Genomic DNA, 55,570 nt, shown 5'->3' with positions numbered 1-55,570 from the left:
GGGAACGTGTGCGGATCATGACTGTGCAACTCCTTCGCGCGCGCCGGTGTGGGCGCGCGGAACGTACGGATGTCAGGGCATGCGGCAGCACGGCACGGGCCCTTCACAGGGCGGCGTACGAGGGTCGTACGGGGATGCCGTGCGGGCCGCCGCTATATCCGCAGGAGTTGCAGCTCGGCGAGATCCGGCGGCGCCCGGTCCGGCAGCCCGGCCGCGGACCCGGCTATCCGCACGGGCGCGGCGGCGGGAGCGCCGGGCAGGGCGTCGGCGAGGGCGGGCGGCGCGTACGCGGACGCCGTACCGGCGGCGGCACACGTACGGTCGGCGTGAGCGGGATGCCCGGAGCCCCCGTCGGTATGGGAGCAGGCGTCACCGGCGGGCGCGGCGACGGGGGTCTGTTCCACAGGCGCGTGGGACGCGGGGGACGCGGGGGTCTGAGCGGCCCGTACGTACGCCTCGGGGGCCTGCCCCGCCGGTACGTGCCCCGCGGTGGCCTCCTGCGCCCCGGCGGCCGGCAGAGGCGTCTGCGCCGTCATGGACGCCGGCGCCTTCGGCCCGCCGTGGCCGGACGCCATGGCCGTCGGCCGCTCCGCGGCCGGCGCACCGCCGGGTCCCAGCGCGTGCATGCCCAGCACGCCCGCCAGCACCGCGAGCACCAGCACCGCGAACAGCCGCCCGGCGGGGCGGTGGCGCGGTCCGATGCGGATGCTCCCGGTCATGCGGCCAGCGTACGCACCCCCACCGACAGCGCGGCGACCGGTCCGGGAAGCCCCCGCGCCCCGGGCACCACGCCGGGTCACCCCCGGGCCGCGGCCGACTCCTCGTCGAGCAGGTCGTCGCGCCCGGCGCCCGCGGGGGTGTCCGCGAGGCCGAGGCGCAGGTGCTCGGTGTGGTGGAGCGCCTGGTCGAGCAGTTCGGCGACGTGGTCGTCGTAGAGCGCGTAGACGATCGAGCGCCCGTGGCGGGTGCCGGTGACCAGGCCGAGGTTGCGCAGCAGCCGCAGTTGGTGGGAGCAGGCCGACTGTTCCATGCCCACCTCGGCGGCCAGCTCCGAGACCGGCAGCGGGCCCTCGCGCAGCCGGGCGAGGATCAGCAGCCGGGAGGGGGTGGCCAGGGCCTGGAGCGTGGCGGCCACCTTCTGCGCGGTGGCGGCGTCGAGGCGTACGCGCCCGCCGTCGCTCGCGCCGGGGGTGGCGGCTCCGTGACCCATGCCGTCATCGTACTCAGCCCATACATGAATACCTCTTCATGCATTCCTGTATGGTGAGGCGGTCACGCAGCTCCGCCATCCGCAGGGAGATCGCGCCGCGATGCCGCACACCCTCACGCAGCCGGACCCCCAGACCGCCCGGGCGACCCGGACTCCGGCCCCGGCCGCCGCCCCCCGCCGCCCCGGGCCCCTCGCCGTACCCGAGGCCCGCTGGGCGGCCGCGGCGCTCGCGCTGTTCCTCCTCGCCCTGCCGCTCGACCTCCTCGGCGCCCCCGCGTGGACCTGGGGGCCGCTGTACGCGCTGACGTACGCCACCGGCGGCTGGGAGCCCGGCTGGGCCGGACTGCGGGCGCTGAAGGACAAGACGCTCGACGTGGACCTGCTCATGGTCGTCGCCGCGCTGGGGGCCGCGGCCCTCGGGCAGTTCCTGGACGGCGGCCTGCTGATCGTCATCTTCGCCGCCTCCGGCGCGCTGGAGGCGATCGCGACCGCCCGCACCGCCGACTCCGTACGCGGCCTCCTCGACCTCGCCCCCGCCACCGCCGTCCGCCTGGCGGCCGACGGCACGGAAGAGGACGTACCGACCGGGCAGTTGCGGGTGGGCGACGTGATCCTCGTCCGGCCCGGGGCCCGTATCGGGGCGGACGGCCGGGTGCTCGACGGGGCGAGCGAAGCCGACCAGGCGACCATCACCGGCGAGCCGCTGCCGGTGCCCAAGGAGCCCGGCGACGAGGTGTTCGCCGGCACCCTGAACGGCACCGGCGCGCTGACCGTACGGGTCGGGCGCGACCCGGCGGATTCGGTGATCGCCCGGATCGTCGCCATGGTCGAGGAGGCGTCGCGGACCAAGGCGCCCACGCAGCTCTTCGTCGAGAAGATCGAACAGCGCTACTCGATCGGCATGGTGGCCGCCACGCTGGCGCTGTTCGCCGTGCCGCTGCTCCTCGGCGCGGAACTCCAGTCCACGCTGCTGCGGGCGATGACGTTCATGATCGTGGCGTCACCGTGCGCGGTGGTGCTGGCCACGATGCCGCCGCTGCTGTCCGCCATGGCCAACGCGGGACGGCACGGGGTGCTGGTCAAGTCCGCCGTGGTGATGGAGCAGTTGGGCCAGTCCGACCAGGCGGCGCTGGACAAGACCGGCACCCTGACGGAGGGCCGGCCGCACCTCACCGACGTACGGCCCCTCGACGGCTCGGGGATGACGGAGGACGACCTGCTCGCTCTCGCCGCGGCGGCCGAGCACCCCGCGGAACACCCCCTCGCCCGGGCCGTCGTGGCCGCCGCCCGCGACCGGGCGCTGCCCGTCGCGGCCGTACGGGACTTCGCCGCCGACCCCGGCCGCGGCGTGACCGCCACGGTCGCGGGCGCACGCGTCACGGTCGGCAGCCCGGCGGGACTGCGCGACCCGGACTCGGGCCGCGCGCCGGGCTCCCCGCCGGCAGCAGGAGCCGCCGCCCGGCAGGCGGTCGGCGAACTGGAGGGCGCGGGACGTACCGCCGTCGTCGTCACCCGCGACGGCACCCCCGTCGGCGTCCTCGGCATCGCCGACCGCGCCCGCCCCGACGCCTCCGGCACCGTCGCCGCCCTGGCGGCGCTCACCGGCGCGCCCCCGCTCCTGCTCACCGGCGACAACGCGCCCGCGGCGCACCGGCTGGCAGCCGGCGTGGGCATCGCCGCCGCCGACGTCCACGCGGGCCTGCTGCCGCAGGACAAGGCCGAGGCCGTACGCGGCCTGCAGTCCCGCGGCCGGCGGGTGCTGCTGGTCGGCGACGGCGTCAACGACGCTCCCGCCCTGGCCACCGCGCACACCGGCGTCGCCATGGGCCGCGCGGGCTCCGACCTCGCCCTGGAGACCGCCGACGCCGTCGTCGTACGCGACGAACTCGCCGCCGTCCCCGCCGTCGTCGCGCTCTCCCGCCGGGCCCGCCGCCTGGTCGTGCAGAACCTCGTCATCGCCGGGGTGTTCATCGCCGGCCTGGTGGTCTGGGACCTGGCCTGGCACCTGCCGCTGCCGCTGGGCGTCGCCGGGCACGAGGGCTCGACGGTGCTGGTCGGCCTCAACGGGCTGCGGCTGCTGCGCACCGCCGCGTGGCGGCGCGCGGCGGCGGAGGGCCGGTGAACCCGCGCCGCGGCGGCTAGCGTTCGACGCGCCGCAGGTTCCGTACCGCCGGGATGGCCAGGAGCAGGAGGCAGGTGAGCACGGCCATCGTGGCGGACACGAACAGCAGCGGCACCGTGCCCACCACCACCGCCAGCGGGCCTGCCGCCGCCTGGCCGACCGGCTTCATCACCAGTGATCCCGCCGCGTCGTACGCGTGCACCCGGCCGAGGACGTCCTGCGGGACGTGCGTCTGCACGCTGGTATGGAACATGACAATCCAGAAGGCGGCGCCGATACCGCTCACTCCGTAGCAGAGGGCGACCAGTGGCGCGGAGAGCCCGAGGGCGACGCCCAGCGGCATCAGCGCCCACAGCGTCATCGACAGCGCCCCGGCGCGCAGCGGGTGCCGCGGGCGGAGCCGGATCGCGACCAGCCCGCCCAGCACGCTGCCCGCCCCGAGGGACGACATGACCAGGCCGAACGTCGAGGCGCCGTAGTCGGTGACGAGGGTGCTGTTGCCGAGGGTGGTGGTGGGGCCCGCGCCGGCGAGCTGCCAGAGCATGAAGACGACGATGACGCTCCACAGCCAGGTGCGCGCCGAGAACTCCCGCCAGCCCTCGACCAGATCGGCCCGGAAGGAGGGCGCCCCTTCGCGCGCCGCCTTGCCGGGGCCCATGGGGACCGCGCGGAGGGCGAAGAGGCAGGCGCCGCTGACCGCGTACGTCACGGCGTCCAGGGCGACGACGGCGGCGGGCGAGGAGACGGCCAGCAGCAGCCCGGCGAGCGACGGGCCGAGCACGAGGGTGACCGACTCGGCGATGCGCAGGGTGGCGTTGGCCTTCTGTACGTCACGGGCGACGCGCGGCGTGATGCTGGCGACGCCGGGCTGGAAGAGCGCGCTGCCCGCGCCGACGAAGGCCAGCAGCACGAGGATCTGCCACAGCCGGGGCGTACCCACCAGGAAGAGCAGCGCGAGCGCCATCTGGAAGACCAGCCGCGCCGCGTCCGAGACGACCATCAGCCGCCGGGCGCCGAAGCGGTCGGAGAGCACGCCGCCGAAGATGATCAGCGCGGCGAACGGCGCGACGAGGGCGGCCAGGGCGTAACCGACGCCGCTCGGGCCGTAGCCGGCGCCGAGGACGGCGGCGGTGATGGCGACGGGGAGCATGGCGTCGCCGAGGAGGGAGGTGGTGCGGGCGGTGAAGAAGAGCCGGAAGTCGGACGTCCACAGCGGCGTTGGGGAAGCGGGATCCCCGGCTCGCAGCTCACGGGCCATCTCAGAACCAGCCACCACACCGCCCCAGGCACGCCGCCGACCCTTGCCGGACCACCACTCTTGCGTTGGGACGGGCGGGGGTCAACGGAATATGCGGGTGGGCGACTTGGGGGGCGGGGTCGGAACTGCTCCGGGGCGGCGGGTAGCGGGGCGGGCGGGGAGCCGGGGCGCGGGTCGCGCGGCGGGCGGGTGGCGCGGAGGGGTAGCCGTGCGCGGGCAGCGCGGCACGCGGGCTGGCGGAGGATCACCGGACTCTCGGCGGTGGTGGGTCGCGTGGGGGCGAGTGCGGTGGTGGTCGCGTAGGCGGTTGAGAGTGGACCGGGGCCGGGGCAGCGGAGCACGGCGGTGGCGGAGGCTGAGGCGGCTGAGACGGAGACGGGGGAGACGGAGACAGCGGAGACAGAGACGGCCTAGATGGAGGCAGGGGCGGCGGAGCCAGGGCCGAAGGCGGCGAAGTCGGGGCGAAGGAGGCGGAAGCGGCGGAGACGGGGGCGGGAGTTAGGGGCGGCGGAGGTCCGCCGGGCCCTCTTTCCGCATCCTGCTTCACCCTATTTCACCGGCTCAATCCTGCTTCACCGGTACATTTCACCCGCACACCCGCCCTAGGGTACGCCGCTCCTCTGACGACGCCGTGCTGTGCTGACCGCGGTGGCCGTGTGTGCGGGGCAGGGGCGGCGCGGGGGCGGTAGATGAGGTGCAGCCCGGTTCGGGGGGTACGGCGCCGGGCGGGCAGTGGTGCGTGGGGTGGGCCGGGTACGGGGGGGTACGGCGCCGGGCGGGCGGTGCCTCGTTAGGGGAGCCGGTGTACGGGGGTGGCGGTGAAGGGAGTAGGGCGTCGTTGGGGCTCCCCCCGGGCCACCCCACTCCTGAGTGTGCGGGCCTGCGTCCGCCGTCAAGGGCGCCCCTCTCCGCTTCGCTGCGAGGAGCGTCGCTTCGCGATGGGGCTTCGCCCCACCCTGGACTGCGGACTCCGGCCCGTGACAGACCGGCGGCTATGGGTGGCCCGGAGGGAGCGGGCACCCTAACGCTGCGCTACGGATCCCGTGCCCTGCGGACGGGGCAGCGGGCTGTCGGCAGCCGGGTCTTCCCCGATCCCCGATGTCCCCGGCGGACGGCGGCAGACCCACGGAGCCCGGCCGCCCCCCTCGCCGGTGTTCCCCGGCGGACGGGGGCGGGCGGCCGGGCACCGGGGTCTTCCCTGATCGCCGTTGCTCCGGCCCGGCGGAGGGAAGAGGCCAGTGACGAGCCGGGCCCGATCACCGATGCCCCGCCGGCCGGGGGCCGGGCCGCCGGGTGCCGGGTCTGTCCCCATCGCCGATTTCCCCGCCGGACGGGGAAGGGACCGGTGGCGGGCGGGCCCGATCGCGGATGGCCCCGCACGGACGGGGGCGGAAGCCGGAGACGGCTGCGCTCCATCGCGGGGTGCCCTGGTGGGCGGAGGCGGACCCACGGACCCGGGCTTTTCCTGATCGCCGATGCCCCCGGGGCAGACGTGGGCGGAAGCCGGGGGGGGTGGGGCCCTCGGACTCGACCGGGCGGTGCGTGCGTGCGGCGGGGCGAAACTCGGGCTCCGGGGTCCGATTCGGCCCGTACCCGGGGGTGTTACCGCGAGTTGCGGCCCAATCTCTCCGCTCCGAAGCCGCGACCGCGGCTGTCGGCCCTCGGAACGGCTGCCTGCACGCCGATGGGCGAAAGTCAGCCCGCGAGGGTGTTTTGCCCCAGTTCGGCGGGGCGTTACCGCGAGTTACGACCGGATTCTTCCGGCCGGACGCCCCGAACGGCGAAGGCAGGTCTCGGAATCGGCCGCGTGCGTGTTGATGGGCGAAAGTCGGCCCGTGGGGGCGGTTTGCACCGGTTTGCCGCTGGGCTTACTGCGAGTTCCGCCCGCTGGCGTTCAATCGGGGTGGCCTGGGCGGTGGTTGGCGTGGCTGGGTGGGCGAAAGTCGGCACCTGGGGGGCGATTCGGCCCGCATCCAGGGGTGTTACCGCGAGTTACAACCCGAATTCTCCGCCCCAGCGGTGCGGGCACGCCCCGGCGGGCATCACCGGGCGGATGCAAGTCCTGCGGCAGGCGTTGGGCCTTGCTTCCCCGGGTGCACGGGTTCTGGGCACTGGCGGGCGCGGAGTGTTGTGCGTCATCGCCGCCGGGGCCCGAGCCGGGCCCTCCGGGGAGCCGGCTGCCGTTCGAGGTGGGACCCGATGCTCCAAAACCCCCGTACGGGCTGCCCCCATCCCACACCGCCCACCCCGAAACGGCCCCCCCGACACGGCAGGCACTACCGTCCGCCAGGGCTCCGGCCCCGGCTTCCCCGGCCCGCCCCGGACCCCCCGTACCCGGCCCCACCCCTACGACGTACCAGCTCAGAACCGCGCCGCACCCGCACTGTCAGACCAGCCGCATACCCTTGGGTGGGCGTGAGGGGAGATGGGTCCCTGGGCGAATGGGCCCAGGTGTGAGGGGGAATGGGTCCGGGCGAAGACGCGCCCCCGGGCCCTCGGTCCTACCGCCCCCGGGCCCTCGGTCCTACCGCCCCCGCCCTCGGCCCTGCCGCCGCTCCGGCTCCGATCCGCGCCGGTGCGCGGATCGTCCGCGAGCGGGGCGGTCTCGCCGCGGCGGCGTCGGCCCCCGTCCGCCGGGGGCCGGCCAGGGTGCGCAGCCGCTCCGGGGTGATGGTGCGCTGGCCGAACTCCATGTTGGAGATTTTGCCGCTGTCGACCCCCAGCAATCCGGCGGCGTACGTGGCAGACATGCCGGCCGAGGTGCGGATCTTCCGTACCCCGCTCCCCAAGCGCTTCTGCCGCTCAGTCGGCGTGTTCCTGGCAGCCATGGCTGTTCCTCCATGCGCGGGGCAGAATTCTTTATGACGCCAGCAATTCAGCCCGCCGGGCCGTGCTCGACGCCCTGCCCCGCCCCCACCACCCCCGCCCCGGCGGCGATCTCCAGCTCCTCGTCTCCGAACTCGTCACCAACGCCGTACGCCACGGCGCCCACCCCGCCGAGGACCACCTCGTCGAACTCCTCCTCCGGCCCGCCGACGGCCACTACTGGCTCGCCGTCTCCGACCCCGGTCCCGGCACCCCCTCCCTCACCGCACCCGGCACGGCCGCCTGCGGCGGCCGTGGCCTCCTCGTCGATGCGCTCTCCGCCGCCTGGGCCGTCGTCCCCCGCCGCACCTGTGGCAAAGCCGTCGTCGCCGGGCTTCCGCTCGACGTCCGGTGACCACGGGCGGCCGGCAACGGCTTCCGGCCCCGGCGGCATGGGGGTACCGCCGGGGCCGGAGGGGGTGGGGACGGGGTCAGCCGAAGGCGCGGACGGCCTGGTAGTAGACCCAGGCGGTGCTGTTGCACGAGGTCTTGGTGGCGCCCGAGTAGCGGTTGCAGACGCGCTTGAGGTCCTCGTAGAAGGCGCTGTCGAGGCGGGACTTGTTGGCGTCGAAGGTGCCGATCTCCTTGTAGTTGCGGTAGCCGAAGTCGTGGCGCTGGCAGGACTTCTGGAAGGGGAAGCCGAAGGGGTTGTCGGGGGAGCTGCTGCAGTAGTCGGTCGACCAGTTGAACGCGTAGGCGGACCAGGCGCCGCGGTTGGCCTCGGCGGCGGCCCAGGAGTTGTAGCTCGCGGCGCTGGTCTGGGTGAAGCTCGCCAGTACCTGGGGCTTGTCGGCGGGGGCGGCCTCGGCGGTGGTGGCGGTTGCCAGGAGGGTCGCCGCGGTGACGCCGACGGCGACCAGAGCCTTCTTTGCGGTGGGGCGCATGGGGACTCCTCGGGTAGGTGCGCCGGGTCGCGGCGCACGGCCTGGGGGTGCGCCAACTGCCGCGGGAGTGCCGGCAGTCGGCCGTGCCGGCGCTCAGACTATGCGCGTAGAATGGCCGTGGGAAGTCATGCCCCTGACAGGATCATGAAGTCGGTGTACGTCCCCAAGACCGCGCAACCGCGGCGCAACCGGCGTGCAGTACCCGTGCATTACAACGGAAAACGGCCAAGCCCCCACCGACAAGCCGACGAACGGATGGACGGACCATGAAGCGACGCAGCCTGCTCACCGGAGCCCTCGCCGGCGCGATCGCCGCGCCGGCCGCCGTCACCCTCGGCGCGTCCACCGCACGCGCCGCGGTGGCCAACTACCCCATCGCGCTGACCGACCAGGCCACCAACAGCTTCCAGGTCTTCGACCGCACCGGCGACTGGTCCGGCGCCTCCAACTGGAGCTTCACCCCGGGCACCACGAACGGCTGGGACGACCCCTTCGAGATCCGCTTCCGCGCGACCACCCGCTACGGCACGATCGCGCTGATGACCGCAGGACAGCCCGGCAACGGCCGCGCCGGCATCGTGGCGGTCACCGGCAACGGCAACCGGCTGGACCGCGGCGACCTCATCTGGGAGACGTCCGTGGCCAGTTACCCGCACTGCATCGAGCGCATCCCGAACCTCGCCGCCGTCGTCGTCGCCGGCACCCGCGACCGCATCCACGTCTACGGCGGCGCCAACAGCGACCACTCCACGCTCCGCGAGGTGCAGACGATCACCGACATGCCCAAGCCGCACGCGGTGCTCTGGGACGACGTGAACGACCTGCTCTGGGTCACCGGCGGCACGGTCATCCGCACCTACCGGGTCACGGGCGCCAACTCCACGGCCCGGCTGGTGAAGTCGGGTACGGACATCGCGTTCGCCGGCAACGGCCACGACATCCAGCCGGACTACACCGACCCCGGCAAGCTGTGGGTCACCGACAGCGGCCGGGTGTACTCGCTGGACAAGGCGACGCGGAAGGTGACGATCATCTCCGAGGAGAACTACGTCAAGTCGTACGTCCGTTACACCGACGGCGAGGCGATGTGGACCCTGGACCCGACCCCCGCGGACCCCCCGTGGGGCGGCCCGACCGTGTACTTCTCCGGCGGCCAGTCCAAGACCCGCCCGGGCGCCCAGATCTACAAGGCCCGCATCGTCACGACCCGCTTCCACTGACCCCGGCGCAGGGCCCGGCGCCGGGCCCTGCGCCGGGCCCGTCACCGCCGGACCCGTCGGCGCCGCCCGGCCCGGCGAGCAGCGCCGAGACCCCCAGCAGCGTACGAGCCGCGGCGTCGAAGACCACCTCCCCGGTCCCCAGCAGGAACACGAAGGCGCACAGCACCGCGATCGAGGAGCGGCCGGCCAGGACGGTCGCCGTGAGGAGCGCGGCCAGGCACATCCGGACGAGCTGGACCGCGACCATCAGCCGGCGGCGGTCGACCCGATCGGCCAGGGCGCCGGCGGGGAGGCTGACCAGCAGCCAGGGGAGTCCGGCCGCCACCGACACGGCGGCGACGGCGACCGGGTCGCGGGTCACTGCGGCGGCCGGCAGGGGGCAGGACGGTCAGGCGGACGCCGTCGCCGAGGTTGGAGACCGCGGAGGATAACCACAGCCGCCGGAAGTCCGCCCCCAGTCCCGTCACGGCGGCGGGTCAGTCCTCCGTCGGCGTACGGGCCTCGGAAGCCGGAGCCGGAGCCGGAGCCGGAGCCGCAGCGGGAGCGGACGCCGCAGCGGCGTCGCGGCGGCGCAGGTACACCGCCGTGCCCACCGCGCCGGCCGCCAGAGCCACGATCGCCCACTCCGGGGCCGAGCCCACCCGCGTCGCCAGCGTCTCGTCCGTGCGCAGCGGGACCTCCGCCGTCAGCACCTCGCGGCGCCACGGGCCCGTCTCGTCGACCGTCTCGCCGTCCGGCGTGACGATCGCGCTGATGCCCGTCGTGGAGGCGACCAGCGTCGAGCGGTCGTGCTCGACCGCCCGCAGCCGCGACATCGCGAGCTGCTGCTCGGGCTCGCCGAGGTTGCCGTCGCGCATGTAGGTGGCGTTGTTGGTGGGTACGGCCAGTAGGTTGGCCCCGGTACGCACCTGGTCGCGGACCTGGCCGTCGTACGCGACCTCGTAGCAGATCGACTCCGCCAGGTGCACGGCCCCGGCGTCCAGCCGCACCGCCTCCTTGCCCGGCTCGAAGTCGCGCGGGATGAGCTGGAGGTCGCCGAAGCCGCCGAGCAGCGAGCGCATCGGGATGTACTCGCCGAAGGGCACGAGCTGCCGCTTGGCGTAGTACTCGCCGGGGCCGCTGCCCGGGAGCCAGAGGAGGCCGGCGTTGCGGATGCGGTCGTCGGGGGCGTCCAGGATGGCGCCGACGACGAGGGGGGCGCCGAGGTCGTCCACGACCTGGGAGATCCGGGCGCTGAGTACGGGGTCGTTGCGCGGGTCGCGGTCGGTGGCGTTCTCCGGCCACAGCACCAGGTCCGGCTTCTCCGCCCGGCCCGCCCTGATGTCCTCGACCAGTTCCTCGGTGGCCGCGATGTGGTTCTCGGCGACCATCTCGACCCGGGCCTGCTCCTCCAGGCTGCGCGCCCGCGGCACGTTGCCCTGCACCACGGCCACGGTCGCCCGCTCGTCGCCCGCCTCGCCCGCGCTGGGCAGCAGCAGCATCCCGCACGCCCCCAGTGCCACCGCCCCGGCCAGCGCGACCGCCGGCACCACCCGGCGCGCGGCCCGCGCGGTGACCAGCGCCGCGAGCGCGCCCGCGGCGAGCGCGACGACGGCGCTGACCCCCGGGGCGCCGCCGACCGAGGCCCAGCCGAGCGTCGGGGCGTCGGCCTGGCTGAAGGCCAGCCGGCCCCAGGGGAAGCCGCCCAGCGGCACCCGCGAGCGCGCCGCCTCGACCGCCACCCACCAGGCCGCCGCCCATACCCACCACACCGGCAGCCGCACCAGCGGCGGCACGGCGAGGCACAGGCCGCCGAGCATCAGCGCCTGGATGATGCTGAGCAGCAGCCACGGCAGGATGCCGAGGTTGGACAGCCACCACAGCAGGGGGACGAAGAAGGCGACGCCGAAGGCGGTGCCGAGCCAGAACGCGTCCCGCTTGCGGCGGGCGCCGCGCAGCAGCACGAACAGCCCCGCGGGCGCGACGGCGGCCAGCGGCCACAGCCCGTACGGCGGGAAGGCCAGCGCGAGCAGCACCCCGGCGACCGCGGCCAGCGCGGGCGGGAACCACGCCCGGCGGCTCAGCGCCGCCAGCCACGGCGCCCGCAGCCCCACGGCGGCGGCCCACGGCACGGTGGCCGGCAGGGCCTCCCCGCCGCCCGTGGGGGCGGCTGTCGTACGCGGTGGTGCGGCGGTCACGGAGCCTCCAGGATGTGCTCGTCTGCGGGCGCCGCGGGTGCCGCGGCACCACGCCGGTGGGTCCGGCATCCGCACGCCGCCCACCCGTATTCTCGCCCCGCCACCCCCCTCGCGCGCCAGTGAGGTTCGCCTCCCGGCGCCGCCGGGCCGTTCCGGCAGGCAGCTTCAAGATCCACGCGTACGCCCACGAGGCCGCCCCCGGCGCCTCCGTACCGCGTCATCCCCTTCGTCCGCCGGCCCTGCCCGGCCCGCCCGCAGACTTCTCCGGCGTACTGACTGCCGGGGCGGGGTGAGGTTAGGTTAACCTAAGCTCCCGTGAGAGCCGGAGAGAGCACGCCCACCGCCGCGGGAGCCCGCGGGCACGCCCTGTCCGCCGCCGACGTCACCGTGGCGTACGACGGCGTCGACGTCGTCCACGACGCCTCGCTGCGGCTGCGGCCCGGGGAGGTGACCGTCCTCGTCGGGCCCAACGGCAGCGGCAAGTCGACGCTGCTGCGCACCCTCGCGCGGCTCCAACGGGCCCGCCGCGCCAGCCTCGTCATCGACGAGGAGACCGACGGGTTCGCGATGTCCACCCGGCACTTCGCCCGGCACGTCGCGCTGCTCACGCAGGGGCGGCCCACGCCCAGCGGGCTGACCGTCCGCGACGTCGTGGAGTTCGGCCGCTACCCGTACCGCGGCCGCTGGGGCGCCTCCGACCCCGGCGGGCGCGCCGCCGTCGACCGGGCGCTGGCGATGACCGGCGTCACCGACCTCGCCGAGCGCGGCGCCGAGCACCTGTCCGGCGGGCAGTTGCAGCGCGTCTGGCTGGCCGGCTGCCTCGCGCAGGACACCGGCGTGCTGCTCCTCGACGAGCCGACCAACCACCTCGATCTGCGCTACCAGGTCGAACTCCTCGATCTGGTACGCGACCTGGCCGACGACCACCGCATCGCGGTGGGCGCCGTCCTGCACGACCTCGACCAGGCGGCGGCCGTCGCCGACCGCATGGTCCTGCTCGACGACGGCCGCATCGTCGGCGACGGCCGCCCGGAGGACGTCCTGCTGCCCGAACTGCTCAGCAAGGCGTACGGAATCCGCATCGACGTCGACGACGACCCCCTGACGGGCCGGCTGCGCACCCGCGCGATCGGCCGGCACCACAAGCGAAGCGAAAGGCTCAGCACTTCCTCATGAAACGCCTCCTGCTGACCGCGGCGGTCGCCACCGCCGCGACGCTCACCCTGGCCGCCTGCGGCACCACGGAAGACGCCGCGGACGACGACGACAAGGGCGGCGCCGGCAAGGGCGCCGCGCAGCCGATCACCCTGACCGACTCCAACGGCAAGAAGGTGACGCTCGAGAACGGGCCCGCCACCAAGGTCGTCGGCACCGAGTGGAACGTGGTCGAAAGCCTCGTATCGCTGGGCGTCGACCCCGTCGGCGTAGCCGACGTCAAGGGCTACCGCACCTGGGACACCGCGGTCCCGCTCACCGGCGAGCCCAAGGAGATCGGCACCCGCGGCGAGCCCAGCATCGACACGATCGCCGCGCTCAACCCCGACCTGGTGATCGCCACCACCGACCTGCCCGAGTCGGCCGTCAAGCAGCTCGGCGAGCACGCCCCCGTGCTCACCCTGCGCTCCGCGGACGCCGCCGACCCGCTCGGCCAGATGACGGAGAACCTCGACCTCATCGCGAAGGCCACCGGCACGACCGACCGGGCCGAGAAGCTGAAGGCGGACTTCGACGCCAAGCTCGACGAGGGCAAGAAGGCCATCGACGAGGCCGGTCTGGGCGGCAAGAAGATCGCCACCGCCGACGGCTACGTCGTCTCCAACCAGGTCTCCATCCGCGCCTTCACCGCCGGCTCGCAGCTCGGCGCCGTCAACGAGCGGCTGGGCCTGGAGAACTCCTGGGACGTCAAGGGCGACAAGGACTACGGCCTCGGCTCCACCGATGTCGAGGGCCTGACGAAACTCCCCGGGGACACGCAGTTCGTCTACGTCGCCAACGACAAGGACGAGGCCAGCACCCCCTTCACCGGCGTGCTCAAGGACAACTCCGTCTGGAAGTCGCTGCCGTTCGTGAAGGCCGGCGACGTCCACCGGATCGAGGACGGCACCTGGATGTTCGGCGCCATCGGCTCGATGAACCAGTACGTCGACTCCCTCGTCGCCGAGCTGACCAAGTAGCCGATGGCCGTCACCGCCCCGACCACCACCACCGCCGCCGCGCCAGCCCCGCCGCCGACCGCACGGTCGCGGACGGGCGCGGCGGCGGTGGCCGCAGGGCTCGCGCTGCTGGTCGCGGTCCTCGCGGTCGCCGACCTCACCCAGGGCACCGCCGACGCCGGCGCCGGCGAGGTCTGGAAGGCCCTCACCGGGCAGGCGGACCCGGCAGACTCCTCCGTCGTCATCGCGTCCCGGCTGCCCCGGATGGTCGCCGGTCTGGTGGTCGGCGCGGCGCTGGCGATCGCGGGCACCGCCCTCCAGGCGGTCAGCCGCAACGTGCTGGCCTCGCCGGACACGCTCGCCGTCAACGCCGGTTCGTACGCCGCGCTGGGGCTGGCCGCTGCCACCGGGGTGTCGATGCCGCTGCTGGCGTCCTCCGGCGTCGCGTTCGCCGGCGGGCTCGCCGCCGCGGCGGTGGTGCTGGGGCTCTCGGGCCTGGGCACGGGCACCGTACGGCTGGTGCTCGCCGGCAGCGCGCTGACGCTCGGGCTGTACGCGGTCACCGAGGGGATGCTGCTGCTCTTCCCCGAGGAGACGCAGGGTCTCTACGAGTGGCACCAGGGCAGCATCTCGCAGAGCGGCTGGGACGGCGTGACGCAGATGCTGCCGCTCGCCGTCGCCGGGCTCGCCGGGCTGCTCCTCCTCTCCCGGCGCATCGACGCCCTGGCCCTCGGCGACGACGCCGCCCGCGGGCTCGGCGTCCCGGTGCGCGCCACCCGCGTCACGGCGGTGCTGCTCGCGGTGCTGCTCGCCGCGGCGTCGGTGACGCTCGCGGGGCCGATCGGCTTCGTGGGGCTGTGTGCGCCGGCGCTGGTGCGGTCGGTCGCCCGCAGGTTCCGTACGTACGGCAAGACGCGGGCGGGCATTCCGCTGGCTGCGCTGCTGGGCATGGCGCTGGTGCTCGGCTCGGACGTGCTGCTGCGGGCCATGGTGCCGTCGGACACGGCGGTGTCCGTACCGACGGGCGTGGTGACGAGCCTCGTCGGCGCGGTGTTCCTCGTCGTGATGGCCGCCCGGCTGCGGGACACCGCGGGCGCGGCGGACACCGACAAGCTGCGTATCCGCAGCCACCGCACGTTCGTGGCCACCACGGCGGTGCTGGTGGCTGCGCTGGTCGCCGTCACGCTCATCGCGCTGCTCGTCGGCGACACCAAGCTGCTCCTGGGCGACGTCGCCAACTGGCTGCAGGGCCGGGCGGGGCCGACCACCGAGGTGGTCCTGGACACCCGCGTCCCGCGGGTGCTCGCCGCGCTGCTGGCCGGCGCCGCGCTCGCGCTCTCCGGCACGATCGTGCAGGCCGTGACCCGCAACCCGCTGGCCGAGCCGGGCGTGCTCGGCGTCTCCAACGGCGCGGCGCTCGGCGCGGTGCTGCTGGTGACGACGGTGTCGGTGCCCAGCTCGTGGGGCCTGTCCGCGGCCGCGCTGGGCGGCGCGGCGCTCACCTCGGTCGGGGTCTTCGGGCTCGCCGCCCGCGGCGGGTTCCAGCAGAACCGGCTGGTGCTCGTCGGCATGGGCTTCGCCACCGCCTCGACGGCGCTGATCAGCCTGCTGATCGTGCTGACCGACCCGTTCAACGCGACGATGGCGCTGACCTGGCTCTCCGGCTCGACGTACGGGCGGACGCTGCCGGACGTGGTGCCGCTGGCGATCGTCCTGGTCGTGGGGCTCGCCATCGCGGTGGTACGCCGCCGGGAGCTGGACCTCGTCTCGCTGGACGAGGACACGCCGCGGCTGCTCGGCCTCGACCTCGGCCGCAGCCGGCTGTGGCTGCTGATCCTGAGCGTGGTGCTGGCCGGTACGGCGGTGTCGGCGGCGGGCACGATCGGGTTCGTCGGCCTGGTGGCGCCGCACGCGGCGCGGGCGCTGGTGGGCAGGCAGCACACCCGGGTGGTCCCGGTCGCGGTGCTGCTGGGCGCGGTGCTGGTGTGCACGGCGGACCTCATCGGCCGCTCGGTGATCGCCCCGGCGCAGCTCGGCGCGGGCCTGATGACGGCCGTCATCGGCACGCCGTACTTCCTGTACCTCCTGGTACGCAGCCGCTCCGCCCGGTGACGTGCGAACCCCCCTCCCCGGCCGCCCGGGGAGGGGGGTTCGCTTCTGCTCAGCTCCGCGGCGGCGGGTCGGAGTCCGGCTGTTCCGCCAGCTCCTTGATCCGCAGCAGGCGGGTCTCCCAGGCCCGGCCGATCCGGTCCAGCTCCCGGGCGAGCGCGTTGAGGCGGGCGCCCACGGCCACGTACACGACCTCCCGGCCGCGCTGCTCCGACTCGACCAGACCGACCTCGCGCAGCACGTCGAGGTGCTTGCCGATGGCCTGCCGGCTCACCGGCATGACCTTGGCCAGCGCGGACGCCGACATCGGGCCCTCGCCGAGGCGGGTGAGTATCGTCCAGCGCGTCGGCTCGCCGAGCGCGGCACACACGACGGCGGGGCCGGCGGCGGCGGTCACGACCGCGGGGCCGCGGCGGCGGTCTGCTCGACGTACCGCTTGCCGGCCGCCAGCTCCTCGACCCAGCCCACGTCGTTGCCCTCCCGCTCCTTGAGCCACAGGGACCGCTCGTCGAAGAGGCGGGAGAAGCCGCTCTCCACGACGCGCAGCGTCACGCCGCCGGGGCGCTCGTCGATCCAGAACTCGACGAGGGTCGAGCCCTTGGCCCCCTGCTGGTTCCGGCCGGTGAGCCAGCGGAAGGCGGCGTAGCGCGGCTTGTCCAGCTCCACGGTGCTGAACCGGAACTCGCCGAGCTTGTCACCGCGGACGACGGCCACGTCCCCGTCGTAGCTCAGGTCGGGCTCGGGATCGACCTCGCCCTCGTTGATGTACCAGCCGGGGCGGACGACCAGGTCCCAGACCCGGTCGGCGGGGGCGTCGATGTCGATCTGGCGGGCGACCCGGTCGAGCTCCGCCAGCTCCGCGTCGGTGTACGCGATGTCCTTCACGGTGTCCTCCTCGTGTGTCGATCTGCAACCGCAGCATTGCACATGGATCGGGGCTACTGCAACCTCGGAGTTGCGGTGATGCGGGTCACATTCGGTGCCGATGAGTTCGGGCCCGCCGCACCGTCTGCACGGACATGGACACACACACGCTGCACCTCCCCGGCGCCGGCCTCGTCTACGACGTGCGCGGCCCCCTGCCCACCGCCGACGGCCGCCCCCCGCTGCTGCTCATCGGCCAGCCCATGGACGCCAGCGGCTTCCGCGCCCTGGCGGCGGAGTTCACGGACCGCACCGTCGTCACGTACGACCCCCGCGGCCTCGGCCGCAGCACCCGCAAGGACGGCCGGCACGACCACACGCCGCAGACGCAGGCCGAGGACGTGCACGCCGTCATCGCCGCGCTGGGCGCGGGCCCGGTCGAGCTGTTCGGCAGCAGCGGCGGCGCGGTGACGGCGCTGGCGCTGGTGACCGCTTACCCGGAGGACGTGACCACGCTCGTCGCGCACGAGCCGCCGATCATCCCGGCGCTCCCCGACGCCGAGGCCGCGGAGCGGGCCCGGCAGGGCGTCACCGACGCGTACAACGCCAAGGGCTGGGGCACCGGCATGGCGGCGTTCATGGGACTCGGCGCGTGGCAGGGCGAGTTCACCGACGCCTACTTCGCGCAGCCCGCGCCGGACCCGGCGGCCTTCGGCATGCCGGCCGACGACGACGGCAACCGCGACGACCCGCTCCTCTCGGACCACTCCTGGGCCGTCAGCGGCTACCTCCCCGACCCGGCCGCGCTCGCCGCCGCGCCGACGCGCGTGGTCATCGCGGTGGGCGAGGAGTCCGGCGACACCTTCACGGCCCGTACGGCACGCGGCACGGCCGCGCTGCTCGGGCAGGAGGCGACGGTCTTCCCCAGCCACCACGGCGGCTTCCTCGACGCGGAGTTCGGCTACGCGGGCCAGCCGGAGGCGTTCGGCGCGAAGCTGCGGGAGGTCCTCGACGCGAGCGCGTGAACAGACACCGCGCCATGTCCGTACGTCACTTACACCCCGCGGTGCGTCTCCCTCGCGCACCTCGCAACGACCACCTCCACCGCACCGGGACAGCCGCGGCGCGGGCCGGACACGGGGCCGGCCCGCGCCGCGGCGTATCTGCTTTCGCACACGGAGGCGACCGCCGTACGCCCGTCGCGGCCAGGGCGCGACGGCGCACACCTCCCGGGGGCCCCACGAGCCGCGGCCGCCACGCCGGTCACGCGCCCGTGCATACCGTCCGGACGGCCGGGTAACCGCCCGCTCACACGGCGCCGGGCAACCCGCCCGGCCTCGGAAGGGAGGGTCCATGTCCCCCGTGCCCCCGTCCGCCGACGAGTCGCGAAGCCCCCGCGGCCCCGCCGCCGGCCCCGGGGAGGCGTGATGGGTATCTCCCGCAAGCACCGGGACCCGGCCGCCGCGGCCGACGGCACGACCGCGGGCACGACCGCCGGAGAAGACGCCTCCGCGGAGCCGCCGGCCGGCGCAGCGCCCGTGGCCCGCTGGGTGCGCGTAGGCGCCATGCTGGTCGCGTTCGCCCTGATGGTGGCCTTCGCCGTGGTGCTGGCGCGGCTGACGCTGGAGGAGTCCTCCGCCGCGGAGCCCATGACGCACACGAACCTGCGCCCCGGCGACTCGATCCGCGACTACCTCACCCAGCCGGCGTTCGTCGACACCGTCCGGCAGCTCGGCGGCAACATCCTCCTCGGCGTCCCCTTCGGCCTGCTGCTGCCCGTGCTCGTGCCGCCCGCCCGGGGCCTGCTGCGGGTGGGACTGTGCACGGCCGCGGTGATGACGGCCGTCGAGGTGGTCCAGGGCACCTTCCTCACGGGCCGGGCGTTCGACATCGATGACGTCATCCTCAACACCACCGGGGCCTTCCTCGGCTATCTGTCCCTCGGCCGCCGCCTCGGCCGCGCCGTGCACCCGCCGCGCCGCCGCTGGTGGCACCGGCTCTTCCGGGGGCCGCGCCCGGCCGGTTGAAGAGCCGGCGGCCCGCACACGGTAGACAGGGACGGTCCAGGGCGGCGTGCCCGGCGGGTGCCGAGCGAAAGAAGAGCGGAGCATGGACCGATGAAGCGTGGGCTGCACGCACGGGGCAGATGGGCGAACGGGGCGCGCTACCGCGCCGCACTGCGCCGTACCCCGGTGGCCCTCTGGAACGACGACATCAGCGACTGGGCCGCCGCCCTCACGTACTACGCCATACTCACGGTCCTGCCCACGCTCTTCGTCACCCTCACCGTCATCGGCCTCGCCGACCCCTCCGGCACCGAAGCCCTCATCGCCTACATCGCCGGGCTCGCCCCCACCGGCACCGACACCGCGCTCAACGACGCCCTCCACGACATCACCCGCGGCCAGTCCACCGCCTGGATCCTCACCACCGTGGGCACCGCCAGCGCCGTCTGGTCCGCGTGCAGCTTCCTGTCCGTCTTCCGCCGCGCCCTGCACGCGATGTACGGCACCCCCGACAGCCGGCCCGTGCTGCGCCGCGCGCCGGCGATCCTCGCGATGGCGCTGCTGCTGCTCACGCTGCTGGTGTCCGGCGCGCTGACGCTCGTGGTCACAGGCCCCGGCATGCGGGCGCTGGGGCGGCCGCTGGGGATGGGCGAGCAGACGGCGGCGCTGTGGGACTTCCTGCGCTGGCCGTTCCTGGTCTTCGTGGCGGCGCTGCTGGTGCTGCTGCTCTTCCGCTCGGGGCCGCCGGAGTCGCGCACCGTGTCGCACGCCGTGCCCGGCGGGCTGCTGGCGGGCGTGCTGTGGCTGCTGGCGTCGGTGGGGTTCGCGATGTACGCGTCGTACGCGGCGGGGACGTACAGCAGGCTGTACGGGTCACTCGCCGGGGTCGTCGTCTTCCTGATCTGGCTGTGGTTCTCGAACCTGGCGCTGCTGGCGGGTGCGCAGTTCAACGCGCTGCTCGCGCGCGGCGAGGGCACGCCGGAGGCCGCCCGCCCGCCGCGGCGCCCTGCGGTGCCTGCCGTACCGCGGTGAGGACCGCGGCGCCGTGACGCGCCGGGCCGGGGGCGGGGTCAGCGGCGGGCCAGCCGGCGTTCGCCCGCCGCGCCCGACTCGTACTCCATCTCGTAGTGCTTGAAGACCGCCGGCTCCTCCTCGAACGTCAGCTCCCCGTCCGTGTCGATCGACGGCGCGGCCTTGACCTGGCCCTTGTCGTACGCGACGGTCAGGTAACCGGGGCTGACGGACGCGCCGTCCAGCGGGACGAACACCAGCCGCTTGCGGCCCGGCACGCCGGCCTTGACGGTGGCGAAGGACGGCATGTCCGTGCGGGTGTCGACGTAGACCGCCTCCATCTCGCCGATCTTGCCGCCGTCCGCGCCGCGGACGGTGTGGCCGCGCCACTCGCGGATGTCGTGTGCCTCGAACATGCGGGTCTCCCGGGGGGATGCGTCAGTTCTTGGCCGGCCGGTAGACGGTCAGCGCTCTTTCGAGCTTATCCAGCTCAAACGCGGTCGGCGCGGGGACGACCTCCCCGTCGTAGGCCATCCGTGTGCCCTCCGGCAGCCCCGAGACGACGATCCGCCGCAGCCGGCCCGCCGCGTACAGCCGGGTCCTGGCCAGGCCCCCGGCCAGCGCCGTGGCCAGTAGCCGGGTCCGCGCGAAGTCCCCGGCGCGGGCGATGCGCACGTCCAGCACCCCGTCGGCGAGGTTGTCGCGGCGCACCGGCGCGATGCCCACGCTGTGGTACGCGCCCGCCCCCGCGAACAGCAGCCACACCTCCCGCCGCCGGCCGTTGATCCGCGCGCTCACCGGCTCCGCCGTACGGATGACGCGCAGCACCGCCGCGATCGTGCCGGGCGGCCCGCCGAGCGGCGGCGAGAAGCGCTCGCGCCACCGCACCAGCTCGGGGTAGACGCCGAGGCTGAAGGTGTTCAGGAAGAGGACCGGCGGGCCCGCGGGCTCCGCAGGACGGAGCCGGCCGACGTCCACGGCGACGGCGCTGCCGCACGCCACCGCCTCGCCGGCCTCGGCGATGGTCTCCACCCCGAGGTCGGTGGCGAAGTGGTTGAACGTGCCGCCCGGCAGTACGGCCAGGGGCACGCCGTGCCGCATGGCCGCCTCCGCCGCCGCGGCCACCGTGCCGTCCCCGCCGCAGACGCCCAGGGCGCCGCCGTGCCGCGCCGCCTCCCGCGCCGCGGTCTCCAGCAACTCGGGCAGCGGCCCCGCCCCCGGGTCGGCCGGAGTACCGGCCACCGCCACCCGGGCCTCCGGCAGCACGGCCGCGAGCTGCTGTACCGGGCCGGCGAACTGCTGCCCGCCGGAGGCGGGGTTGACCACGACGTACAGGCCGGCGCCCGAAGGCAGCGCGGGCGCCGCGGCGGGCGGCGGCGCCGGGTACCTCCCGCGGACACGGGGCGGCACCAGGCGGCGTACGACGACCGCCGCGCCCAGCCCGAGCGCAGCCCCGGCGAGGACGTCGCTGGGGTAGTGGACGCCGGTGTAGATCCGGGAGAAGCCGACCGACCACGCGACCGGCGCCAGGACCGCCCCCCAGCGCGGCGACTCCGTCGCGACGCCGCACACGAAGGCGGCGGCGGAGGCGGTGTGTCCTGAGGGGAAGGACGACGTGATCGGCTGGCGGGTGAGATGCCGGATGACGGGCACCGCGTCGAGCACCGGCCGGGCGCGCCGGAACGCGCCCTTGCCCGCCGTGTTCGCCGTCGCGGAGGCCAGCGCCAGCGAGCCGAGCCCGCGCAGCGCGGCGCCCGCGCGCGCCGCCGAACGCGGCGACGGCCGCGGCGGTGCCGAACCAGAGGACGCCGTGGTCGGCCCCCCGGCTCAGCCGCGGCAGCACCGGCTCGGCACCCGGCCAGCGGGTCCCGGCGACCCGGGCGAAGAGCGCGTGGTCCGCCCGGCGCAGCCGCCGGGCCACCGTGGGCCGGCCGCCGCGGCCCGCGGCGGCGACGTCCTCGTACAGGCCGCGCCCGGCGCCCCGCAGCACTCGCGCCGCCCGCCGCACACCGGGCCCGCCCGGCCGCCGGGCGGCGGCGAGGCCCTCGGCCGCGGCGCGGGCGGCGGCCCGTACCGAGCGTTCCGCCTCGGCGATCCCGGTCGCCTGCCGGCGCCGTACGCGGCCGGGGCGCCCGGAACGCCCGCCCCGCCGCAGGCGCGCGGCCGCGCTCACGCCGGCTCGGTCAGTCCCTCGTGCAGACGTCTGAGGATCGAGGTCAGCAGCCGGGACACGTGCATCTGCGAGATGCCCAGCTCCGCGCCGATCTCGGTCTGCGTCATCTCGGCGCCGAACCGCAGGTCGAGCACCTTGCGGTCGCGCTCCGGCAGCGCCTCGACCAGCGGTTTGAGCGACACCAGGTTCTCGACCTTCTCCAGGTCCGGGTCCGTCACCCCGGTGCGCCGCGCGAGGAAGGACTCGCCCTCCTCGTCGGCGGCGTGATAGTCGAGCGACGACGTCTTGTACGCGTTGGCGGCGACCAGCCCCTCGACGACCTCGTCCGGGTCGAGCCCCGTCTGCTCCGCCAGTTCCGCGACGCTCGGGCCGCGGCCGAGGGTCTGCTCCAGCCGCGCGCTCGCCTTCGCCAGCGTCAGCCGCCGCTCCTGCATCCGCCGCGGCACCCGCACCGCCCAGGAGGTGTCGCGGAAGTGGCGCTTGATCTCGCCCATGATCGTGGGCAGCGCGAACGTGGGGAACTCGGTGCCCTCGCCGAGGTCGTAGCGGTTGATCGCCTTGATCAGGCCGACGGTGCCGACCTGCACGACGTCCTCGCGGGACTCGCTGCGCAGCCGGAAGCGGCTGACGGCGTAGCGGACGAGCGCGAGGTTCAGCTCGACGAGGGTGTTGCGGACGTACGAGTACGCGTACGTGCCCTCGTCCAGCTCCGCCAGCCTGCCGAAGAGGACCCGGGACAGGGCGCGCGCGTCGGCCGTACTCGCCTCGCGCAGTTCGGGCAGCGGCGGCAGGTCGAGGCCGGCGAGCGGGTCGGCGGCCGGGTCGGCGGCCGTGCAGGTGGCCGGGTCCGCGGCCGTGCCGGCGCCGGTCTCGGGCCCGTGGCCGCGCGTCACGAATGTCGTCATGGTGTCCCCCTGATGTGGACTTCTGCTCGACAGGCGTTGTGTGCAGCTACCCGTCATCACGGCGGCTATACCTGACCGTTACTTTGCACCCGTAGCCAACGTGGGCCGACCACACCCCTTCCAGCTCGCATTTCCGCTTGTACATGGCCATTTGCGACACACGTCAACGATCAGGGCGCAGGGGGGCGCGCGGCACCCGGGACCGCGCCGGGGGGCCAGCTCGCCCGCAGCGGCTCCGGCACGTGCTCCAGCGCCTCGCGCACGCTGGGGTACGCGGCGATCATGTCGGTGCTGCCCGTCTGCTCCAGCAGGTACATCACCCGCCGGCCGACGGCCGCGAGCATCAGCTCGCCGCCCTGCCGGCGCAGCAGCCAGCGCACCGCGAAGAGGCAGTTGAGGCCGCGGGAGTCGCAGAAGCCGAGCGTGGTGAGGTCGAGGACGACGTAGCGGTGCCCGGAGTCCACGCACGACCCCACGGTGTCGAGGAACAGCCGCTCGCCCCCGTGGTCCAGTTCGCCGCCGACGCGGATCACCGCGCACTGCGCGCTGGAGCTGAGCACGTACAGCGTCAGCCGGTGTCCCCTCATCGTCCCTCCCTTCCTGTCTTCCCTGGGCCTCCGGTCCCGCGGCTGCCGCGCTGCGTCAGATCACCACCGTTTGACGGTCCTGGACACCGTGTGCCCGACCGCGAGGTAGACGAGGGCGGCGATCCCGTAATTGAGCAGGACCTGCCACCAGTCGGGGTCCACGGTGAACATGTCCCGGGACCAGCCCGCGAGCCAGCTCGCGATGTCGTGCACGAAGGCGACGAAGTCGTTCGAGCGGTTCGCGTCGAGGACGTACAGGAGTATCCACAGTCCGATCACGATCGCGGCCAGATCCGCGATCCCGGCGACCACCGCCGCCGCACTGGGTCTGCTTCTGTTCGGCATGGACGGCGTCTTGCCGAGTAACGAATCGGTAAACGCCGCCCGGGGGCGGGCCTTCGGTGGCGTACGTCACGGTACGGGCCATGCGTACGCCACCGGCATGGCGGCGCGGCGCGGGGGCGGCGGCGCCGTGAGAATGCCGGGATGAGCGTCGCCGTCTGCCTCTTCACGTCCGATCTGCGGCTGCACGACAACCCCGCGCTGCACGCCGCCGTGCGCGCCGCCGACGAAATCGTGCCGCTGTTCGTCTCGGACGACGCCCTCGCCCGTATCGGCTTCGCGCCACCCAACAGGCGGGCGTTCCTTGCGGACTGCCTCGCCGGACTCGACGAGGCGCTGCGGGCGCGCGGCGGCCGTCTCGTCGTCCGCACCGGGGACCCGGTCCGCGAGACGGTCCGGGTCGCGGCGGCCGCCGGGGCGGCCGAGGTGCACGTCGCCGCGGGCGTCAGCGCGTACGCGCAGCGCCGCGAGACCCGGCTGCGCGAGGCGCTGGCGGCGGACGGGCGGCGGCTCGTCGTGCACGACGCGGCGGTCACCGTGCTGCCGCCGGGCGCGGTGACGCCGCAGGCGCGGGACCACTTCGCGGTGTTCACCCCGTACTTCCGCCGCTGGCGGGGCGCCGACCTGCGCACGCCGCTGCCCGCGCCGCGCCGCGTCCCGGTCCCCGCGGGCGTCCGTTCGGCCGCGCTCCCGGCGCGTGCAGAGGTCTCCGGCACCTCACCGGGGCTCGCCCGCGGCGGCGAGCAGGAGGGCCGGCGGCGCTTCGCGGCCTGGCTGCGCGCCGGGATGTCCGCGTACGAGGCCCGCCACGACGACCTCCCCGGCGACGCCACCTCCCGGCTCTCCCCGCACCTGCACTTCGGCACGCTCTCCGCCACCGAACTCGTCCACCGCGCCCGCGCGGCGGGCGGTCCCGGCGCCGACGCCTTCGTCCGGCAGCTCGCCTGGCGGGACTTCCACCACCAGGTCCTCGCCGCGCGCCCCGACGCGTCCCACGCCGACTACCGCCCGCGCGGCGACCGGTGGCGCACGGACGCCGACGGGATCGAGGCGTGGCGCGCGGGGCGCACCGGCTACCCGATCGTCGACGCCGCGATGCGGCAGCTCGCGCACGAGGGCTGGATGCACAACCGCGGGCGGCTGCTGACGGCGAGCTTCCTGACGAAGACGCTGTACGTGGACTGGCGGGCCGGCGCCGCGCACTTCCTGGACCTGCTGGTCGACGGGGACATCGCGAACAACCAGCTCAACTGGCAGTGGGTGGCCGGGACGGGCACCGACACCCGGCCGAACCGGGTGCTCAACCCGCTGGCGCAGGCGCGGCGTTACGACCCGGAGGGGGCCTACGTGCGGCGGTGGGTGCCGGAGCTGGCGGGGGTCGCGGGGGCGGCGGTGCACCGGCCGTGGACGCTCCCGGCGGGGGAGCGGGCGGGGTTGGGGTATCCGGAGCGGGTGGTGGAGCTGGCGGAGGGGGCGGACCGGTTCCTGCGGGGGCGGGGGAAGCGGTGAGGCGGGGGTTCTTCTGCTTGTACGGGCCCGGGGCGGGCGCCCGTCACGTACGCAGGGAGCAGTCGCCGCACTTGCCGCCGCCCGGGACCCGGTAGTACAGGCAGCAGCTACGGCGCCGGAAGGCGAGCCCCGGCCCGGTGAGCAGCCCCGTGCCGGCCAGTTGCCCCGTGGACAGCAGGGCGCCGGTGAGCCGGGTCAGCGGGTCGCCGAGCGCCGGGCGGGCGGCGCGGAGCGCGGCGGCGGCGCCGACGAGCGCGGAGGCGGCGTTGCCGTAGAGCAGCCCGGCGGCGACCTTGACGCGCAGCCCCGCGGCGAGCGGCTCCAGGTGCCGGGTCACCACCTCCTCGTACAGCACCTCCGGCAGCCGCGCCGCCGCGGGCGCCGGCCGCCCGGCGGGCACGGGCAGCCGCAGCGCGGGCCCTTCGTCGGCGCGCTGGAGCCCGGTCAGGTCCGGTACGACGCCGTGGAGGAGGGCGCAGGCGAGCACCGGGGACCAGAGCCGGGAGGCGTGGCCGAACTGGACGAGGGAGGCGCCGATGCGGAGTTCGGCGGTGCCGTACCGGCCGGCGGTGGCGGCGACGAGGTCGGCGGCGCCGCGGGCGTAGGTGTCGGCGACGCGGTGCCAGCCGTCGCCGGGCCCGGCGACGGCGAGGGCGAAGAACGGCCCGAGCGCGGCGACGTCGCCGAGCGCGGCGGCGACGACGGCCGGGGGCAGGGGATGATCGGCGGCGGGGGTCACGGTGCTCCCTTCGGGGCGGGGCCGGACGGCGCGGGGGCGGTGTGCGGACCAGGCGGCTCGGACGGCTCGGACGGCTCGGGCGGCTCGGACGGCTCGGGCGGCTCGGGCGGCTCGGCAGCCGGTATCGGAACGGGGGAACCGGCGGCCGTAAGCGGGCCGGTGTCGCGCGGGGGCCGAGCGGATCCGGCGGGCCGGGCAGGATCACCCCCGCGGGGGCAGTGGCCTGTTCGGAGCCGGCTCACCGATCACAGTGGCGGGACCGCACCGGATTCACACCGGCTTCCTCGTTCCGCCGTCACCTTGGGAAGCGCCATCATCGCAGACGTACCCCCTCCGGGGGGGGAGAGGGAGTGCTACCGTTGATATCAAAGATGGCTTGCTTGATATCAAGGGAGGTGCAGAGTGAGTCGCACGGTGATCGATCTGGACGACGGCCTGCTCGCCGACGTCGCGCAGGCCCTCGGCACGAGCACCAAGAAGGAGACGGTCAACACCGCGCTGCGCGAGGTGCTGGAGAACCGGCGGCGGGCGCTGGCGCTCACGCGGCTGCGGGCCGCGGCCGAGGAGGGCGCGTTCGAACTCGACCTCCTTGAGGACAAGAGGAACTACCGCGGGTGAACGCCGCGCACTACCTCGTCGACACCAGCGCACTCGCCCGGATGATGCGCGGCGACGCCGAGCAGTACGGGTGGGACCGCGCGGCCGCGGCCGGGCTCATCGCGGTCTGCCCCATCACCGAGCTGGAGTTCCTCTACAGCGCCCGCTCCGCCGGCGACCGGGCGCGGGGCATCGAAGACCTGCGGACGATCTTCGGGTGGGTGCCGGTCGACGACCGGGCCTACGACCGGGCCCTTCGGGTGCAGGAGGCGCTGACCAAGCGCGGGCAGCACCGCGGCGCGGGTCCGGTCGACCTCGTCGTGGCGGCCACCGCGGAGTTGCAGGGGCTGACCCTGCTGCACCGCGACCGGGACTTCGACTGCATCGCCGCCGCCACCGGGCAGGCCCTGCAGTGGTACGGGCCCGAGGCGGGGAAGTGACCGGCCCCCGGCTAATGTGTAACCCATGACCTCCATGAGCAGCCCTTACGAGATACGGGCCGGGGTGCCCTCCGTCGCGGACTTCCGGCGGTTGCGGACCGGGGCCGGGCTGTCGGACAAGGCGGCCGAGGCGGCCGCCGCGGGGTTGCCGCAGACCTGGTACGGGGTCGTCGTGTACCACCGCGGGGTGCCCGTGGGGATGGGGCGGGTCGTGGGGGACGGGGGGACCGTTTTCCAGGTGGTGGACATGTGCGTGCTGCCGGACCACCAGGGGCAGGGGCTCGGGAAGCAGATCATGGCGGCGCTCGTCGCCGAGCTGGACCGGCGGGCGCCCGCCACCGCGTACGTGTCGCTCGTCGCCGACGGGCCCGCGCGGTTCCTGTACGAGAAGTTCGGCTTCGCCGACGTCGCCGGGCACGGCTCCATCGGCATGTACCGCGCCGGCTGAGCAGCCGCGACGCCCGCCCCCTGCCTCGTACGGCCATACGATAGGCGCATGCCGGAGCGCCACACCGCCCCCTCGCCCACCCGGGCCGTCCACCGTCACGAGTGGACGCCCGACCGGGAGCAGCTCGAAGCCGCGAGCACGGTCTTCGCGCTGCTCGCCGACGCGACGCGGCTGCACCTGCTGTGGCTGCTCGCCGAGGGCGAGGCCGACGTCACCGAGCTGGCCACCGCCAGCGGCGCCGCCCGGCCGGCCGTCAGCCAGCATCTGGCCAAGCTGCGCCTCGCCAACCTGGTGCACTCCAGGAAGGAAGGCCGCCGCGTCGTGTACTCGCTGCGCGACGGGCATCTGCGCGGCCTCGTCGTCGAGGCCCTCAACCACGCCGACCACCTCATGACCGGCGAGCCCTGGCACTCCTGAGCCGGTAACCGGGCCCCGCGGGAATAACGCCCGGGCCCTCCTCTGCTTATCATGTGCGTATATGCGCACACGAGCACAGGAAGAGGCCAGGGCCATGTTCTCCGTACTCCGCAACCGCACCTACAGACACCTCTTCGCCGCCCAGGTCATCGCCCTCGTCGGCACCGGCCTCGCCACCGTCGCGCTCAGCCTCCTCGCCTACGACCTCGCCGGCGGCAACGCCTCCGCCGTCCTCGGCACCGCCCTGGCCGTCAAGATGGTCGCCTACGTCGGCATCGCCCCCGTCATCGGCGCCCTCGGCGACCGCATCCCGCGCCGCGCCCTGCTGGTCGCCGCCGACCTCGTGCGCGGCGTCGTCGCGCTCGCGCTGCCGTTCGTGACCGAGGTCTGGCAGATCTACGTGCTGATCTTCCTGCTCCAGTCCGCCTCCGCCGCGTTCACCCCGACCTTCCAGGCCACCATCCCCGAGGTGCTCCCCGCCGAGCGCGACTACACCCGCGCGCTGTCGCTGTCGCGGCTCGCGTACGACATGGAGAGCCTGTTCAGCCCCGTGCTCGCGGCCGGGCTGCTGACGCTCATCACGTACGACCGGCTCTTCCTCGGCACCGCCGCCGGCTTCGTCGCCTCCGCCGCGCTCGTCGTCTCCGTGGCGCTGCCGAAGCCCACCCCCCGTGAGACCGGCGGGGAGGGCGGCACGGAGAGCCGCGGGGTGTTCGCCAGGGCCGCGTACGGGATCAGGCTCTTCGGCTCCGCGCCCCGGCTCCGCGCGCTCCTGGCGCTCAACTTCGCCGTCGCGGCGGCCAGTTCGATGGTGATCGTCAACACCGTCGTCCTGGTCCGCGACCACTTCGCCCGCCCGGTCGGCGACGTCTCGCTCGCGCTGGGCGCCTACGGCGCCGGGTCGATGGCCGTCGCGCTGGCGCTCCCCCGGGTGCTGGAGCGGGTCGGCGACCGCGCGGTGATGCTGCCGGCGGCGTTCGTGCCGGCGCCGGTGCTGGCCGTCGTCGGGGCGGGCCTCGGGGCGGGGGTGCGGACCTGGCCGGCGCTGCTCGCCGCGTGGGCCGTGCTCGGGGCCGCGACCTCGGCGATGGTGACGCCGGCGGGGCGGCTGATCCGCGGCGCGGTACCGGGGAAGGCGGACCTGCCGGCGGCGTTCGCGGCGCAGTTCTCGCTGTCCCACGTCGCGTGGCTGGTCACGTACCCGCTGGCCGGCTATCTCGCGGCGCGGGCGGGGACGGGCGTGGCGGCGGGCGTGCTGGCGGCCATCGGGCTCGCGGCGGCGGTGGCGGCGGTGCTGCTGTGGCGGCCGCCGGCGGGCGCGGCGCGTACGGCCGGGCCATATCTGCCGGCCGGCGGCGCGCGGCTCACCCGGGACCGTACGACCACCGCCGCGTAGCGCCCGCGCAAGGCCCCGCGTGACACGCGCCACCGCACGTCGATATACCCCTAGGGGGTATATCTGCTACGCTGATCACCAGACAGACCGCACCGGATACGAAGGGCAAGGACACCCACCATGAACGCCACCCAGCACCACGACGCCGGCCACGGTCACCACGACGCCCACGCCCACCACGCCCACCACGCTCACGGCGCCCCCGCGGGACCCGCCGGGCTGGAGGGCTCCGGGGACGGCTACACGCTCGCGCTGGAGACCGCCGCGGTCCCCGCCGGCGCCGGGACCGAGCTGCGCTTCCGCCTCCTCGGCGCCGACGGCCGCCCGGTCGCCGACCTGACGCCCATCCACGACAAGCTCGTCCACCTGATCGTCGTACGCCGCGACCTCACCCGCTACGTCCACGTCCACCCCGCGGAGGCGGCCGACGGCACCTGGTCCGTCCGCGTCCTTCTCCCCGAGACCGGGGCGTACCGCGTCTTCGCCGACTTCGCCCCCGCCGCGCTCGGCCGCACCCTCACCCTCGGCGCGGACCTGACGGCCGGCGACGGTGCCGGTCCCGCGCGCGAACTCCCCGCGCCCGCCCCGGCCTTCACCGTCGACGGCCGCGAGGTGACGCTCACCGGCGAGCCGGCGGCGGGCGAGGGGCGGCGGCTGGAGTTCGCGGTCGCCCGCGACGGCGAGCCGGTCACCGACCTGCAGCCCTATCTCGCCGCGTACGGCCACCTCGTGGCGCTGCGCCGCGAGGACCTCGCGTACGTCCACGTCCACCCGGACGGCTCCCCCGGCGACGGCACGACCGAACCCGGCCCCGTCGTGGCGTTCCACGCGCAGGTGCCGGGCCCGGGGACGTACCGGCTGTTCCTCGACTTCAAGCACGAGGACGTGGTGCGCACCGCGGAGTTCACCGCGGTCGTGCGGTGACGGCGCTCCTGGAAGCGGTCGGTAACGGGGTCAGTCCCTGCCGACCGGGAAGTTGCTGCGGAACACCCCCTGCGGGTCGCGGGCGCGCTTGACGGCCCGCAGGCGGGCCAGGCTCTCCGGGCCGAAGACGTCCGCCGCGCCCTCGTCGGGGCCCAGGAACGTGTAGGGCTTGCGGCCCGCGACGTACGGGCCGAGGGCCTTGACCAGCGCGTCCCGGCGGGCGGGGATGCCGGCGGCCACCTCGGGGGAGAACGGGACGCCGAAGAGGTACAGCAGGTACGGCTCCGGCAGCGCGCCGTGCGGGGAGTCCGAGGAGCGGGCCAGCGCGCCGCCGACGTGGCGGAGCTGGACGCCGAGCAGCGGCGCGATCGGCTCCGCGAGGAGCGCGTCGATCACGGTGTCGTCGACGGCCGTGAGCATCTCGGCGCGGCCGAGGCCCGGGCTGGGTTCTGTGGGCTCGCCGGTGATGGTGCCCAGCTCGTGGACGGGCAGCACGGCCCGGTTGTCGTCGACCCGGCCCGCGATCGCGTCGAACGGGCGCAGCAGCCCGGGCCCGGCGTCGCCGGCGCCCTCGCCGAGGTACGTGGTGTGGACGGCGACCATCGGGTCGGCGCCGGGGATGTTCAGCAGCCCGGCCCAGACGGTCAGTTCGTCCGGCGCCGCGGCGGTCACCGAGCGGAAGACGTCGAGCACCTCCCGGGCCTGCGCGCCGGGCCACAGCATCTGGCCGCCGTAGAGGGCGGGCGCGGGGTGCAGGCGGAACTCCGTCGCGGTGACGAGCACGTAGTCGCCCCCGCCGCCCCGCAGGGCCCAGAACAGCTCGGGGTCGCTCTCGGCGGTCACCCGGGCGGGCACGCCCTCGGCATCGACGACCTCGAACGCGGTGACCGAGTCGGCCGCCCAGCCGTACGCGCGGCTGAACCAACTGACGCCGCCGCCCAGCGTGTAGCCCGTCACGGAGACGACGGGGGAGCTGCCGGGCAGCCCGGTCAGCCCGTGCCGCGACGCCTCTTCCTGTACGCGCCCCCACTTCACCCCGGCGCCGACCCGCGCGATCCGCGCCCCGGGGTCGACCCGCACCTCGTCCAGCAGCCCGGTGCGCAGCAGAACGGCACCCTCCACGGCCCCCGAGGCGCCGTGCCCCGCGGGCTGCGCGGCGACCGCGACACCGGCCCGCCGCGCGTAGCGGACCAGCGCGGCGACGTCGTCGGCGTCGGCCGCCTCCACGACGCCGGCGGCGGCGGGCTGCGGCACGGCCAGGTTCCACGGCTTGGCGGCCGCCTCGAAGCCGTCGTCGCCGGGCAGGAGCACCCGGCCGCGGACGGCGGAACGGAGTTCGGCGAAGCTGCTCATCTCGGATCCTTACGGAAGTCAGCAACAAACGGTTCGGATTCGAGCATCTCGCGCGGGTCTGACATCGGGGCGCGGGGGGTGCGCGTACGGCCGGGATCTTCCGGGACGAACGAGACGGCGCGGCCGGCCCCCGCCTGCCCGCAGCTCAGGACTGCCCCGGCCGCCAGGCCAGTTGCGCGCGGGCGTACGCGAACGCCGCCTCGGCGTCCAGTTCGCCCGTGTCCACCGGCACCGTCCGCCACGGCGTACGCGCCAGCACCCGGCGGGTCAGCTCCGTCTCCGCCCGCAGGTGGGCCGCCGCCGACTCCAGGTCCCGTACGTGCCGCGTGCCCGGCGAGGAGCCCAGCTTCGCCGCGTACCACTCCGCCCACCCGCCGCCCTCCCGGGCGACCGCCCGGCGCAGGGCCGCTCCGGGGTCGTCGTGCACGTAGACGACCGTGACCTCCGCGGGGGCCACCGCCCGGACCAGGTCCTCGGCCACGCCCGCGATCGTGTCCTCGTCGTGGCCCCAGGCCACGAGCGACGGCACGAACGGCAGCAGCGCGTCCGTCACCAGGACGTCCGTCCCGGCGGCGGCCGCCCCCGCGACGTACGCGCGGACGCACGCGACCAGCGTCTCCGGGCGCACCGCCCCCGTACCGTCCGCGAACTCCTCGGCCACCGGGCGGAACGCCTCCCGCGCGAGGATGTCGGCCTCCTCGAAGTGGTCGACCACCGCCCCGTCTTCGCGGAGCGCGGCGGCGAGGGCGCGGCAGAGGGTGGACTTGCCGACCCCGGGGCTGTTCCCGATCACGGACACGAGCTGAATGGTCATCGCGGCAGTCTCGCAGCCGCCGCCGGGCCCCGGAGGGGTGGGTGCGATGTCCGGAGGCGCGGTGGTCTGTACCAGCTCCTGCAGTGTGAGATAGGTCTCACCGCCGCACTCCTTATGGGGATTCTTCGTGCTCCGAGGGATTCCGGCGCTGGCACATTGTTCCGGCGTCGGAGCACCCCTCGCCCCCACGCGACGGAAGGGACACCAGGACAGTGACGACGATCTACTGCCCGCGGTGCGACAGCCGGCACGACCCGGCCGGAGCGCCGTGGTGCGCGCAGCCGCACAACGTGCCCGCGGTCCCCGAGATCTACGGGACCCTCGGCACCCCGGCGCTGCAGCTTCCCGCGGCGGAGTCGGGCGGACCCGCGCCCGGGGACCTGGAGCTGTTCGAGGACCACGGCCGGACGGCGCCCCTGCCCGCGGTGGCGGAAGCCGCGCACGGCGGCGAGGGCGTGGGGGCGGAACTCGTGCCCGTACGGCCGCGGGCGCGGCACCGGCGCTACAAGCGGCGCAGCCGGCGGCTGGCCGGTCTCGCGGCGGCCGGGATGACCGTGCTCTCCGGCGGGCTGCTCGCCGCGAACGCCATGGGCGGCGGCGGAGGGGCCCGTACGGACGAGGCCGTGGCGCGGGCCGACACCCCCGTGCAGCCGCTCCCGTCCGAGGAGCCCGGCAACGACGATGGCGCCACCCCGGACGGCGACCGCCCCTCGGGCGCGGCGAAGCCGGACGGCGCGGAGCCCGCGGAACCGCGGACCGGGCCGACGAAGGCCGCCCGCGACGCGGACCGGCCCGCGAAGAGCCCGGCACCGACGAAGGACAGCCCGGAGCCGACGGCCACCACCCCGGCGGAGGGCCGCGTCACGGCGCCGGACACCGCGGAACCCGAGTCGTCGTCGCCGTCCACCGGCACCCCGACGCCCACGCCGAGCAACGAGGGCGACACCGGCACCGGCGGCGACAACGGCGGCTCGAACGGCTCCGGCGACTCCGGCGACTCCGGTGGCGGCTCGACCGAGGACCCCGACCGCGGCGGCCTCGAACTCGACCTCCCCCTCCTCAACGGCCTCCTCTGACGCCACCCGGCACGCCCACCGCGCTCACGCGCCGTTCCGCGCCCCCGCGACCACCCCGCGGAACGGCGCCGCGACGAGCAGCGCCGCCAGGACCAGCACGCCGCTCGCCCACAGCGGCCCGCGGTTCCCCGCGGCGCCGATCGCCCCCGCGGCGACGAGCGGCCCTGCCACGGCGCCGACGTTCAGCGCCGCCGTCGCGTACGCCCCGGCCATCGTGGGTGCGCCGGCGGCCTCGTACAGCACCCGCGTGATCAGCGTGCTGCCCACCGCGAACGACAGCGCCCCCAGCACGCACACGAGCCCGAGCAGCGCGACCGGATACCCGGCCAGCAGCCCCAGCAGCGGCCAGCCGGCCAGCAGCAGCGGCCCTCCGGCCGCGACGACCGCACCCGGGCGCACGTCCGCGAGCCGCCCCGCGAAGGTGACGCCGGCGAACGACCCCGCCCCGAAGAGCACCAGCGCCACCGAGATCCACGGCTTGGCCAGCCCCGCGGTGTCGGTCACCAGCGGCGCCAGGAAGGTGAAGCTGCCGAACGTGGCCGCGTTCACCAGCGCGCCGAGCAGCATGACGAGGATCAGCCGCGGGCTCCTGAGCCGCGCGATCTCCGACCGCAGCGCGGGCTCGCCGGCCCCGCCCGGCCGCGCCCGGCCTCCGGGGATCCCCGCGAGGATGCCGAGGGCCGCGGGCAGGCACAGCGCGGCGACCGCCCAGAACGTGGCCCGCCAGCCGAACGCCGCGCCCAGCAGCGACCCGCCCGGCACCCCGGCGATCGTCGCCACCGTCGTACCGGACAGCAGGACGGCCAGCGCCCGCCCCTTCCGGTCGGGCGGCACGAGCCCGGCGGCGGTGGTCAGCGCGACGGCGAGGAAGCCCGCGTTCGCCAGCGCGGCGACGACGCGGGTGGCGAACAGCACCGCGAAGCTGCCGGTGACGGCGCCCACGACGTGCGCCGCCGCGAACACGACGACGAACGCGAGGAGCGTGCTCCGCCCCGGCCAGTTGCGGGCGAGCGCGGCCACGAGCGGGGCGCCGACGACCATGCCGATCGCGAACGCGGAGGTGAGGGTGCCCGCCGTGCCGACGGAGACGCCGACGTCGGCGGCGATGTCCGGCAGCAGTCCTGCGAGCATGAACTCGGACGTGCCCATGGCGCAGACGACCAGGGCGAGCAGATAGAGCGGGAAGGGCATCGAGAGGCTCCGAGACGAGGAGAGGAAGAACGGGAAGGCGTCTCGGTCACCGCGGGGTCAGCGCCCGGAAGGCGCGCCCGTCCGGCCGCGCTGGGCGGCGCGGCGGCGGGGCTGCGGACTCAGTGGTTCAGGGGGCTGACGGCGTGACCGAAAGCCCCCGCCCTGTCCGACTCGGGGCTCGACATGACGCGCACGCTACCCGAGCGGCGGCCGGGGAAGCACGCCGGTTTTCCGGTACGCACCGTCCGTACGGCCCGCACCGTCCGCACCGCCCGTACGGCCGCCGAGAGGCCGCCCCTCACCCCCACACCGCCTCCCCCGCCACCGCGCCCAGGAACGCCCCGCCGAGCCCCACCGCCAGGCTCGCGCCCACGTACGCCGCCGCGTACCGCCCCTTGCCCTTCTCGGCGAGCCGCAGCACCTCGTACGAGAACGTCGAGTACGTCGTCAGCGCCCCGCACAGCCCCGTGCCCAGCAGCAGCCGCACCGACTCCGGGGCGGCACCGGCCAAGGTCGCGCCCGCGAGGGTGCCGAGGATCAGGCAGCCGGCGACGTTGACGGCCAGCGTGCCCCACGGGAACGGCGAGCCGTGCCGCAACTGCACCGCCCGGTCCGTGACGTACCGCAGCGGCGCCCCGGCCATCCCCCCGGCGACCACGAGCAGCCAGTTCACGCGTCCCCCTTCCCCGCGGACGCCCGCGAGCCGCCCGCGCCGGACGGGGAACGCCCCACCGCCCGCCGCGTCACGGCCTGCGCCGCCCACACCGCCGCCAGCGCGGTGACCGGCGTCAGCACCAGGTACGCCACCCCCGCCGCCGCCCGGTCCTCCTCCGCCACCAGCCGCTGCACGTCCACCGCGTACGTCGAGAAGGTCGTGAACCCGCCGAGCACCCCCGCGCCCAGGAACGGCCGCACCAGCCGGTGCGCCGTCCGCGCCTCCGTGATCAGCACCATCAGCACGCCGATGGCCGCGCACCCGACGACGTTCACCAGCAGCGTCGTCCACGGGAAGGCTGCCGGCCCGGTGGGCCACAGCAGCCCGGCCCCGTACCGCGCCGCGGACCCCAGGCCGCCGCCCAGCGCCACCATCGCCACCGGCGCGCCCTGACCGCGCCAGCGGTGCTCGGGCGGCGCGGGCAGCGCCACCTCGACATCGGGGTCGATCGGCTCGGCCCGGTACCCCCGGCGGGCGTCTTCGCCGGGCCGCGGGGCCTCCGTCATGTGCGCACCTCACCCACTCGCCGCGGCGCGCGGCAGCGCGCGCCTTCCGTCGCAAGCAGGGACCGTTGGCGGCGTCCGGCGCCGCGGTTCGGGTACGGCGGGCCCCACCGCCGCGGGACGGCCCGGCCGGCGCACCGGCGGCCGTCTCCGCACCCCAGGCTACGCTCCCGCACCCCCCGCGGGCCGCCCACGCCCCGCCCGGGAGGCGGCGCCGGCAACCGACGCCCGCACCGCCCCCCACCTGCGTATGAATCCCGTCAACGCCGCCCCCCGCCTCGTCAGGGGACCGTCAACGCCTGTCACATCCGCCCCGCCGCGGGGTTTCTCTGGACATGTCCGTTCGATTCGATTCCGTCTAGGAGCACCGATGGCCGACGTGGCCTTCGTCGTCACCACGCTCGCGGTCTTCGCGCTCGTGGCGCTCATCGCCCGAGGGGTGGCCAAGCTGTGACCGCCGACAACGTGGTGGGTCTCATCGTGGCCGTCGCCCTGCTGGGCTACCTGGTCCTCGCCCTCGTCTTCCCCGAGAGGTTCTGAGGTCCCGGCATGAGCCCGATACTCGCTGACGTGCTCCAGGTGTCGGCGCTGGTCGTCGCCCTCGCGCTCGTCCACCGCCCCCTCGGCGACTACATGGCCGGGGTCTACGGCGGCAAGAAGCACAGCCGCGTGGAGCGCTCGATCTACCGCGCCATCGGCGCCGACCCCGACGCCGAGATGCGCTGGCCCGCGTACCTGCGTGCCGTGCTCGCGTTCTCCCTGGCCGGCGTGCTCTTCCTCTACCTGCTCCAGCGGGTCCAGGACAAGCTGCCGCTCTCCCTCGGCTTCGCCGCGATCAGCCCCGACCAGGCGTTCAACACCGCCGCGTCGTTCGTCGCGAACACCAACTGGCAGTCCTATTCGGGCGAGTCCGCTATGGGCCACCTCACCCAGACCGGCGGCCTGGCCGTGCAGAACTTCGTCTCGGCCGCCGTCGGGATGGCCGTGGCGGTCGCGCTCATCCGCGGCTTCGCCCGCTCCCGCACCGGCGAGCTGGGCAACTTCTGGGCGGACCTGGTGCGCGGCACGCTGCGGATCCTGCTGCCGATGGCCGCCGTCGCGGCCGTGCTGCTCGTCGCGTGCGGCGCGATCCAGAACTTCTCCGGCACCGAGTCCGTGACCACCGTGACCGGGCAGAGCCAGCACCTCACCGGCGGCGCCGTCGCGTCCCAGGAGGCCATCAAGGAGCTGGGCACCAACGGCGGCGGCTTCTACAACGCCAACTCCGCCCACCCCTTCGAGAACCCCAACGGCATCTCCAACCTCCTGGAGATCTTCCTCCTCACCGTCATCCCGTTCGCCATGCCGCGCACCTTCGGCAGGATGGTCGGCAGCGTCCGGCAGGGCTACGCCGTCGTGGCCGCGATGGCCGGCATCTGGCTGGCCGGCGTGGTCACCGTGACGGTGCTGGAGGCCGCGCACCCGGGCACCGCCGCGCAGTTGGCGGGCGGCGCGATGGAGGGCAAGGAGCAGCGGTTCGGCGAGGGTGCCTCGTCGCTCTTCGCGGTCTCCACGACGATGACGTCGACGGGCGCGGTCAACGCCTTCCACGACTCGTTCAGCGGACTCTCCGGCGGCGTGCTGCTGTTCGGCATGATGATCGGCGAGATCGCGCCCGGCGGGGTCGGCTCCGGACTGTACGGAATGCTGGTGATGGCGATCGTCGCGGTCTTCATCGCCGGGCTCATGGTGGGCCGTACGCCCGAGTACCTCGGCAAGAGGATCGGGCCCCGCGAGATGAAGCTCGCGGCCTGCTACATCCTCGTCACCCCCGCGCTGGTGCTGACCGGCACGGCGCTGGCGATGGGCACCGGCAACGGCGAGTCGTCGATGACGAACACCGGGCCGCACGGCTTCTCCGAGGTCCTCTACGCCTACACCTCCGCCTCCAACAACAACGGCAGCGCCTTCGCGGGCTTCTCGGCGAACACCGAGTTCCACAACACCGCGCTCGGCCTGTGCATGCTGCTCGGCCGGTTCCTGCCGATGGTGTTCGTGCTGGCGCTGGCCGGATCGCTCGCCGGGCAGCGGCCCGTGCCGGCCACCGCCGGGACGCTGCGCACCGACAAGCCGCTGTTCACCGGCGTGCTGGTGGCCTGCATCGCCATCGTCGCCGGGCTCACCTTCTTCCCGTCGCTCGCGCTCGGGCCGCTCGCCGAAGGACTAGCCGCATGAGCATCCAGACCCGGACACCCGCCCCCGCGCCGCGCACCGACGCGGATCCCGTACGGCACGAACCCGGACCCCGGGTCGGCGGCGGGCTGTTCGACCCCCGGCAGTTGCTCCGGTCCGTACCCGCCGCGCTGCGCAAGCTCGACCCGCGGGCGCTGGTGAAGTCGCCGGTGATGTTCGTGGTCGAGGTCGGCTCGGTGCTGACCACGGTCCTCGCGGTCACCGACCCGGGCGACTGGTTCGGCTGGGTCATCGCCGGCTGGCTCTGGCTCACCGTGATCTTCGCCAACCTGGCGGAGGCCGTCGCCGAGGGCCGCGGCAAGGCGCAGGCCGACACGCTGCGCAAGGCCAAGACGGACACCGTCGCCCGCCGCCGTACCGCCGCGGGTGAGGAACGGGTTCCCGGCACCGACCTGCGCGTCGGCGACCTCGTCGTCTGCGAGGCCGGCGACGTCATACCCGGCGACGGCGACGTCGTCGAAGGCGTCGCCTCCGTCGACGAGTCCGCCATCACCGGCGAATCGGCGCCGGTGATCCGGGAGTCGGGCGGCGACCGCTCGGCGGTCACCGGCGGCACGAAGGTGCTCTCGGACCGCATCGTCGTACGGATCACCGCCAAGCCCGGCGAGACGTTCATCGACCGCATGATCGCGCTGGTCGAGGGCGCGGCCCGGCAGAAGACGCCGAACGAGATCGCGCTGAACATCCTGCTCTCGTCGCTCACGGTCGTCTTCCTGCTGGCCGTCGTCACGCTCCAGCCCTTCGCGGTCTACGCGGGCGCGGAGCAGTCCCTCATCGTGCTCGCCGCGCTGCTCGTCTGCCTGATCCCCACCACCATCGGCGCGCTGCTGTCCGCCATCGGCATCGCGGGCATGGACCGGCTCGTCCAGCGCAACGTGCTGGCGATGTCCGGCCGGGCCGTCGAGGCCGCGGGCGACGTGTCCACGCTGCTGCTGGACAAGACCGGCACCATCACGCTCGGCAACCGGCAGGCGCACGAGTTCCTGCCCGTCCCCGGCGCGGAGGAGGCGGAACTCGCCGACGCCGCACAGTTGTCGTCGCTCGCCGACGAGACGCCGGAGGGCCGCTCGATCGTCGTGCTCGCCAAGTCGCGCTACGGGCTGCGCGAGCGCGAACCCGGCGCGCTGGCGCACGCCGACTGGGTGCCGTTCACCGCGCAGACCCGGATGTCGGGCGTCGACGTCGACGGGCGGCAGATCCGCAAGGGAGCGGCGGGTGCGGTCGCGGCGTGGGTACGGGAACGGGGCGGCGACGTCCCCGACGCCGTACGGGACATGGCCGACACCGTCGCCGAGTCCGGCGGCACCCCGCTGCTCGTCGCCGTCGCCGACGACCGCGGCGGCGCGCGGGTCCTCGGCGTCGTCCACCTCAAGGACGTCGTCAAGGAGGGCATGCGCGAACGCTTCGCCGAACTGCGCCGCATGGGCATCAGGACCGTCATGATCACCGGCGACAACGCCAAGACGGCGAAGGCCATCGCCGCCGAGGCCGGCGTCGACGACTTCCTCGCCGAGGCCACGCCCGAGGACAAGATGGCCCTCATCAAGCGCGAACAGGCGGGCGGCAAGCTCGTCGCCATGACCGGCGACGGCACGAACGACGCCCCCGCGCTGGCCCAGGCGGACGTCGGCGTCGCCATGAACACCGGCACCTCCGCCGCCAAGGAGGCCGGGAACATGGTCGACCTGGACTCCAACCCGACCAAGCTCATCGAGATCGTGGAGATCGGAAAGCAGCTCCTCATCACCCGGGGCGCGCTCACGACCTTCTCGATCGCCAACGACGTCGCGAAGTACTTCGCGATCATCCCGGCGATGTTCGCCGCCGCCTACCCGAGCCTGGACAAGCTCAACCTCATGCAGTTGTCCTCGCCGGAGTCGGCGATCCTCTCCGCGGTCGTCTTCAACGCGCTGATCATCGTCGCGCTGGTCCCGCTGGCCCTGCGCGGCGTGCGCTACCGCCCGATGAGCGCCGACCGCATGCTCCGGCGCAACATCGGGGTCTACGGCTTCGGCGGCCTGGTGGCCCCGTTCATCGGCATCAAGCTGATCGACCTCGTCGTCTCGCTCATCCCCGGCATCGGCTGACGGAGGCCGACCACATGAACACTTCCGCACGCTCCACCGCCCGCCTGCTCTTCAGCGCGCTGCGCGCGCTGCTGGTCCTGACCGTGGTCACCGGCGTGATCTACCCCTTGGTGATCACGGGGATCGCGCAGGGCGCGTTCGCCGGCAAGGCGAACGGCTCGAAAGTCGAACACGAGGGCCGGGAGGCGGGCTCGAAGCTGATAGGCCAGAGCTGGAACCTCCAGGGCACGGACACACCCGACCCCCGCTGGTTCCAGCCCCGCCCCTCGAACAGCGCCTACGACCCCCTGGCCACGGGCCCGTCGAACCTGGGCGCGTCGGACGCGACGCTGGTGAAGACGGTGAAGGAGGCGAAGCAGCAGGTGGCGTCGTTCAACGACGTCCCCGTGTCGGCAGTCCCGAAGGACGCGGTCACGGGCTCGGGCTCGGCGATAGACCCGCACATCTCCCCGGAGTACGCGGAGATCCAGGTGGACAGGGTGGCGAAGGAGAACGGCCTGGGGACGGCCCAGGTGGAGAACCTGGTGGACACCCACAAGGAGGGCCGGGACCTGGGCTTCCTGGGCAACGAAAAGGTCAACGTCCTGGAACTGAACCTGGCCCTGTCCCGCCTGGCGGACAACTGACGGCGACCGGCCCCGCCCGTCAGTGGACGCCGAGCATTCCGGGGGAGTCGATGTCGACGGTGACGACGCCCGGCGGGTAGTGCCCCTCGCCCTCGGTCAGCAGGATCGGCATGCCGGTGAACTCGGCGCGGGGCAGCGCGCAGTACAGGGCGTGGCAGGTGTCGGAGGCGCCGTAGCCGTCCCGGATCATGGTGCCGACGGAGGCGGCGGCCATGGTGTCGAGGGGGTCGACGACGACCGAGGAGAACGCCAGCACCCGGCGGTGCAGGCGCTCCTCGTCGGCCTCGGCCCGCAGCAGGCACAGCGCGGGGATCCGTAGCTGGTCGCCGGGGGTGTTCGCCATGTTGCCCGCGGGCTTCGACCAACTGCCAGCCGCCCGGCGCGAGCATCGCCCCGTAGACATCGCCGGACGCCTCGATCGCGCGCGCCGCACAGGGGGTGCGTTTGCCCGTGCGCCTCGTGCCGGTCGGCGGCCTGTGGCGGCGATTCGTGCGTCACGCCCTGGCGCTGCTCAGGCTGTCGCCCCAGGGTGGGACGGGTACCGTGCTGAGTATCAGAGGTGAGGACGGAGTTCGTCATGCCATACCCACTGGAGGAGCAAGAAGCGATCGGGCGACGGATCAAGCGCCTGCGTCTTCGTCTCGGGATGGCGCAGGCCGACTTGGCGGTGGCGGTCGGGAAGACGCAGGGGTGGCTCTCCCGGGTGGAGAACGGCCGGCTGGAGCTGGACCGGGCAGGGTTGATCAATCAGATCGCTGCCGCGCTGCACTGCCACCCGAACGATCTGCTGGAGCGGCCGTACACCAGTGACGTCCAGGAGAACCTGTGGCAGGTGGCGGCTGCGTCCATCATGCGTGAGCTGCGCCGCTTTGATCTGGCACCGACGTTTGCCGGCATTCCACGCCCAAGCAGTCAGCTTTGGGCGGACGTGAAACGAATCCACCGACTGCGGGACGCTGCCGCGAACACGGCGATCCTGCGGGAGATGCCTGACGTCCTTCGGGAGGCGCGTGCTCTGGCCGAAGTCTCCACGGGCCACGAGCGCGAGGAAGCGTTCGCCGTCTACACCGTGTGCTGCAAGGCGACGCATACGGCGGCTCATGCTCTCGGCCACCCCGAACTGATCGCCCTGGCGTGCGAGCGCGCAATGTGGTCAGCGCGGCTGTCCGGCGACCCGCTGATGCCCGCGGTGGCGGACTACATGCGAATGTGGGACATGTGGGCGACCGCCGACTGGACCGACGCCATGGTTCTTGCCAACCGGGCACTCGCCTCCGTGGAGGAGTACGCCGGGCAGGATGACCAGTTGGCTCTGCGCATGCGGGGGATCCTGCACCTGCGTGCGGCGGTCTCGGCGGCGCGCGGTGGCGATGTGGAGGAGTCCAAAGCGCGCATCGCCAACGCCGCTGAGACGGCAGACCGGATCGGCCGTTACGCCGGGCCTCCGGTCTTCGATCGGCAGTCCGTCACCTTCAGCGCCGGGAACGTCACGATTCACGGCATCGCGACCGCTCTGGAGGCCGGAGACCACGTGCGGTCGCTAGAGCTGAACGACGCGGCGGACGCGGCGGAGATCGACGCACTCCCCCACTCGCGCCGGGGCAACCACCACATGGATATGGCCAAGGCGTACTTGTGGAACGGCGACCGGCACACGGCGCTGGAGGAGCTGCGCAAGGCGGAGGACCTGGCGCCGCAACTCGTACGCAACCACCCGATCGCGCGTGCGACCCTCCGCCGGATCGTCTACGCGGAACGCGCCTCCACACGTGAGCAGTTGAGGGGGATGTCGAACCGGTTTCACCTGGATGACCAGGGCTTATTCCGCTGATTCATAGTGATGGGTAATTGACTGCCTACCGTCTGTTGCATGGCGGCACGGAGACGAACACCGCAGGACTTCGCCCGGCGCCGGGCGCTGGCAGACATGGCTGCCGGATGGACGCCCCGGCGCGGAGATGCCGTGTGGGACACGGCCAAGCGCCGTGCCGGTGTCGTGATCGCCATACCGGAGGACACCGGCACGCACGTCTACCACGTATGCCCGCCGAACGGCGGCGAGGCGTGGGTGGCGCGCCTGGATGACCTTCAGCCGCACGAGGACGACGCTCCCGACGGCATGACGCTGAACGAATCCGTCATGCCTCCGCCGGGGTTGATTCCCCACCCCTGGCCCACCGAGCAGCGCAGCGGCCATAGCCCGGCTCCACCCGGAACGGGGTTCGCACCATGACCGCCTACGCGCGCGGGTTCATCAGAAGTGCCGGCTCCATCGGTAAAGCGCGCGACTTTGTTGCGGGCATCGTCGGCACAGCCGACCGCGCCGACGACATTCGCCTGTGTGTTTCCGAGCTGGCCACCAACGCCCTGCTGCACGGCACCCCGCGGGGGCGCCAGTTTCGTGTGCATGTTGCCGTCGGCGAGGGCGTCGTACGTATCGAGGTGCACGACGCGAGCGACGCGCTGCCGCGTCTCCTTACGCCCGCGGAAACCGACGACCGCGGTCGCGGGCTGCAATTGGTCGACGCCCTCGCCGACGACTGGGGCACCTCCGGCCGCCTGGGCATCGGCAAAGTCGTCTGGACAGTGTTCAAGATCCCCTGTGGGACGCTCTCTTCGGCCGACACAGACACGGAGTGAAGGAAGGCACGGCGTGAAGACACCCGGTCACGTCGGTGCCGATCCGGTCGACCGCGTCCTGCACTCACCCGACGCCGAGTCCGCGGGATCTGCCACCAGACCGGCGACCTCTTCCCGCTCAACCCGGTACGGCACATCCCGTCGTGTCCGTCGAGGTCGACGCGCAGGCCGGAAGGAACCTCGCGGCTGCCGGACCCGCACCGCATCTCTTCGTCGGCGACGGCGCCGACGGCTGCCCGGCGCGGGCGCCGGGGTCGGGTCTTGGCGGACGTGAGGGCTTGTCGGGGTCGGGGGGTCCGGGTTGGGGTGGGCCGGTGTCGCGTGGGAGCGGTCCGTACGGGGGTTTTGGAGCATTGGCCCCCCGGCGGCCGGAGCCCGGCCACGTCCCCGAAGGAACCGGCCCCGGCCGCAGCGGCGATCACACGTGACAGCCCGCGCCCGCCAGTGCCCGGAACCCGCGTTGCCCGGGGAAGCCAGGCCCAACGCCCGCCGCACGACGTGCCTCCGCCCCGCGATCCCCCGCCGGGGACCCTGTCCGTACCGCCGGAGCGGAGAAACTGGGCCGTAACTCGCGGTAACCCCCTGGATCCGGGCCGAATCAGCCCTCAGGCGCCGACTTTCGCCCGCCCAGACGCGCCAGCCCCCGCCTGAGCCACCCCGATTGAACGCAAGCGCACCAAACTCGCGACATCCGGCGGGCGAAACCCGTACAAATCACCCCCTGAGTCTGACTTTCGCCCAGGCGCGTGCACTTGCGTTCCTGTGGACGTAAGGACGCTCCGAATAGAAGGGATCGGGCGAAACTCGCTGCAACCCTCCCAGCAAGCTGGGGCAAATCGCCCCCGCGGGCAGACTTTCGCCCACCGACACGCACGCAGCCGCTCCGAGGCCCTGCAACCGCCGTCCCGGGCGCCCGAGGGGAGGGATTGAGTCGTAACCCGGGGCAACGCCCCCGGATCCGGGCCGGATCCGGCCCCGGAGCCGGAGTTTCGCCCCGCGGTACGCACGCGCTGCGCTGTCGACGCCGCACAGCGCCGGGGTCGGGTGGACGTGCGTGGTGCGGCGGGGAGTTGGGCGTTGCTTCCCCGGGCAACGCGGGTTCCGGGCACTGGCGGGCGCGGGCTGTCACGTGTGATCGCCGCTGCGGCCGGGGCCGGTTCCTTCGGGGACGTGGCCGGGCTCCGGCCGCCGGGGGGCCAATGCTCCAAAACCCACGTCGGGCCGTTCACCCTCCACGCCGCCCACCCCGACGCCCGCTTTCCCCACGACGCCGGCCAGTCCGGCGACCAGGGCCGTGCATCCACCGCGCCGCCGCCCCCGGCTCCGAGAGCACCCCGCCCCCGCCCCACCACGCACCGGGCCCCCACCCCGCCCCCGCGAGCACCCCCGTACGCGGGGCACCCCCGTATGCGGGGCACCCCCGCACCGGGCCTCCGCCCCCGCGCCGGCACCACCCGCAACCGGTCCGGCCCCGCACGGGTCTTCGCCCCCCGGCCGACCGGGGTCGCCCGTGATCGGTCCGGCCCCGCACCAGTCCTCGCCCCCGCCCACCGGGCCCACCCACAACCGGTCCGGCCCCGCACCGGCCTTCGCCGCCCGGCCCGCTGCCGGGCCACCGGCGTGGAAGTGGCCGTTCACCGCCGCCCGGGGCGGGTCGTAGCGTCGGTGGGGCGGGACGCCGGGCGGCGTGCCGGGGAGGGAATGCACCATGGCCGTGATTGCGCATTTCAGTGACGTTCACATCGACGACGAGCGCAGTGTCCGGCGAACCCGTGCCGTCGCCGGGTACCTGGAGGAGCTGCCGTACGACCTGGATCTCGTCCTCGTCACCGGGGACATCGCCGACCACGGCACCCCCGACGAGTACGCGACCGCCCGCAAGCTGCTCGCGTCGCGGCATCCCGTGCTGGTCCTTCCCGGGAACCACGACGACCGGGCCGCCTTCCGCAGCGGGCTGCTCGGGGAGGCGGAGTCCGCGACCCCCGTCGATCAGGTGTACCGCGGGCCGGGGTTCACGGTGCTCGCGTGTGACTCGTCGGTGCCGGGGAAGCCCGAGGGGTGGCTCGGGGACGAGACGCTGGCGTGGCTGGAGGAGGAGTTGGGGCGGGTGCCGGAGGGGGAGCCGGTGCTGGTCGCGTTCCACCATCCGCCCGTCGAGCTGCATGTGCCGTACGTCGACGAGATCCGGCAGTTCGGGGCTCAGCGCCTTGCCGAGCTGGCCGGGCGGCACGGGCAGGTGGCCGCCTTCCTCGCCGGGCACGCCCACACCTCCGCCGCCACCACCTTCGCCGGCCGCCCGCTGCTCGTCGCCGGCGGTGTCGTCAACACCGTCCGGCTGCCCTGGGAGCGGCGCGCGCACGCCGATCAGCACGTCCACCTCGACCAGCCGCCCGCCGTGGCGTTCCACGTCCTGGACGCGGACGGCCGGCTGACCACCCACTTCCGTACGGTGTCAACCGAAGGTTGACACACGCGGGGGTGTCAACCTACGGTTGTCAGCATGACGGAACCCGACCGCTCCACGCATCCCGTACGCCTCGACGACCTCATCGAGGCCATCAAGAAGGTCCACCCCGACGTCCTCGACCAGCTCACCGGAGCCGTCGTCGCCGCCGACCACCTCGGCGACGTCGCGGACCACCTCATCGGCCACTTCGTGGACCAGGCGCGGCGTTCCGGCGCGTCCTGGACCGACATCGGCAAGAGCATGGGCGTCACCCGGCAGGCCGCCCAGAAGCGGTTCGTGACCAAGGGCTCGGACGAGGGCCTCACGCTCGACCCGAGCGAGGGCTTCGCCCGGTTCACCCCCCGCGCCAAGAACGTGGTGATGGCGTCCCAGAGCGAGGCCCGCGCCGCGGGCAACACCGAGATCGGCCCGGCCCACCTCGTCCTCGGGCTGCTCGCCGAGCCCGACGCCGTCGGCGGGGCGGCGATCAAGGCGCAGGACATCCTCCTCGACACCGTGCGCCAGGAGGCCACCGCGGCGCTGCCGCCGGCTGCGGAGGGCACGGTGCCGGAGCTGATCCCGTACAACGCGGAGGGGAAGAAGGCCCTGGAGCTGACCTTCCGCGAGGCGCTGCGGCTCGGCCACAACTACATCGGTACGGAGCACATCCTGCTGGCGCTGCTGGAGCAGGAGAACGGCGACGGCGTGCTCTCCCGGCTCGGCCTCGACCGCGCGGCGGCGGAGGCCCACATCGCCGCGGCGCTGGCACCGCTGCAGCAGGGCGGCGGCAGCGCGTAGCCCGTCACCGTACGGGTGCGTGCCGGGGCTCGGGGCCGTCCTCTACGGGCCGCGCCCCGGCCCGTACGCCCCGGGCGGCACCCGCACGCGCGGCCCCCCGGGCAGCGCCCACCCGCTCCGCCACCCACAGCACCACCGTCCCCGCCGCCAGCACCGCGCCCAGCGCCGACACCGCCTGCCAGCCACCCCGCGCCCACACCACCGACGTCAGCGCCGAGCCGACCGCCCCGCCCGCGAAGAAGCTGGTCATGAACGCCGAGTTGATGCGGTTGCGGGCGTCCGGGCGTATCGCGTACACCACCGCCTGGTTGCTGTTGAGCACCGCCTGCTGCGCGACGTTGAGGCCCACGATGCCCACGACCAGCCACGGCAGCGACTCGCCCGCCACCCCCAGCAGCACCCACGAGCCGGTCAGCAGCAGCACGCCCGCGCCCGTCACCGCCTGGACGTGGCCGCGGTCGTTGAGCCGTCCCGCGAACGTCATCGTCACCACGCCCAGCGCCCCGACCAGACCGAACAGCCCGATCGCCGACTCCGACCAGCCGTACGGCGGCCGCGCCAGCAGGAACGTCAGCGCCGTCAACTGCACGCTGTACGAGGCCAGCGACAGCGCGCCCAGCGCCGACCGCCGCCGCAGCACCGGCTCTTCGCGCAGCAGCGCGACCGTGGAGCGCAGCAGCGCGGGATACGACATGCCCGCCATCCCCGCGCCCGCCGCCGGCAGCCGCGGCAGGTGGCGGTGGAGGAGGACGGCCATGCCGGTCATGAGCAGGGCGTTGACCCAGTAGATCGTGCGCCAGCCGCCGAGTTCCGACAGCGCCCCCGAGGCGGTACGGGCCAGCAGCCCGCCGAGCAGGATGCCGGACATCACGACGCCCACCACCCGCCCCCGCTCCTCCGGCGCCGCGAGCCCGGCCGCGTACGGGACGACGACCTGGGCGCCGACGGACGCCAGCGCGGTGAGGACCGTACCGGCGAGCAGCACGGGCCCGTTGGGCGCGGCGGCGGTGAGCGCGAGGAACGCGGCGGTGGCGACGAAGAGCCCGACGGACAGCCGCCGCCGGTCGGTCACGTCGCCGAGGGGGACGAGGAGGATGAGGCCCAGCGCGTACCCGGTCTGCGCGGCGGTGACGACGAGCGCGGCCAGCGTGCTGCCGACGTGCAGGTCGCGGCCGATGAGGTCGAGGAGGGGCTGGGCGAAGTAGTTGCCCGCCACGGACAGGCCGGTGGCGGTCGCCATGAGCAGCAGCAGGCCGCGGCCGAGGGTGGTGGGCTCCTCGCGCGGTGATACCGGGTCCGTTGTCATGACCCCAGACTCCGCCCACCACCATGGATGAGTCCAACACATGGTTGTCATCTGATCCATCTCGTATCACGATGGATCGCATGGAGCTGCAGCAACTGCGCTACGTCGTCGCCGTCGCGGACACCGGCGGATTCACCCGCGCCGCCGAGCGCTGCCATGTCGTCCAGTCGGCGCTGAGCCACCAGATCGGCAAGCTCGAACGGGAGCTGGGCGCCCGGCTGTTCGACCGTACGAGCCGGCAGGTGCGCCCCACCCGCGCCGGCGAGGCGTTCCTGCCCGCCGCCCGCGCCACCCTCGCCGCCGCGGAGCGGGCCCGCGCGGAGGTCGCGGCGGCGACGGGGGAGGTGCGCGGGCGGCTGGCGATCGGGTCGATCCCGACGGTGGCGGCGGTGGACCTGCCGGCGGCGCTGAAGGAGTTCCACGACGCGTACCCGCAGGTGCGGATCAGCCTGGCGGTGGGCGCGAGCGAGAACCTGGTGCGGGCGGTCGCGGAGGGCACGTACGACCTGGCGCTGCTCGGCGTCCCCGCGGGTTTCCGGGCGCAGCAGGTCCGCGAGCGGATCCTCGTACGGGACCGGCACCTGGCCGTCCTGCCGCCGGACCACCCGCTGGCGGGCACGGGCGAGACGGATCTCGCGCGGCTGGCGGAGGAGACGTTCGTCGACTTCGCGGCGGGCACGGCGGCGCGGGCGCAGTCGGAGGAGGCGTTCGCGGCGGCGGGGCTGCGGCGGACGGTGGGCTTCGAGGTGTCGTCGATGGACTTCATGGCGGATCTCGTACGGGCCGGGCTGGGGGTCGCCCTCCTCCCCAGCACCTTCGCCCCCCGCCTCCCGGGCCTGGCCACCGTGCGGATCGCCGACGGCCCGTCCCGGGAGGAACGCCTCATCTGGCCCCGCACCCGCCCGTCCCCGGCCGCGGCGGCGTTCCTCCACAGCCTGGGGGTAACGCCGGACGAGGAGGAGAACGAGGAGGAGGACGACGGCGCCCCGGCGGGGTGACCGCGCACGGAAACGGACCCGGGCCTGGCCGGCCCGGATCCGTGTACCCCCGATTCCCCGTGGTCGTGGCGGTGGGTCAGTCGGCCGCGTAGACGTACTCGCGGTCCTCCACCGGCTTCTGCTCCTGCTCCGGGCGCCGCGACCCGCGGAGCCCGGTGAGGGCGATGACGAGGCCCAGCAGCGCCATGGCCGCGACCACGTACAGCGCCGGGTCGAAGCCGTTGAGAAGCGCCCGCGAGCCGGTCGCGCCCTCCGCGTTGGCGGTGAGCACGGCGGTCACGACCGCCAGCCCGATCGCCCCGCCCACCTGGAGCGAGGTGTTCAGCAGCCCGCCGGCGAGACCCTGCTCGTCGTCCGGGATGCCCGCGGTGGCCTGGATGTTGAACGAGGCGAACGCCAGCATGAAGCCGAGGCCCAGCAGCACCATGCTCGGCAGGGTGCCGACGAGGTACGGCGCGTCCCGGTCGATGGCGAGGAAGAGCACGTACGCCAGCAGGTGCGCCACCACGCCGCCCGCGATGGTGCGCGTGGTGCCGACCCGGTCGATCAGCGAGTCCATCCGCGGCGAGCCGAACGCGACGATCAGCGCGGCCGGCAGGAAGCCGAGCGCCGTCTCCATCGCCGACCAGCCCAGCACGGACTGCAGGTACTGCATGACCAGGAACTGGAAGCCCAGGTACCCGCCGAAGAACACGGCGGCGCCGAGGTTCGCGCGGGCCAGCGGGCCGGAGCGCAGGATGCCGAGCCGGATCAGCGGGTGGCTGCTGCGCCGCTCGATGGCGAGGAACGCGGCCAGCAGCACCGCGGCCACGGCGAACTGCAGCAGCGTACGGGTCGCGCCCCAGCCCACCTCGGGCGCCTCGACGACGGTGTAGACGAGCAGCAGCATCGCGCCGACGCCGGTCACCGCGCCCGGGATGTCGTAGCCGCCGGTGCGCTCGGGGCGCCCCTCCTCGGGCAGCACGCGGAAGGCGGCGACGAGCGCGATCAGGGCGATGGGGAAGGGCAGGAAGAAGGTCCAGCGCCAGCCGACCTCGGTCAGCAGGCCGGAGAAGACGAGCCCCGCGCTGTAGCCGCTGGCGCCGAAGACGGCGAAGATCCCGAGCGCCTTGTTGCGGGCCGGGCCCTCGGCGAAGGTCGTGGTGATGATCGAGAGCGCGGCGGGTGCGGTGAACGCCGCGGAGACGCCCTTCAGCAGCCGGGTCGCGATCAGCAGCCCGCCGTCGTCGACCAGCCCGCCGAGCAGCGAGGTGACGGCGAACACCGCGACGGCGACGAGGAACACCCGCCGCCGGCCGAGGAGGTCGGCGGTGCGGCCGCCGAGGAGGAGCAGTCCGCCGTAGGTGAGGACGTACCCGCTGACGACCCATTGAAGGGTGCTCGTGGACAGCCCGAGGTCGGCCTGGATGGAGGGGAGGGCGACCCCCACCATCGACACGTCGAGAGCGTCGAGGCCGACCACGAGGGAGACGGTCAGCAGGATGCCCCACAGGCGGGCGTCCCACTTCGTCGAGGTGGTGGACAGATGTGCGGAAGAGCTCATGACGGATCACACTACATGCAGAGGCATCTAATGCCAAAGCATTTAATGAAGTCGCATTAGGTTCACGCGCATGTTACCTTTGCTGCGTGAGCGTGAGCGACGTCGGCGCCGAACGCGCCCTGGTGGACCGCTGGCACGGCCTCCTGGCCTGTCACGCGGCGGTCTGGGGTGCGCTGGAGCGCGAGCTGCAGAGCAGGCACGGCATCGGGGTCAGCGAGTTCGAGGCCCTGGAGGGCCTGGCGACGAGCGACCACGACAAGTGCCGCGCGGCCGAGCTGGCCGGCGCGGTGCACCTGAGCCAGAGCGCGACGTCGCGGCTGACGGCCCGGCTGGAGCGCGCGGGGCTGGTGACGCGGGCGATGTGCGACGTCGACCGGCGCGGCATCTTCGTCCTGCTGACGGCGGAGGGCCGGCGGCTGTACGAGGACGCCAAGCCGACGCACCGCGAGGTGCTGGCCCAGGCGCTGCCCGGGGCGGCGCAGCCGGCCGGCCGGTAACGGCCTGATCCCCGGGGGCAGTCGACGCCGCGTCGGTTGCTTCGCAGACGCGTCCGCGTCAGAGGTCGACGGCGCCGTTGCGGGCCGCCTGGAGCCCCGCCTGGAAGCGGGTACGGGCCCCGAGCCGCAGCATCAGCGCGCTGACCCGGCGGTTGAGGGTACGGGCACTCACGCCCAGCCGCCGCGCCACCGCCTCGTCCTTCAGCCCGGCCGCGAGCAGGGTCAGCAGTTGCCGGTCGGACTCGGCGTCGCCGCCCCGCTCGCCCCCGGCGCCACCGGCCCCGGCGCCACCGGCCGCGGCAAGCGGTCCCGGCACGGGCACCGCCGCCGCCCACAGCAGCTCGAAGAGCTGCACCAGCGCGTCCAGCAGGGCCCCTTCGTGGATCACGAACGCGCTGTCGACCATCTCGTGGGCCTCGCGGCTGAACGGCAGGATGGCCGTCGTGGCGTCGGCGACGGCGAGCTTCAGCGGCACGTCCGTATGCACCCGGGCCTGCTCCCCGGCCGCGACGACCGCCTCGAAGACGTCGAACGCGCCCGGCACTTCCAGCGCCTCCGGTGCGTACAGCCCGCGCACCCGCGCGCCGCGCGCCAGTATCTCCAGCTCCGCCCGGTTCGGCTCGGCCGGCTCCTGCGCGTACGGCGGCCGGTCCAGGACCAGCAACTCGCGCCGCACCGACCGCTGCAGCCGGTCGAAGGCCGCCGCGACCGAGCCGCGGCCGAAGAGGATCTCCACCTGGTCCTCGGGCCGGTGCCTGCGGTCGACCGGCAGGTCGGCGAGGAGCGCGGTGGCCGCGGTCCTGGCCACGGCGACCTGGTCCTGCCAGCGGACCGTGAGCTGGTCGACGGCCGCGTCGGGCCGGGTCGCGACCAGCCGGACCGGGGCCCCCGGCAGCAGCGTGACCAGGCCCAGCTCCGCGAGCCGCTCGACCCCGGGGGCGGTCTCGGCCTCCGTACGCCCGGCCGCCGCCGCCAACCGCGCGGTGTCGAGCGGCGGATGGCGGAGCAGCAGGCGGTACAGGGCTTCGTCGGACGCGAGGACGCCAAACGGCTCGAACATGACGTGGACCCCCGGGGCGCGTATCGGATATGTCCCGCCTGATGGGGGCAGCGCGAGCGGCGCATGGGCGCCATGGCGTCCGTTCGCCAGCCGATCGACGTGGACATCCAGACGATCACGGTACTTCCTGGTGAGGACAACGTCATCGAGGAGGAGATCCGGGTGAGACCCCTTCACCGCGCGATTACCACCGTGACGGTCGGCGCAGCGCTCGTCGCGAGCCTGTTCACGGCCGCCGCTCCCGCCAACGCCGCCGCGCACCCGAAGCACTGGGACGCACCCGAGTGCGACCAGGTCGTCAGCGACGGCTCGCTCTCCCACACCCGGGACGGCGGCGCCACCTTCGCCCCGACCACCACCGCCGAGCGGCCGCCGTACTACCAGTTGGTCACCGGCCTGGAGACCCTCGCCACCCCGAACCGGCTGCTGGCCACCGACATCAACGGCCGGGTGACCCGGTCGGCCGATGCCGGCTGCCGCTGGCACACCATCGCCAAGCTCGGATCGGGCCACTGGTTCGTCGCCCCCGGGCGCGACGGCAGCGCCTACGTGTGGGAGCTGCGCGGCGACCGCGTCTACCGGGTCGACGGCAACGAGGTCGTCAGGATGCCGGCCTTCGACGGCGAGAAGCTGGGCGGGCTCTACGGGCTCACCGCCAACCCGCGCCGCGCCGGCCACCTGCGGGCCGTCACCGACGGCGGCCGCGTGCTGGAGTCCACCGACCACGGGCGCAGCTTCCGTCCCATCGGCACGCCCGTCCCGCTGGCCGAGGCCGGCCCGCACACGATGTTCTACGACGCGAAGGTCTCCAGCGCCGACTTCGACCGCATCGTCGTCGGCGTGAGCGACGCCGGCGGCTTCACCAGCGACGACGCCGGCCGCACCTGGCGCCGCGCCAAGCTCGGCGCCGCGGGCGACAAGGTCAACGGCTTCTCCCTGGCGATCTCGCCCGTCGACCCGCGGGTGGTCTACGCGAAGGCGCTGAACGTCACCGAGCTGGAGGCCGGCGAGAGCGGCCGGCACCTCTACCGCTCGACCGACGGCGGCCGCACCTTCCGGCCCGTGGTCGACCAGTTCCAGGACGGCGAGGACGTCGTGATCTACAACGGCGGCTGGATGCGCCCGGATCCGACCGACGCCGACGTCGTCTACTTCGAGTACGGCGACCCGTGGAGCGGCACCAACCTCTACCGCCACGACGCGGACGACGACGAGCTGACGATCCGGCACTCCGGCCACCACGGCATCGGCGCCCTCGCCGTCAGCCCGGCCGACCCGGACGTGCTCTACGCCGGTCTGACCTCGGTGCCCAGCGGCGCACCGGTGACGGGGGACGGCGCGTAGCGGCGCCGGGGACCGGGGGCGGTGCCCTGACCCACCGCCCCCGGTCCGTGCCGCGCCCTACGCTCGGCTACGCCCCCGGCCGCGCAACAGCAGCGGCGCGACGACCAGATACGGCAGCGCGCACACGGCGAACGCGGCCCCGTGCCCGAGTCCGGCGGCCGAGCCGAGCAGGCCGTACGCGCCGTAGACGGTGATCGTCCCCAGGTCCGTACCGACGCCGGCCAGCGAGGTCAGGGTCGCCCGCGCAGGACCGGTGATCCGCTCCTGCAACCGGGCCTCCGCGAGCACGGTCGCCACCTGGAACCCGCCGAACGCGACCCCCACCAGCGCGATCCCCACCCCCGTCCCCAGCAGCCCGCCCGCGGCGAGCGCCACCGCGGACCCCGCGAGCAGCGCGGCCAGTACCCCCGCCGGCGTCCGGGCGGCCCGGCCCCGCTCCTCGACCCGCCCGGCCAGCAGCCCGCCGGCGGCGGCACCGGCCCAGATCAGCAGCAGGTACAGCGGGACGGCGGGGTCGGCGACGCCGGCCTCGCGGACGAGGTAGGGGGTGTATTCGTCGAGGGAGCCCCAGACGGCGACGACGGCGGGGACGAGGAGGAGGGCGCCGCGGACGGCGGGCTCGGCGCGGAGTTCGGCGAACCCGGCGCGGAGGGTGCCGACCCAGCCGAGACCGGGGTCGTCGGCGTCGGCTTCGGGGGCGGGCTCAGGTCCGGGATCGGACCCGGCAGGTTCGGTCCCGCCGGACTCGGCACGGGCCGCCCCGGGATCGCCGGGCCCGTCGGCCTCTCCGGCACCCCTGTCGTCCCGTACGCCCTCTCCGGCCCCCCGGTGCTCCGGAAACCGCGTCGCCACCGCCGCCCCCAGCAGGCACGACGCCACGCTCGCCGCCCCCACCGCCGCGTACCCGCCGGCCGCGAACACCGGGGCCGCCGCCGCCATCGACGCCATCACCCCCACCGTGCCCGCCGCGCGCCCGCGCCCCAGCGTGCGCGCGTACCGGTCCGCCGCGCCCGCCCGGCCCAACTCCTCGTAGAGCAGCGCCTCCAGCGCTCCCGACGCGAACGCGCCCTTCGCTCCCCACAGCACGAACCCCGCCGCGAACGCCCCGTACGACGGCGCCACGATCCACAGCGTGAACCCCGCGCCCGTCAGCAGCGGTCCCGCGCACAGCAGCAGGCGGCGGGAGAACGCGTCGGCCCAGGCCCCGGAGGGGACTTCGAGCAGGAGGGACGTCAGCGACCAGATGACGAAGAGGGAGGAGACCTGCCACAGCGACAGCCCGTGGTCGGCGAAGAGCAGCGCGTACACGGGGTAGAGCAGGACGAAGTCGTCCAGGAACGAGTACGCGTAGAAGCAGGCCGCCGATCGCCGCTCGGGGCGGGCGGTACGTACGCATCAATGTCGCCAGGTCATGCCCGCAACCCTACCCGTCGGCCAGCACCTCGTCGATGACGAACTTCGAACTGGCGACCATGACCGGGTTGGTGTGCCGGTAGTACGGCAACTGGATCAGCGAGATCGACAGCGCCCACCCGCGCCCGCGCGCCCACGCCGCGTCGTCGTCCCCGCCCGCCACCGCGGCGCGGAACGCCTCGCGCGCGGGACCGGTGAAGAGGTTCCAGGCGGCGATCAGGTCGACGGCCGGTTCGCCGAGGCCCATGCAGCCGAAGTCGATGACGCCGCCGAGGCGTCCGTCGTCGGTGAGCAGGACGTTCCCGGGGGACAGGTCGGCGTGCAGCCACACCGGCGCCCCGGCGTAGGCGGGCGCGCGCAGGGCGGTCTCCCAGGCGGCGGTCACGGCGGGCACGTCCACGCCGTCCCCGGGCTTGAGCTGCGCGAGGGCGGCGCGGGTCTCCGCGTCGCGGTCGGCCAGGGTCTCGCTGCGGTACGAGGGCGGGCCGCCGGCCGGGTCCGCGGCGCGCATGGCGTTGACGAAGCCGGCGAGCTGGCCGGCGAGCGGCCCGGGGGCGGCGACGCCGGCGTCG

Annotated in this window: 54 protein-coding genes, 2 pseudogenes and 1 riboswitch (2 of these 57 running past the window's edge); of the genes and pseudogenes, 29 read left to right on the top strand and 27 right to left on the bottom strand. The window is 74.4% G+C overall.

Annotation, left to right across the window (positions count from 1 at the left end):
* The 3 genes from CXR04_RS19365 to CXR04_RS19355 form a co-directional block, all read right to left on the bottom strand.
* Nucleotides 1–19, bottom strand: partial view of a DUF305 domain-containing protein gene (locus CXR04_RS19365; RefSeq protein WP_101423622.1) — the 5' portion only. The gene continues 605 nt to the left of window position 1, outside the view; the window shows 19 of its 624 coding nt (coding positions 1–19); it begins with the start codon at nt 17–19; its stop codon lies beyond the left edge, outside the window.
* 133 nt (nt 20–152) lie between these two features.
* Nucleotides 153–719 carry a DUF6153 family protein gene (locus CXR04_RS19360; RefSeq protein ID WP_199850491.1) on the bottom strand — a complete coding sequence of 189 codons (567 nt, stop codon included), beginning with the start codon at nt 717–719 and terminating at the stop codon, nt 153–155.
* 77 nt (nt 720–796) lie between these two features.
* The gene (locus CXR04_RS19355; RefSeq protein ID WP_101423621.1) at nt 797–1,210 is read right to left on the bottom strand and encodes an ArsR/SmtB family transcription factor; all 414 of its coding nucleotides are present in this window, start codon (nt 1,208–1,210) and stop codon (nt 797–799) included.
* Nucleotides 1,211–1,310: 100 nt separating this feature from the next.
* Here CXR04_RS19355 and CXR04_RS19350 point away from each other — a divergent pair, with 100 nt between their 5' ends.
* Complete coding sequence (locus tag CXR04_RS19350) at nt 1,311–3,332, top strand: heavy metal translocating P-type ATPase (RefSeq protein WP_101423620.1); 2,022 nt, start codon at nt 1,311–1,313, stop codon at nt 3,330–3,332.
* A gap of 16 nt (nt 3,333–3,348) precedes the next feature.
* Here the strand turns inward: CXR04_RS19350 and CXR04_RS19345 are convergent, their stop codons facing one another.
* A complete protein-coding gene (locus CXR04_RS19345; protein ID WP_234380323.1) occupies nt 3,349–4,605 on the bottom strand; it encodes an MFS transporter in 1,257 nt (418 codons plus the stop codon).
* A gap of 2,627 nt (nt 4,606–7,232) precedes the next feature.
* A pseudogene (locus CXR04_RS19340) lies at nt 7,233–7,418 on the bottom strand (helix-turn-helix domain-containing protein); the annotation flags it as partial.
* 2 nt (nt 7,419–7,420) lie between these two features.
* Between CXR04_RS19340 and CXR04_RS19335 the strand changes: the two are divergent.
* A complete protein-coding gene (locus CXR04_RS19335; RefSeq protein ID WP_199850651.1) occupies nt 7,421–7,810 on the top strand; it encodes an ATP-binding protein in 390 nt (129 codons plus the stop codon).
* Nucleotides 7,811–7,886: 76 nt separating this feature from the next.
* On the opposite strand, the gene CXR04_RS19330 is transcribed toward CXR04_RS19335, so the two are convergent.
* Entirely contained in the window at nt 7,887–8,339 is a 453-nt protein-coding gene (locus tag CXR04_RS19330; RefSeq protein WP_101423618.1) for a phospholipase, read from the bottom strand.
* 266 nt (nt 8,340–8,605) lie between these two features.
* On the opposite strand from CXR04_RS19330, the gene CXR04_RS19325 reads away from it, so the two are divergent.
* Complete coding sequence (locus tag CXR04_RS19325; protein ID WP_101423617.1) at nt 8,606–9,559, top strand: DUF6528 family protein; 954 nt, start codon at nt 8,606–8,608, stop codon at nt 9,557–9,559.
* Here the strand turns inward: CXR04_RS19325 and CXR04_RS19320 are convergent.
* A complete protein-coding gene (locus CXR04_RS19320) occupies nt 9,540–9,920 on the bottom strand; it encodes an MFS transporter (RefSeq protein WP_234380322.1) in 381 nt (126 codons plus the stop codon). The two genes, CXR04_RS19325 and CXR04_RS19320, sit on opposite strands and share 20 nt — an antisense overlap.
* 115 nt (nt 9,921–10,035) lie before the next feature.
* Nucleotides 10,036–11,736 (bottom strand): apolipoprotein N-acyltransferase, encoded by a 1,701-nt coding sequence (gene lnt, locus CXR04_RS19315; RefSeq protein WP_234380321.1) that lies wholly within the window; start codon nt 11,734–11,736, stop codon nt 10,036–10,038.
* A gap of 315 nt (nt 11,737–12,051) precedes the next feature.
* Between lnt and CXR04_RS19310 the strand changes: the two genes are divergently transcribed.
* From CXR04_RS19310 to CXR04_RS19300, 3 genes are read left to right on the top strand one after another with little or no spacing between them, the layout of a single operon-like run.
* A complete protein-coding gene (locus tag CXR04_RS19310; RefSeq protein WP_101423616.1) occupies nt 12,052–12,912 on the top strand; it encodes an ABC transporter ATP-binding protein in 861 nt (286 codons plus the stop codon).
* Nucleotides 12,909–13,910 carry an iron-siderophore ABC transporter substrate-binding protein gene (locus tag CXR04_RS19305; protein WP_101423615.1) on the top strand — a complete coding sequence of 334 codons (1,002 nt, stop codon included), beginning with the start codon at nt 12,909–12,911 and terminating at the stop codon, nt 13,908–13,910. The genes CXR04_RS19310 and CXR04_RS19305 overlap by 4 nt, the downstream gene beginning before the upstream one ends.
* A 3-nt stretch (nt 13,911–13,913) precedes the next feature.
* A complete protein-coding gene (locus tag CXR04_RS19300; protein WP_101423614.1) occupies nt 13,914–16,001 on the top strand; it encodes an iron ABC transporter permease in 2,088 nt (695 codons plus the stop codon).
* 49 nt (nt 16,002–16,050) lie between these two features.
* Here the strand turns inward: CXR04_RS19300 and CXR04_RS19295 are convergent, their stop codons facing one another.
* Both CXR04_RS19295 and CXR04_RS19290 read right to left on the bottom strand, forming a co-directional pair.
* Nucleotides 16,051–16,395 (bottom strand): ArsR/SmtB family transcription factor, encoded by a 345-nt coding sequence (locus CXR04_RS19295; RefSeq protein ID WP_101423613.1) that lies wholly within the window; start codon nt 16,393–16,395, stop codon nt 16,051–16,053.
* A complete protein-coding gene (locus CXR04_RS19290) occupies nt 16,392–16,883 on the bottom strand; it encodes an SRPBCC domain-containing protein (protein WP_101423612.1) in 492 nt (163 codons plus the stop codon). The genes CXR04_RS19295 and CXR04_RS19290 overlap by 4 nt, the downstream gene beginning before the upstream one ends.
* Before the next feature lie 134 nt (nt 16,884–17,017).
* Here CXR04_RS19290 and CXR04_RS19285 point away from each other — a divergent pair, with 134 nt between their 5' ends.
* The 3 genes from CXR04_RS19285 (at nt 17,018) to CXR04_RS19275 (ending at nt 19,900) form a co-directional block, all read left to right on the top strand.
* Nucleotides 17,018–17,887 (top strand): alpha/beta fold hydrolase, encoded by an 870-nt coding sequence (locus tag CXR04_RS19285; RefSeq protein WP_101423611.1) that lies wholly within the window; start codon nt 17,018–17,020, stop codon nt 17,885–17,887.
* A gap of 402 nt (nt 17,888–18,289) precedes the next feature.
* Nucleotides 18,290–18,889: a VanZ family protein gene (locus CXR04_RS19280; protein WP_234380320.1), complete on the top strand. Its 600-nt coding sequence runs from the start codon at nt 18,290–18,292 to the stop codon at nt 18,887–18,889.
* A gap of 90 nt (nt 18,890–18,979) precedes the next feature.
* On the top strand, nt 18,980–19,900 hold the full coding sequence (locus tag CXR04_RS19275; protein WP_101423610.1) for a YihY/virulence factor BrkB family protein: 921 nt from the start codon (nt 18,980–18,982) through the stop codon (nt 19,898–19,900).
* 38 nt (nt 19,901–19,938) lie between these two features.
* Here the strand turns inward: CXR04_RS19275 and CXR04_RS19270 are convergent, their stop codons facing one another.
* From CXR04_RS19270 to CXR04_RS19250, 5 genes and pseudogenes are all read right to left on the bottom strand, one after another.
* On the bottom strand, nt 19,939–20,295 hold the full coding sequence (locus CXR04_RS19270; RefSeq protein ID WP_101423609.1) for a PRC-barrel domain-containing protein: 357 nt from the start codon (nt 20,293–20,295) through the stop codon (nt 19,939–19,941).
* A 22-nt stretch (nt 20,296–20,317) separates the two neighbouring features.
* Nucleotides 20,318–21,845, bottom strand: a pseudogene (locus CXR04_RS19265) (bifunctional phosphatase PAP2/diacylglycerol kinase family protein).
* A 203-nt stretch (nt 21,846–22,048) separates the two neighbouring features.
* The gene (locus tag CXR04_RS19260; RefSeq protein WP_234380318.1) at nt 22,049–22,957 is read right to left on the bottom strand and encodes a SigB/SigF/SigG family RNA polymerase sigma factor; all 909 of its coding nucleotides are present in this window, start codon (nt 22,955–22,957) and stop codon (nt 22,049–22,051) included.
* 170 nt (nt 22,958–23,127) lie between these two features.
* Nucleotides 23,128–23,544, bottom strand: coding sequence for an STAS domain-containing protein (locus CXR04_RS19255; RefSeq protein WP_101423607.1), 417 nt, complete (start codon nt 23,542–23,544; stop codon nt 23,128–23,130).
* 60 nt (nt 23,545–23,604) lie between these two features.
* Nucleotides 23,605–23,889 (bottom strand): hypothetical protein, encoded by a 285-nt coding sequence (locus tag CXR04_RS19250; protein ID WP_199850490.1) that lies wholly within the window; start codon nt 23,887–23,889, stop codon nt 23,605–23,607.
* Nucleotides 23,890–24,030: 141 nt separating this feature from the next.
* Here CXR04_RS19250 and CXR04_RS19245 point away from each other — a divergent pair, with 141 nt between their 5' ends.
* A complete protein-coding gene (locus tag CXR04_RS19245; protein ID WP_101423606.1) occupies nt 24,031–25,395 on the top strand; it encodes a cryptochrome/photolyase family protein in 1,365 nt (454 codons plus the stop codon).
* Between the two features lie 43 nt (nt 25,396–25,438).
* Here the strand turns inward: CXR04_RS19245 and CXR04_RS19240 are convergent, their stop codons facing one another.
* On the bottom strand, nt 25,439–26,134 hold the full coding sequence (locus CXR04_RS19240; protein WP_101423605.1) for a (2Fe-2S)-binding protein: 696 nt from the start codon (nt 26,132–26,134) through the stop codon (nt 25,439–25,441).
* Between the two features lie 197 nt (nt 26,135–26,331).
* Nucleotides 26,332–26,464: riboswitch (cobalamin riboswitch) on the bottom strand.
* A gap of 72 nt (nt 26,465–26,536) precedes the next feature.
* On the opposite strand from CXR04_RS19240, the gene CXR04_RS19235 reads away from it, so the two are divergent.
* The 6 genes from CXR04_RS19235 to CXR04_RS19210 all read left to right on the top strand — a co-directional run bounded on the left by CXR04_RS19235 (nt 26,537) and on the right by CXR04_RS19210 (nt 30,356).
* Nucleotides 26,537–26,752, top strand: a complete 216-nt coding sequence (locus CXR04_RS19235) for a type II toxin-antitoxin system VapB family antitoxin (protein ID WP_026276273.1) — start codon at nt 26,537–26,539, stop codon at nt 26,750–26,752.
* Nucleotides 26,749–27,171: a PIN domain nuclease gene (locus CXR04_RS19230; RefSeq protein WP_101423604.1), complete on the top strand. Its 423-nt coding sequence runs from the start codon at nt 26,749–26,751 to the stop codon at nt 27,169–27,171. The genes CXR04_RS19235 and CXR04_RS19230 overlap by 4 nt, the downstream gene beginning before the upstream one ends.
* Before the next feature lie 25 nt (nt 27,172–27,196).
* Nucleotides 27,197–27,619, top strand: coding sequence for a GNAT family N-acetyltransferase (locus tag CXR04_RS19225; protein ID WP_199850489.1), 423 nt, complete (start codon nt 27,197–27,199; stop codon nt 27,617–27,619).
* Between the two features lie 48 nt (nt 27,620–27,667).
* Nucleotides 27,668–28,036, top strand: coding sequence for an ArsR/SmtB family transcription factor (locus CXR04_RS19220; protein WP_101423603.1), 369 nt, complete (start codon nt 27,668–27,670; stop codon nt 28,034–28,036).
* 94 nt (nt 28,037–28,130) lie between these two features.
* Nucleotides 28,131–29,432, top strand: coding sequence for an MFS transporter (locus CXR04_RS19215; RefSeq protein WP_101423602.1), 1,302 nt, complete (start codon nt 28,131–28,133; stop codon nt 29,430–29,432).
* 120 nt (nt 29,433–29,552) lie between these two features.
* Complete coding sequence (locus CXR04_RS19210) at nt 29,553–30,356, top strand: hypothetical protein (RefSeq protein ID WP_101423601.1); 804 nt, start codon at nt 29,553–29,555, stop codon at nt 30,354–30,356.
* A 30-nt stretch (nt 30,357–30,386) separates the two neighbouring features.
* Here CXR04_RS19210 and CXR04_RS19205 read toward each other — a convergent pair whose 3' ends face one another.
* Both CXR04_RS19205 and CXR04_RS19200 read right to left on the bottom strand, forming a co-directional pair.
* Entirely contained in the window at nt 30,387–31,709 is a 1,323-nt protein-coding gene (locus CXR04_RS19205; RefSeq protein WP_101423600.1) for an FAD-binding oxidoreductase, read from the bottom strand.
* Between the two features lie 145 nt (nt 31,710–31,854).
* Complete coding sequence (locus tag CXR04_RS19200) at nt 31,855–32,523, bottom strand: hypothetical protein (RefSeq protein WP_199850488.1); 669 nt, start codon at nt 32,521–32,523, stop codon at nt 31,855–31,857.
* Between the two features lie 212 nt (nt 32,524–32,735).
* On the opposite strand from CXR04_RS19200, the gene CXR04_RS19195 reads away from it, so the two are divergent.
* Nucleotides 32,736–33,599, top strand: coding sequence for a hypothetical protein (locus CXR04_RS19195; RefSeq protein ID WP_101423598.1), 864 nt, complete (start codon nt 32,736–32,738; stop codon nt 33,597–33,599).
* A 24-nt stretch (nt 33,600–33,623) separates the two neighbouring features.
* On the opposite strand, the gene CXR04_RS19190 is transcribed toward CXR04_RS19195, so the two are convergent.
* The 3 genes from CXR04_RS19190 to crcB (CXR04_RS19180) form a co-directional block, all read right to left on the bottom strand.
* Nucleotides 33,624–34,790: a Cmx/CmrA family chloramphenicol efflux MFS transporter gene (locus tag CXR04_RS19190; protein ID WP_101423597.1), complete on the bottom strand. Its 1,167-nt coding sequence runs from the start codon at nt 34,788–34,790 to the stop codon at nt 33,624–33,626.
* 298 nt (nt 34,791–35,088) lie between these two features.
* Nucleotides 35,089–35,463 (bottom strand): fluoride efflux transporter CrcB, encoded by a 375-nt coding sequence (crcB, locus tag CXR04_RS19185; RefSeq protein WP_101423596.1) that lies wholly within the window; start codon nt 35,461–35,463, stop codon nt 35,089–35,091.
* A complete protein-coding gene (gene crcB / locus CXR04_RS19180; protein WP_101423595.1) occupies nt 35,460–36,011 on the bottom strand; it encodes a fluoride efflux transporter CrcB in 552 nt (183 codons plus the stop codon). Before crcB (CXR04_RS19180) ends, crcB (CXR04_RS19185) begins: the two co-directional genes overlap by 4 nt.
* A 447-nt stretch (nt 36,012–36,458) precedes the next feature.
* Between crcB (CXR04_RS19180) and kdpF the strand changes: the two genes are divergently transcribed.
* The 4 genes from kdpF to kdpC are packed head-to-tail and all read left to right on the top strand — an operon-like array spanning nt 36,459 to nt 40,953.
* Nucleotides 36,459–36,548 carry a K(+)-transporting ATPase subunit F gene (gene kdpF / locus CXR04_RS19175; protein WP_018836529.1) on the top strand — a complete coding sequence of 30 codons (90 nt, stop codon included), beginning with the start codon at nt 36,459–36,461 and terminating at the stop codon, nt 36,546–36,548.
* Nucleotides 36,549–36,557: 9 nt separating this feature from the next.
* Nucleotides 36,558–38,222, top strand: coding sequence for a potassium-transporting ATPase subunit KdpA (gene kdpA / locus CXR04_RS19170; protein WP_101423594.1), 1,665 nt, complete (start codon nt 36,558–36,560; stop codon nt 38,220–38,222).
* Nucleotides 38,219–40,327 carry a potassium-transporting ATPase subunit KdpB gene (gene kdpB / locus CXR04_RS19165; RefSeq protein WP_101423593.1) on the top strand — a complete coding sequence of 703 codons (2,109 nt, stop codon included), beginning with the start codon at nt 38,219–38,221 and terminating at the stop codon, nt 40,325–40,327. The genes kdpA and kdpB overlap by 4 nt, the downstream gene beginning before the upstream one ends.
* Nucleotides 40,328–40,341: 14 nt before the next feature.
* Nucleotides 40,342–40,953, top strand: coding sequence for a potassium-transporting ATPase subunit KdpC (gene kdpC / locus CXR04_RS19160; RefSeq protein WP_101423592.1), 612 nt, complete (start codon nt 40,342–40,344; stop codon nt 40,951–40,953).
* 19 nt (nt 40,954–40,972) lie between these two features.
* Here kdpC and CXR04_RS19155 read toward each other — a convergent pair whose 3' ends face one another.
* Nucleotides 40,973–41,356, bottom strand: coding sequence for a hypothetical protein (locus CXR04_RS19155; protein WP_101423591.1), 384 nt, complete (start codon nt 41,354–41,356; stop codon nt 40,973–40,975).
* A gap of 174 nt (nt 41,357–41,530) precedes the next feature.
* Between CXR04_RS19155 and CXR04_RS19150 the strand changes: the two genes are divergently transcribed.
* The 5 genes from CXR04_RS19150 (at nt 41,531) to CXR04_RS19125 (ending at nt 46,837) form a co-directional block, all read left to right on the top strand.
* The gene (locus CXR04_RS19150) at nt 41,531–42,784 is read left to right on the top strand and encodes a helix-turn-helix domain-containing protein (protein ID WP_101426469.1); all 1,254 of its coding nucleotides are present in this window, start codon (nt 41,531–41,533) and stop codon (nt 42,782–42,784) included.
* 39 nt (nt 42,785–42,823) lie between these two features.
* A complete protein-coding gene (locus tag CXR04_RS19145) occupies nt 42,824–43,186 on the top strand; it encodes a hypothetical protein (RefSeq protein ID WP_159072348.1) in 363 nt (120 codons plus the stop codon).
* A complete protein-coding gene (locus CXR04_RS19140) occupies nt 43,183–43,593 on the top strand; it encodes an ATP-binding protein (protein ID WP_101423589.1) in 411 nt (136 codons plus the stop codon). Before CXR04_RS19145 ends, CXR04_RS19140 begins: the two co-directional genes overlap by 4 nt.
* A 1,708-nt stretch (nt 43,594–45,301) precedes the next feature.
* Nucleotides 45,302–46,060 carry a metallophosphoesterase gene (locus CXR04_RS19130; RefSeq protein ID WP_101423588.1) on the top strand — a complete coding sequence of 253 codons (759 nt, stop codon included), beginning with the start codon at nt 45,302–45,304 and terminating at the stop codon, nt 46,058–46,060.
* Between the two features lie 33 nt (nt 46,061–46,093).
* On the top strand, nt 46,094–46,837 hold the full coding sequence (locus tag CXR04_RS19125) for a Clp protease N-terminal domain-containing protein (RefSeq protein ID WP_101423587.1): 744 nt from the start codon (nt 46,094–46,096) through the stop codon (nt 46,835–46,837).
* A 4-nt stretch (nt 46,838–46,841) separates the two neighbouring features.
* On the opposite strand, the gene CXR04_RS19120 is transcribed toward CXR04_RS19125, so the two are convergent.
* On the bottom strand, nt 46,842–48,143 hold the full coding sequence (locus CXR04_RS19120; protein WP_267898195.1) for an MFS transporter: 1,302 nt from the start codon (nt 48,141–48,143) through the stop codon (nt 46,842–46,844).
* Nucleotides 48,144–48,223: 80 nt separating this feature from the next.
* Here CXR04_RS19120 and CXR04_RS19115 point away from each other — a divergent pair, with 80 nt between their 5' ends.
* Nucleotides 48,224–49,141 carry a LysR family transcriptional regulator gene (locus CXR04_RS19115; RefSeq protein WP_101423586.1) on the top strand — a complete coding sequence of 306 codons (918 nt, stop codon included), beginning with the start codon at nt 48,224–48,226 and terminating at the stop codon, nt 49,139–49,141.
* Between the two features lie 76 nt (nt 49,142–49,217).
* Here CXR04_RS19115 and CXR04_RS19110 read toward each other — a convergent pair whose 3' ends face one another.
* On the bottom strand, nt 49,218–50,684 hold the full coding sequence (locus tag CXR04_RS19110) for an MFS transporter (protein ID WP_101423585.1): 1,467 nt from the start codon (nt 50,682–50,684) through the stop codon (nt 49,218–49,220).
* Between the two features lie 86 nt (nt 50,685–50,770).
* Here CXR04_RS19110 and CXR04_RS19105 point away from each other — a divergent pair, with 86 nt between their 5' ends.
* The gene (locus tag CXR04_RS19105; protein WP_442802388.1) at nt 50,771–51,181 is read left to right on the top strand and encodes a MarR family winged helix-turn-helix transcriptional regulator; all 411 of its coding nucleotides are present in this window, start codon (nt 50,771–50,773) and stop codon (nt 51,179–51,181) included.
* A gap of 58 nt (nt 51,182–51,239) precedes the next feature.
* Here the strand turns inward: CXR04_RS19105 and CXR04_RS19100 are convergent, their stop codons facing one another.
* On the bottom strand, nt 51,240–52,241 hold the full coding sequence (locus CXR04_RS19100; RefSeq protein WP_101423584.1) for a helix-turn-helix domain-containing protein: 1,002 nt from the start codon (nt 52,239–52,241) through the stop codon (nt 51,240–51,242).
* 72 nt (nt 52,242–52,313) lie between these two features.
* Between CXR04_RS19100 and CXR04_RS19095 the strand changes: the two genes are divergently transcribed.
* Nucleotides 52,314–53,585 carry a sialidase family protein gene (locus tag CXR04_RS19095; RefSeq protein WP_234380316.1) on the top strand — a complete coding sequence of 424 codons (1,272 nt, stop codon included), beginning with the start codon at nt 52,314–52,316 and terminating at the stop codon, nt 53,583–53,585.
* A 57-nt stretch (nt 53,586–53,642) separates the two neighbouring features.
* On the opposite strand, the gene CXR04_RS19090 is transcribed toward CXR04_RS19095, so the two are convergent.
* Together CXR04_RS19090 and CXR04_RS19085 are read right to left on the bottom strand one after the other, a co-directional pair.
* Nucleotides 53,643–54,920 carry an MFS transporter gene (locus CXR04_RS19090; RefSeq protein ID WP_101423582.1) on the bottom strand — a complete coding sequence of 426 codons (1,278 nt, stop codon included), beginning with the start codon at nt 54,918–54,920 and terminating at the stop codon, nt 53,643–53,645.
* 88 nt (nt 54,921–55,008) lie between these two features.
* Nucleotides 55,009–55,570: the 3' portion of an aminoglycoside phosphotransferase family protein gene (locus tag CXR04_RS19085; protein ID WP_101423581.1), read on the bottom strand. The gene runs 329 nt beyond the window's last position; only the last 562 of its 891 coding nucleotides appear in the window; its start codon lies off the right edge, out of view; the stop codon is at nt 55,009–55,011.

This window comes from Streptomyces sp. CMB-StM0423 (assembly GCF_002847285.1).
Taxonomy (GTDB): domain Bacteria; phylum Actinomycetota; class Actinomycetes; order Streptomycetales; family Streptomycetaceae; genus Streptomyces.
Note: the sequence above shows the minus strand (reverse complement) of the source record. Positions and strands in the feature narration are given on the sequence as shown.

Coding starts and splice junctions, on each gene's coding strand:
- CXR04_RS19245 (WP_101423606.1), top strand. CDS start 24,031: ATGAGCGTCGCCGTCTGCCTCTTCACGTCCGATCTGCGGCTGCACGAC.
- CXR04_RS19285 (WP_101423611.1), top strand. CDS start 17,018: ATGGACACACACACGCTGCACCTCCCCGGCGCCGGCCTCGTCTACGAC.
- CXR04_RS19200 (WP_199850488.1), bottom strand. CDS start 32,523: ATGACCATTCAGCTCGTGTCCGTGATCGGGAACAGCCCCGGGGTCGGC.
- CXR04_RS19305 (WP_101423615.1), top strand. CDS start 12,909: ATGAAACGCCTCCTGCTGACCGCGGCGGTCGCCACCGCCGCGACGCTC.
- CXR04_RS19125 (WP_101423587.1), top strand. CDS start 46,094: ATGACGGAACCCGACCGCTCCACGCATCCCGTACGCCTCGACGACCTC.
- CXR04_RS19255 (WP_101423607.1), bottom strand. CDS start 23,544: ATGAGGGGACACCGGCTGACGCTGTACGTGCTCAGCTCCAGCGCGCAG.
- kdpC (WP_101423592.1), top strand. CDS start 40,342: ATGAACACTTCCGCACGCTCCACCGCCCGCCTGCTCTTCAGCGCGCTG.
- CXR04_RS19115 (WP_101423586.1), top strand. CDS start 48,224: ATGGAGCTGCAGCAACTGCGCTACGTCGTCGCCGTCGCGGACACCGGC.
- CXR04_RS19250 (WP_199850490.1), bottom strand. CDS start 23,889: ATGCCGAACAGAAGCAGACCCAGTGCGGCGGCGGTGGTCGCCGGGATC.
- CXR04_RS19220 (WP_101423603.1), top strand. CDS start 27,668: ATGCCGGAGCGCCACACCGCCCCCTCGCCCACCCGGGCCGTCCACCGT.
- CXR04_RS19110 (WP_101423585.1), bottom strand. CDS start 50,684: ATGAGCTCTTCCGCACATCTGTCCACCACCTCGACGAAGTGGGACGCC.
- CXR04_RS19120 (WP_267898195.1), bottom strand. CDS start 48,143: ATGACAACGGACCCGGTATCACCGCGCGAGGAGCCCACCACCCTCGGC.
- CXR04_RS19325 (WP_101423617.1), top strand. CDS start 8,606: ATGAAGCGACGCAGCCTGCTCACCGGAGCCCTCGCCGGCGCGATCGCC.
- CXR04_RS19300 (WP_101423614.1), top strand. CDS start 13,914: ATGGCCGTCACCGCCCCGACCACCACCACCGCCGCCGCGCCAGCCCCG.
- kdpB (WP_101423593.1), top strand. CDS start 38,219: ATGAGCATCCAGACCCGGACACCCGCCCCCGCGCCGCGCACCGACGCG.
- CXR04_RS19100 (WP_101423584.1), bottom strand. CDS start 52,241: ATGTTCGAGCCGTTTGGCGTCCTCGCGTCCGACGAAGCCCTGTACCGC.
- CXR04_RS19210 (WP_101423601.1), top strand. CDS start 29,553: ATGAACGCCACCCAGCACCACGACGCCGGCCACGGTCACCACGACGCC.
- CXR04_RS19190 (WP_101423597.1), bottom strand. CDS start 34,790: ATGCCCTTCCCGCTCTATCTGCTCGCCCTGGTCGTCTGCGCCATGGGC.
- CXR04_RS19350 (WP_101423620.1), top strand. CDS start 1,311: ATGCCGCACACCCTCACGCAGCCGGACCCCCAGACCGCCCGGGCGACC.
- CXR04_RS19280 (WP_234380320.1), top strand. CDS start 18,290: ATGGGTATCTCCCGCAAGCACCGGGACCCGGCCGCCGCGGCCGACGGC.
- crcB (WP_101423595.1), bottom strand. CDS start 36,011: ATGACGGAGGCCCCGCGGCCCGGCGAAGACGCCCGCCGGGGGTACCGG.
- CXR04_RS19225 (WP_199850489.1), top strand. CDS start 27,197: ATGACCTCCATGAGCAGCCCTTACGAGATACGGGCCGGGGTGCCCTCC.
- CXR04_RS19330 (WP_101423618.1), bottom strand. CDS start 8,339: ATGCGCCCCACCGCAAAGAAGGCTCTGGTCGCCGTCGGCGTCACCGCG.
- CXR04_RS19130 (WP_101423588.1), top strand. CDS start 45,302: ATGGCCGTGATTGCGCATTTCAGTGACGTTCACATCGACGACGAGCGC.
- CXR04_RS19205 (WP_101423600.1), bottom strand. CDS start 31,709: ATGAGCAGCTTCGCCGAACTCCGTTCCGCCGTCCGCGGCCGGGTGCTC.
- CXR04_RS19155 (WP_101423591.1), bottom strand. CDS start 41,356: ATGTCTACGGGGCGATGCTCGCGCCGGGCGGCTGGCAGTTGGTCGAAG.
- CXR04_RS19095 (WP_234380316.1), top strand. CDS start 52,314: ATGGCGTCCGTTCGCCAGCCGATCGACGTGGACATCCAGACGATCACG.
- CXR04_RS19260 (WP_234380318.1), bottom strand. CDS start 22,957: ATGACGACATTCGTGACGCGCGGCCACGGGCCCGAGACCGGCGCCGGC.
- CXR04_RS19355 (WP_101423621.1), bottom strand. CDS start 1,210: ATGGGTCACGGAGCCGCCACCCCCGGCGCGAGCGACGGCGGGCGCGTA.
- CXR04_RS19215 (WP_101423602.1), top strand. CDS start 28,131: ATGTTCTCCGTACTCCGCAACCGCACCTACAGACACCTCTTCGCCGCC.
- CXR04_RS19360 (WP_199850491.1), bottom strand. CDS start 719: ATGACCGGGAGCATCCGCATCGGACCGCGCCACCGCCCCGCCGGGCGG.
- CXR04_RS19275 (WP_101423610.1), top strand. CDS start 18,980: ATGAAGCGTGGGCTGCACGCACGGGGCAGATGGGCGAACGGGGCGCGC.
- CXR04_RS19270 (WP_101423609.1), bottom strand. CDS start 20,295: ATGTTCGAGGCACACGACATCCGCGAGTGGCGCGGCCACACCGTCCGC.
- CXR04_RS19150 (WP_101426469.1), top strand. CDS start 41,531: ATGCCATACCCACTGGAGGAGCAAGAAGCGATCGGGCGACGGATCAAG.
- CXR04_RS19145 (WP_159072348.1), top strand. CDS start 42,824: ATGGCGGCACGGAGACGAACACCGCAGGACTTCGCCCGGCGCCGGGCG.
- CXR04_RS19140 (WP_101423589.1), top strand. CDS start 43,183: ATGACCGCCTACGCGCGCGGGTTCATCAGAAGTGCCGGCTCCATCGGT.
- kdpA (WP_101423594.1), top strand. CDS start 36,558: ATGAGCCCGATACTCGCTGACGTGCTCCAGGTGTCGGCGCTGGTCGTC.